Here is a 45,305-nt window from a genome sequence, read left to right on the forward strand (position 1 = left end):
CAATAATCAATAATAATAGTCAATAGTCAATAATTTACGTGTAACAAACCAAATCAACGAATCAACGAATAAACAATATATCCAATAAGAACTCCCAATGTCAGACTAAGCTTGTCGAAGTCCCAATTTTAAAAAAATAGTTCATTAATTAAATTCAACTAAATTATAAATGAGAAAATTAATTTTAACACCGCTGTTTTTAATACTTGTATCTTTAAGTTTTGCACAAAGCAAAGCCAACGAATGGGAAAACCCAACGGTTGTAGATCGCAATAAAGAAACCGGAAGAGCGTCTTTTGTTTTATATGAAGAAGAAACATCGGCGCTTACAGACCTCCCAGAAAACTCTAAATTCTATCAAAGTTTAAATGGAGAATGGAAATTTACTTTGGTAAAGCAACCTGCAAACAGACCACTGGATTTTTATGATGTCAACCTAGATGATTCTAATTGGAGCGCTATTAACGTGCCTTCTAATTGGGAATTACAAGGTTTTGATATCCCTATTTATACCAACATTGTGTATCCGTTTCCTAGAAACCCTCCCTATATAGATGGGAGCTATAACCCTGTTGGCAGTTATAGAAAGCAGTTCACCATATCTGATGATTGGGATGACAAAGAAATTGTTTTGAATTTTGGGTCTATTTCAGGATACGCTAGAATATTTGTAAATGGAAATGAAGTTGGAATGACGAAAGCTTCAAAAACTGCTGCGGAATTTAATATTACCAAGTTCATAAAAAAAGGACAAAACCTACTTGCAGTTCAGGTATTTCGCTGGCATGATGGTAGTTATTTAGAAGACCAGGATTTTTGGCGCTTAAGTGGTATTGAACGTGATGTGTATTTACAAGCCATGCCGAAAACGACTATTTGGGATTACTCTGTTGAAGCCAATTTAGATGATGCTTATAAAGATGGCATCTTCAAAGTAGTTGTAGATTTAAGAAAGTTTGAAGCCAAACCTTCAAAAAACCAATCGATTTCCCTAAGTCTTTTAGATTCATATGGTAAAGTTGTATATTCCGAAGAAAGGAAAATAAACCCTTCAACCCATACCATTAATTTTTCAACAACACTAAAGGATGTTTTAAAATGGAGTGCAGAAACACCCAATTTATACCGATATGTATTAAAATTATCTGATAAAAAAACATCTCAGGTTATTTCGAAAAAGATAGGTTTTAGAAAGGTAGAAATTAAAGATTCCCAATTGATGGTTAATGGGCAACCTTTAATGGTAAACGGTGTAAATCTGCACGAACACCATGGTATAAAAGGGCATGCCCCAGATAGGGAAACCATGTTGGAAGATATTAAATTGATGAAGCAAAATAACATCAATGCCATAAGAATGAGCCATTACCCTCACGATCCGTATTTGTACACCTTGTGTGATGAATATGGCATGTACGTAGTCGATGAAGCCAATATTGAAACACATGGCATGGGTGTAGAAAAGCAGGAAAGTTTAGATAAAACGAAACACCCTGCCTATTTACCAGAGTGGGCACCAGCGCATTTAGATAGAATAAAAAGGATGTTGGAACAGAACAAAAACCATACGTCAATCATTCTTTGGTCTATGGGTAACGAATGTGCCAACGGACCTGTTTTTTATGATGCTTATAAATGGCTGAAAGCGCGCGATAACACACGTTTTGTAACGTTTGAACAAGCCCATGAGGACATGAATACAGACATTGTTGCACCCATGTATCCAAGCATTGATAAAATGAAAAACTATGCCAATGGTAACGACCCACGTCCGTTTATTATGTGTGAGTACTCGCATGCCATGGGAAACAGTAATGGTAATTTTCAGGAATATTTTGATATTATAAGCACCAACAAAAAAATGCAAGGCGGTTTTATTTGGGATTGGGTAGACCAAGGCTTGAAAACCGAAACTGCAGATGGTCGTATGTTTTGGGCTTATGGAGGCGATTTAGGTGGCGAAAACTTGCAACACGATCAAAATTTTTGTGCTAACGGATTGGTAACTGCAGATAGAATGCCGCATCCGGGACTTTTTGAAGTAAAAAAAGTATATCAAGACATTCAATTTGAGCTGAAAGAAAATAATAGGCTCGTAGTTTCAAACCGTTTTAATTTCAGCAATTTAAATCAGTGTAATTTCAAATGGATTTTAAAGGCCAATGGTAAAGTTGTTGAAGAAAAAACATTTCAAGTTTCAGCAAAACCAAATGAAAGTAAAGAAATTGCTTTAGAACTTCCTGTTTTGGAAAGTAATAAAGAATATTATATGGAAGTCTATGCATTCACAAAAAATGCAACAAAAAGCATTCCTGAAAATCATGAAGTAGCTCGCGAGCAATTTTCATTAGGAACTACAACTTATTTTGATTCAGAACAAGCAAATGAGGGTGATATCGTATTCAAAATTGAAGACAAGGTACTTTCATTTTCTAACAACCTTGTTAATGGAGAATTTGATTTAGCTACAGGCAAATTAAAAAAGTATGCATCCGTTAAAAAGGGTTCTAAAACGATCTTAAACTTTCCAGAGCCTTATTTTTGGCGAGCGCCAACCGATAACGATTATGGTAATAAAATGCCGGAACGTTTAGGCACGTGGAAGAATGCCCATAAAAATATAAAGCTTGAAAATGTAACCGTTGGCAAGAAAACAAAGGAAGGCGTTCCAATTAAGGCAGAGTTTCGTATTTCAGAATTACAGGTTCCTTATACCGTAGATTATGTAATTAAAAACAATGGCGCTATACAGGTGACTGCCCATATCGATATGGGTGCTAAGGAATTGCCCGAATTACCACGCTTTGGTATGCGAATGGTTGTGGATGGCCGTTTTGATAATTTAACCTACTACGGTCGTGGTCCATGGGAAAATTATTCCGATAGAAATACAGCCGCTTTTTTAGGAATATATAACGATGAGGTCGCTAATCAATTTACTTGGACATACATTAGGCCACAAGAAGCTGGTTATAAAACCGATGTACGGTGGCTGACCTTAACAGATAAAAATAGCGATGGTTTGGAAATTAATGGGGAGCAGCCATTAGGTTTTAGTGCCTTAAATATGGCTACTGAAACCTTAGATGGGGGAGACACTAAATCGCAAACACATCCCACGGATATCATTGTGGAAAAGGATAAAATATACCTACACATAGATTTAAAACAAAGAGGCGTAGGTGGCGATAACAGCTGGGGTGCTTATCCACATAAACAGTATCGTTTGCATGACAAAACGTATACCTATTCATACCAGATTAAATTTGTAGAATAAATTAAAATGATAAGAAAACTTAATTTAATTTCAGTGACATTTTTAATGTGCCTATGGTCATTTGCACAAAGTGAAGATGTTTCTATTGAAACAAATAATACAAGTAATAAGACTTTTGAAATAGTAAATCCAGATTATCGGTTGAGCCCTTATACAGGCATGACAAAACAACACTGGAAAGATGCGGCACTTTATCTTCTTGAGGGTGCTTTTGGGTATGTAAATAGTTTGGACGACCCTATGAAATTCCCTAAACAATCCGGAAAAAGTTATCCGCATGATGAAAGGCGTGTTCCTACCGAAAAACTGGAAGGTTTATGTAGAACGCTGTTTGTGGCAGCACCGCTTTTAAAGGAAAACCCTAATTTAACAATAAACAAAATAAAAGTTGCCGATTATTACAGATATCAAATAGGAAAACTAATCGACCCAAAAAGCGAGTCCTATATTGTTCCTAGGTCTAAAAATGGCGGACCAAGTCAGAATTTGGTAGAGTTTGGGGCATTGGCGGTGTCACTGCTAATTAATCCAGAAGTCTTATGGGAACCGTTGCCACAGCATCAAAAAGATGAATTAGCCAAAGCCATGTTGAGCTATGGCGATGGCCCTACGGTAGATTCAAACTGGAAGTTCTTCAATATTTTTGTATTAAGTTTTTTTAAGGATCAAGGGTATGCTGTCAATGAAAAGTTGCTGGTAGAATATTTAGAAAAATCCTTAACCCATTATCGCGGTCAAGGCTGGTATAACGATAGTCCAGCTTATGATTATTATAGCATGTGGGCATTTCAAATGTATGGTGCGATATGGTCTGAGTATATTGGGAATAAATACTATCCTGAGATCGCTTCCAAATTCAAGGAAAATTTCAACGATTTAAAAGATAATTATCCCTATATGTTTAGCGAAAATGGGGAAATGATCATGTATGGACGAAGCATTAGTTATAGAATAGGAGCCATTATACCATTTCCATTAATGGGATTGGAAAACGATTCAAATATAAATTATGGGTGGATGCGCAGAATTTCATCAGGTGTGATAAAACAATTTTTCACACATCCCGATTTTATGAAAGATAATGTGCCCACACTTGGTTTTTATGGTGCTTTTGAGCCAGCTGTTCAAAATTATAGTTGCAGGGGAAGCGTATATTGGATGGGTAAAGCTTTTTTAGGATTGCTTATTCCAGATGATAACCCTTTCTGGACAGCCACAGAAAACAATGGTGCTTGGAAAACCGAGTTTCAAAAGGTTAAAGTTTATAGTAAATACCAAGGAGCTTCCGAAATATTAATTACCGATTACCCAAATATTGGTGCTTCTGAAATACGTGCTTGGTGTCATGAAAAAGTAAAAGACGATTGGCAAGGGTTCAGAGCTACAGAAAATTATAATAGACTCTCATATAACAGTGCGTTTCCTTGGCAAGCCGATGGCGAAAACGGTGAAGTGGCCATGAATTATGTGGTTAAAAACAAAGAAAATAAATGGGAGGCCTTTAGATTGTTCACTTTTAAAAAGTTTGAAAACGGTATCTATTACAGAGATGTCGTTTTGGAAACCGATGAAAGTATCAAATTTAGTTTGGCAGATATTCCTTTAGCGAATGGCATTTTAAGAGTTGATAAAAACAATAGCAATCATCCTATAGAGATGCGATTAGGACATTATGCGTTGCCTAAATTGAATAAGGAAATTGTTGTCACCAAAAGAAATGTAAAAGGATACGAGGTTACAATTATTGATAATGGTGCATACCAATTAGCCTTGGTACCCTTATTAGGATGGGATAAAACAGACGTTGTAAAAACAAAAGGATTGCATCCAGAAAGCGAGGAAAGCGCAGTGATTAATATCACTAGCAATGAAATTCTAAACGGGAAAAATTCACCTGTTTATGTAAGTTTAATGCTTTGGAAAAGGTCAGGAGAAACATGGACTAAAAATGAATTGTTACCAGTCAAAAAAATGACAAGCGCAAATGATGGCACTATTACTATAAAGATAAAAGGGGAGTTAGAAAAAAAGATCCAACTTTAAATTGATGAATTGTGAAAAGGTCAAGGTGTCGTCATTAAAAAAACATTTTTCTAACAATCTAACCAAGAACCAACACCCAAAACCTAATATCAAAAAAAACATGAAATTACTAAGAATCTTTACTGTACTTATAATGGTTATTGTACATCCATTCCAAAGCCATTCGCAAACATTCGAATTTGACAACCCCATTGCAGAACAGCGTGCAGATCCTTGGGTACATAAAACGGACGATGGTATATATTATTTAATAGCCACAGTTCCAGAATATGACCGCATCGTTATACGAAAAGCCAGTAGTATAAACGGTTTGAAAGAAGCTAAAGAAAAAGAAGTTTGGCATAAACACGAAACAGGTATTATGGGGCATCACATTTGGGCACCAGAACTACACAAAATAGATGGGGTTTGGTATATTTATTTTGCTGCAGGAGAAGCTGAAAACATATGGAACATAAGAATGTGGGTACTATCCAATCCATCTGAAGACCCCATGCAGGGTGAATGGACAGAAGAAGGACAAATAAAAACCCAAAGAGAGTCTTTTTCATTAGATGCGACAACATTTGTGCATAAAGAAAAGAGATACCTTATATGGGCACAAAATGTAAAGGGAGGAAGTCATGGTACAGCCTTAGTACTATCTGAAATGAAGAACCCAACGACTCTAACGGGGCCAGAAGTGATTTTGACAGAACCAGAATTTAGCTGGGAGAAAATGAAATATAATGTCAATGAAGGACCTGCAGTGATTAAAAAAAACGAGAAAATATTTGTAACCTATTCAGCCAGTGCTACCAATCATAATTACTGTATGGGGTTGTTATGGATTGATGCAGATGCGGATTTGTTGGATGCTTCCAATTGGCATAAATCTCCAGGACCTGTTTTTTATACAAATGAAGACTTAAAAAGATATGGCCCTGGCCATAATTCCTTCACCACATCTGAAGATGGAAAAACTACCGTAATGATTTACCATGCACGCGACTATAAGGAAATACAAGGACATGAGTTATCCGATAAAAATCGTGCGACCCGAGCCCGTATTGTAGAGTGGACAGAAAATGGGTATCCAGATTTTATGCAAAATACAACTGATTAATGTTGTTTTGTCTATTACTTTGAATTTAGATAATATTGATTGCTATGTATTAATTTAAACAGTCTAGATAAGAGCAAAGACAAGGATGTCGCTAGGGATTTGTAGCGTGTTTGAGTCACGAATAAATCTGTTTTCCAATTAAATTTTGAAATGAGCCGATTAATTTTGCTAATCGGCTCATTATTTTATGTATTTTTGAGCCAATTATAGAATATAATCGGCTCATGAGATATAATTGGCAACAAAAAGATTGGACAAAATTCAGCTATGACATAAGTCAGTTTGAAGAAAAACTCTATGCTTTTGCTGTAAAGTCAGGTCATATCAGTGGCATTTTAAAGGCCATGTCTAAGGAAGACCGCATTCAAGCCATGATACATATTATGGTTGCCGAGGCTATTAAAACATCAGAGATTGAAGGCGAGTATTTAAGTAGAATAGATGTCCTTTCCTCTATCCGTAATAATTTGGGGCTTCATGTTAACCAGGCTTCAGTCAAAGATAAAAGTGCTGAGGGCATGGCGGCTCTTATAACCGATGTGCAAAACAGCTACGCGGAAGTTCTAACCAAGGAAAAGCTTTTTGATTGGCATAAAATGATATTTCCCGTTGATTCAAATATAAATGTAGGGACTTGGCGTACCCATAGTGAACCTATGCAGGTGGTATCCGGTAGGGTAGATAAACCAACGGTTCATTTTGAAGCCCCTCCATCCAAGCAAATACCTTTGGAAATGGACAATTTCATTCAATGGTTTAATAATACAGCTCCTAAAGGAATGCATGAGATTAAGCATGCGCCGATACGTTCGGCAATCTCGCACCTTTATTTTGAAACGATTCATCCTTTTGAAGATGGCAATGGACGCATTGGTCGTGCCATTGCAGAAAAGGTATTGTCGCAAACTGTTGGCTATCCTTTATTATTAAGTCTTTCAACAACAATAGAAGCGAACAAAAAGGCGTATTATAACGCTTTGAAAATAGGACAAAGTAGTAATGAAATCACGGATTGGCTCATTTATTTTATAGATGTCATTTTAATGGCACAGGATGAATCCGAAGCCCTGATTGATTTTACTTTGAAAAAAGCAAAATTGTTTGACCGCTACCAAGGACAGTTAAATGACCGACAAATAAAAGCTATCAAACGCATGTTAGATGAAGGACCTAAAGGATTTGAGGGGGGCATGACTGCTAAAAAGTACATGCGGATTAACCAAACCTCTAAACCGACTGCCACAAGGGATTTACAAAAGCTTGTTGAATTAAACATGTTTAAAGTTGAAGGTGATGGACGTAGCACTTCTTACCAGATTAATTTCTTAGATTAATCTAAAGAATTTCTTGGGGATTGGTTCTCCGCACGTTACGGCATGAGTAAGAAAAGGAAAAGAGCAAGCTATTTTTAGGAATAAAAAAAGAGCTTCAATCTCTTGAAGCCCTTGTTATCACTTGTAGCGAGAGGGGGGCACGATCCCCCGACCTCCGGGTTATGAATCCGACGCTCTAACCAACTGAGCTACCTCGCCTAATTTGAGGCTGCAAATATAAAAACAATATTGTTGTCTGCAAACATTACTTGAGTAAATTATTATTAAAAATTATTACGGTACTTATTAATTAATGTATATATTGGGAACTTAAAATTTTTACAGTACTTATGGACGAAAAAATTAAATTTGAAATTGAATTTACGATACAGGCTTCACCTCAATTAATTTATCAATATATATCGACACCCTCTGGTTTATCGGAGTGGTTTTCAGATAATGTGAATTCTAGAGGCGAGTTGTTTACTTTTATTTGGGATGATAGCGAAGAAAAAGCAAAATTGATAAGTAAAAAAACAGGCGAACGCATTAAATTTAAGTGGTTGAATGATGAAGACGATCAAATCTCTTATTTTGAGATTAAAATTCAGGTAGATGAGATTACGAAAGATGTCTCGCTAATAGTTACGGATTTTGCAGAAGAAGACGAAGTTGAAGAATCTAAAATGCTTTGGGAAAATCAAATTTCCAGTTTAAAGCAAGTATTAGGGTCAGCTTAATTCCAAAACAATATATTTAAATTATATTTGTCCCGAATTTATTTCGGGACTTTTTTTATGACGAATTTTAACGGAACTTTTTTAGAACAAGAGCAATTATTATCAATCAATAATAGGGGGTATGCCTACGGCGATGTGCTTTTTGAAACCATAAAAGCGTCACATGGAAAATTATTTTTTTGGGAAGATCACTATTTTAGGCTCATGGCGTCTATGCGAATTATGCGTATGGAGATTCCTATGAATTTCACCATGGAATTTCTTGAAGAACAAATTATAAACACACTAAAAGCAACGAATTTAGACACCGTTTCGGCAAGGGTTAAATTGTTGGTTCATAGAAATGAAGGTGGTTTGTATTTACCAAATACCAACGCTATTAGTTTTATAATCACTGTAAAGCAAATTGAGGCTGATTTTTATACATTTCAAGATGGTTTTTATGAAGTAGATTTGTTTAAAGACCACTACGTGTCACCTAGTCTATTGTCAACCTTAAAAACAAACAATAAAGCCCTTAACGTCGTTGGAAGTATTTATGCGAAAGAAAATAAACTGAATAATTGTTTTATTTTAAACACCAACAAACATGTTATTGAAGCATTAAATGGTAATGTTTTTGTTGTAAAGGGAAATACTATTAAAACGCCACCTATTAGCGATGGTTGTTTAAAAGGCGTGATGCGTAAACAGATCATTGAGGTTTTAAAAACCTTGTCAGAATATGAATTGGTTGAAGAATCGGTATCTCCTTTTGAGCTTCAAAAAGCCGATGAAATTTTTATAACGAATGTTATTGTAGGTATTCAGCCCGTAACAAAGTACCGTAAGAAGTTATTTAATGCAGAAGTATCAAAAACAATTCTACAGAAATTAAATATAAAATTACGTTTAAGTTAATTATAGTTTGGGTTGTCGGGTGCGTTACTCCATATACTGTACTCATCTCCAAACTCTAACATTTTTTCTTTCCAAAACGTTTCGTAATTTTTTTCAATGATACTGTTTTTATAAACATTCTCGGTAACTACCCACGAATTCGATTTTAATTCATTTTCCAGTTGATTGGCATCCCATCCGGAATACCCTAAAAAGAATTTAATATCGTTTTCATTTATAATTTGTTTCGCAATAAGTTCTGCCACCATATTAAAATCGCCTCCCCAATAAATATCTAAAGAAATTTCAATACTGTCAGGAATTAAGTGGGGAACTTTATGAATGAAATATAAATTATCTTGTTCTACGGGACCGCCGTTGTAAACCTTGAAAGTGGCTTCCACTTCAGGAACCAAATCGTTAATGGTATAATCTAAGGGCTTGTTTAAAATAAAACCTATAGATCCTTCAGAAGAATGGTCTGCTAATAAAATAATGGACCGGCTAAAAGAAATATCGCCAAAAATGGTAGGTTCGGCGATTAACAAATTACCTTTTTTTGGTGTTATTGTTACCATACTACATAGGAATTAGTAACTAAATCTAACATTTATTTATTAAAAAAGCAACTGTTTTAATGAAATAAATAAAAAATGCCTCCAAATTTTGGAGGCATTTTTTTATAAAAGACGTAAATAATTAGTTTACAGCGTTTGATAAATCTGCTCCAGCTTTAAACTTTACAACTTTTTTAGCTTTAATTTTGATAGTAGCTCCAGTTTGTGGGTTTCTACCTTCTCTTGCAGCTCTTTTAGAAACTGACCAAGATCCAAATCCTACTAAAGAAACACGGTTGCCTTTTTGTAAAGCACCTTCAATTTCAATAAGTGCGCATTCTAATGCTTTTTTTGCAGCAGCTTTAGTAATTCCGGCATGTTCTGCCATTGCATCGATTAAATCTGTTTTGTTCATAATGTAATATTTAATTATTAATAAATTGGTTAAACATTTTGTTAAATACTATTACAAATTTATACGGATTATGCAACCACGCAAGTAATAGCAAGGGAAATACGTAGTATTGTTGATAAATTAGTGCTTTTGTTAATAAAGAACCCGTGTTTTATCGATGAAATTAGATTATATCAATGATAATAAGGGTTAGCGCATTTTTGCATTGGTTTCAAAAGCATAACCATTTAAAAGTGATTTTGTGTCCATAGTACGTTTACCAGGGAGTTTAATTTCCTTAATAATGATGTAACCTTTTGATACGGCAACCTTTAATTCTTTTTTTGTTGAAATAATGGTTCCAATACTATAGTTATGTGATGTGGATTCTTTATCTGCTGCATAAATTTTTATGTCTAATGTATCATTTCCATTAATTAAGATACACCACGCAGCAGGGTAAGGACTTAACCCCCGAATTAAATTGTAAATGTTTTCCAATGAATCGTTCCAATCAATTTTACAATTATCCCTATCCAGTTTATACGCGGTTTTAATATCAGACGATTCTGTTTGTGGAACGGTTTTAACCAAATTTTGCTGTATTAATTCCACGGTTTTTAAAACCAATTCGCTACCAATATGCATTAACTTATCGTGTAAACTACCTGCATTTTCTTCTGGGTTTATAGCAATAGAGTCTTGAAGAATCATATCGCCAGTATCAATTTTTTCATCAATAAAAAAGGTTGAAACGCCTGTTTTTGTTTCACCATTAATAATAGCCCAATTAATGGGTGCGGCACCCCGGTAGTTTGGTAATAATGAAGCGTGCAAATTAAAAGTACCATATTCAGGCATTTGCCAGACAACTTTTGGTAACATTCTAAATGCTACTACAATTTGTAGGTTGGCATGGAGTTGCTTTAGCTCATTTAAAAAATCGTCATTTTTTAAATTGGTTGGTTGCAAAACGTTTAGGTTTTGAGATACAGCGTATTGTTTTACGGCACTTTCGTTTAGTTTCTGCCCGCGTCCCGCTGGTTTATCGGGTGCTGTAATAACACCTACAATGTTATAATTATTCTTGACTAAAGTTTTTAATGTGGCTACTGCAAAATCTGGCGTGCCCATAAATACAATTCTTAAATCCCTCATAAATGGCTTAATTTATATGTGTTTGTTGGTGTTATTGATATGATATCGTGCTCTAAAAGTAATTTTAAAACGTTTTTTAATTCGGTTTCAGTACAATTTAAGGCAGCAATCATGTTTCTTGACGAATGGTCGCCGGTTTCCAACAATTCTATAATACGTTTTTTAATGAAATTGGCGTCTTGTGGCTTTACCGTTTTTTTAGTACTTGTACAAACCGAGCATATACCACACGGTTTAGCATCTTTCTCACCAAAGTAAGCAAGTAATTGTATGCTTTTACATACTGAATCATTTTCAACATAAGCAAGCATAGACTTAACTTGTTGCTGTTTTAATTCATTTTGTTGTTCGATGATGGATGCGATCCGATTGATGGTTTTGTCATCTTCACGCGGTTCAATAAAAGTAACTTGTGCATCGGTCTTTGCTAAATGTAAATTTATGACTTCATCACTTTCTAACTTTTGAAGAACCTGGGTTACCACGTTTTCTGTTGTTGAAGCTTTTTCAGCAATTTTAGATAAATCAATTTTGCTGTCATGGTCAAAAATACCACCATACATGCGAAGCATTGATTTTACTATTAAATTGAAATTAGTATGATTTTCTAAATAACTAAAAAGTGTAGCGCTTGATATGATAAATTGCACCGAAACCTTATTTTTAAATTGTTTTGATAAGGTGATAACACTATTTCGATCTAATAAAAGTAACGCATTATATGCCAAAACGGTACTAAAATTATAGGTTCTACAAAAGGAATTAAAATCGAAATCAAAAGTTTCGTATTCACCTTCACCGTAGGATATTTGAAAATAGCTACACAGTTTCCTATAAACTTGTTTCACAAAATCAACCGTTGGCAGTACATTTAAAAACTGATTTTTAACCAAAACTTCGTCGCTATTGTTCTTCAAAATAACAGCAAAAGCCTTGTCGCCATTACGTCCCACACGTCCTGCTTCCTGAAAATAACTTTCAATGCTTTCGGGTAAGTTTAAGTGGATTACCGTTTTAACGTCGGGTTTGTCTATTCCCATTCCAAAGGCGTTGGTGGCAACCATAACCTGTTTTTTATTTTGTACCCAGAGTGCCATGTTCGTGTCTTTTTCAGCATTTGTTAAACCACCATGGTAATGGGTAGCTGATATGTTTTTTGAATTTAAAAATGTACTAACATCTAAAGTTAATTTTCTGTTACGAACGTAAATAATGGAGGATTCTTTATATTTTTTTAAAATGGTCTCTATGCGATAATACTTGTCGTTTTCATGATACACCATATAGCCCAAATTGGGTCTGGAAAACGATTGTTTAAATATTTTGGGCTGAATAAAATCGAGTTTTTTTATAATATCATTGACTACTTCGGGAGTTGCCGATGCTGTTAAAGCCACCACATTGACCGAAGGTTGTAATTGGCGCAATAGTGCGATGTTTTTATATGCCGGTCTAAAATCGCTGCCCCATTGCGAAATACAATGCGCTTCATCTACGGCAATTAAATTTACGTTCATTTGCCTGATGCGTTCTTTCACAATTTCTTGTTGTAAACGTTCGGGCGATAGATATAAAAACTTATAATTGCCATAAATACAATTATCTAAAAGTGTATCTAGCTGACTGTAAGTAATGCCACTTGTAAGCGCCATGGCTTTTATGCCTTTATCATTAAGTTGCTGTACTTGGTCTTTCATTAAGGCTATTAACGGCGAAATAACCACACAGATACCTGATTTTACTAAAGCAGGAATTTGAAAACATAATGATTTTCCGCCACCGGTTGGTAACAGTACAAATGTATCTTCCCCTTCAATTACGGCATTTACAATAGCTTCTTGTTCGGGACGGAATTCGGTAAAATTCCAATAGCGTTCCAATATGTTTATGGGTTGTTCCATTTATAGCTTTAACACTTTTAAGATGTAATCTGTTCGGTCTGCTATGGTGCCAAAAGGAACATCTATTAAACTGTAATTGAATTGTTGGTAAGTGTTTAGTAAATGATCGTGAATTTCCAAAGCTTGTTCAAAGCTTTCGTAACGTTCATTATCGCTTGTGTAAATAGTTTCCCAAGGCTTTAAAACAAAAACAGTATCATATACTGCATTTTTACAGGCATCTATAAACGACTGGGGATAGGTGTCGCCAATATAATTCATATATGCCAGTACATCTGGAAGGCCTCTGTCAAAGAAAATAATATCTGTTTGTAATGTGTTGGCTTCTTCAAATTGTTGTTGCCTGCCTTTTAAGAGTAGATCGCTGAACAGCAATGGGTTGTTTAAAAACAATTGGTCAATGCCTTCTTTTTGGGCGTCTAAGGTTACCTGACGCGAAATTTCTTCAAGACAGGTGTAACCACGATTGATTAATTCGTTTATTAAAGTCGATTTTCCTGTGCCAGGTCCACCAGTTATTACAATTTTTCTTGTGTTCAAAAGTGAAAATTTAGCTGTAAAATTAAGAATTATCAATTAACAATTAGCAATTAACAATTAACAATTATCAATTATCAATTAGCAATTGTACGTTGACGATTAACCTGTAGGGTACTGAAATAAGTTGACCATTTTAAGGGGTTTTAAACAACTCAGTATTATGGCAAATATAAAAGATTTTTCCAATGAGCCTTCCCAGCGAATAAATCGTTATTTTAGTGAAGCCTTTAAGCGTAAAAAGGTTCGGGAAATAGAGAAGAACATATCCACCGTTCTGGAAGTCAGCAGGGAATACGATGTGTCCACCACTGCAGTATATAAATGGCTGTATAAGTATTCCCGTAATCGCAAGCGAGGAGTAAAACAAGTAGTAGAGCTAATGAGTGATACCCGTAAAATACAGGATTTAAAGGCCAGGATCCGTGAACTGGAACAAATGCTCGGGCAAAAGCAGTTCGAGATTGAGTTCAAGAGCAAGATGATCGATATTGCCGAAGAGATGTACGATATCGACATTAAAAAAAAACTTGGTTCCAAACCGTTACCTGGTTCTGGCTCCATAGGGAAAACCACCGGTGGAAAATGAACCAGATCTATCGTTGGCTTGGCACCACCAAGCAAAATATCCATCAGCGGCTCAATAGGGAACTGAAGAGGTCCGGTGAGGAAGAACAGATAAAGGTGATTCTGCTCCAGATAAGGGAAGACCATCCGGAGATGGGCTGTAAGGCTCTTTATAGAAAGGTAAATCCGCAGACAATGGGCAGGGATAGGTTCTTTGGTTTTTATCGTAATTATGGATTTAGGATAGCTCCAAAAAAATCCTTTAAAAGGACAACAGATAGCAGCGGAGTCATTCGATTCCCCAATCTGGTCACGGGTCGGGAGTTGACAGGTGTAAACCAGGTCTGGGTGAGCGATATAACCTATTATGAAATGAACGGTAAGTTTTACTATCTCACCTTTATTATGGATCGGTACTCCCGAAGGATAATTGGTTATAGCGCAAGTAATACCCTTAGTACGGAAGGCACTACCATACCAGCTTTAAAAATGGCTTTAGCCCGCATAACAGATAACCAAGAGGCAAAGCCCATTATCCATTCCGATGGTGGAGGACAGTATTACAGCAGGAAGTTCATAGAGCTCACAAACGGACGCCTAAGAAATAGTATGTGTAAAAACGTATACGAGAACCCACATGCCGAAAGGATTAACGGGACAATTAAAAACAGCTATTTAAAAGGCTATGGCCCCATAAGTTTTGGTGATCTCACAAAAAAATTAAATAAAGCCGTTTACATGTATAATTATGAAAAAAGCCATAGCTCCATAAGTCATTATACCCCTGTAGCCTTTGAACGAAAATTAAATAAAGAATTAGTAACTTTGAATTAAATTAATCATTAACCAACTCCGTAAAACGGTCAATCCTATTTAGGACTCTACAACCCCAGAACCTTGAACCCAGAACCTTGGACCCAGAACCTGGAACCCAAAACCCAAAACCCAAAACCCAGAACCCAGAACCCAGAACTCCACCCGACGCAGGAGGAGAACACTCAAATTTTAATAGTGTTTATTTTTTATAATGTGTCTACTAAACGTATATTTGCAGTATATAAAAGTATTATGAGTACATCTCCAAATTCGGATGAATTTTACGAAAAATTAAAAGCACAGTTATACGACACGACTAATTGGCCTTCAGAATATTTATATAAGTTTATTGTAAAATCGGATGTAGCTAATATCGCTAAGGTAGAAGCAATATTTGATAATATGGGAGCTGTGATACAAACTACCGAATCAAAAAACGGTAATTACACGAGCATTTCCATAAATATTTTGTTGAGGGATCCAGATGCTGTTATAGAAAAGTATAAAGAAGTTGCAGAAAAAGTCGAAGGCGTAATAAGTCTTTAGTTTTTTTTTGTATTTTGCGCAAGCATAACCACTACATGCAGTTAACACATAACTCTACACAAATTATTTTGACAATAGACGAATTAGAATACAACACAGAGCGTGAGCATTTAATCATACCCGAATACGGACGCCACATGCAGAAAATGATTAATTACGCTAAAACCCGTGAAACCAAGGAAGAGCGTAATAAAGTTGCTAGAGCCATTATTTCGGTAATGGGCAATATGCAACCCCATTTAAGGGATGTTCCTGATTTTCAGCATAAACTTTGGGATCAGCTTTTTATAATGGCTAATTTTGAATTGGATGTTGATTCCGATTACCCAAAACCAACAAAAGAACTTCTTGAGGAACGCCCAGAGCCTTTAAAATATCCACAAAATTTTCCTAAATACCGTTTTTACGGAAACAATATTAAAACCATGATTGATGTTGCTAATACATGGGAAGATGGCGAACTTAAAGAAGCTTTGACCTATACTATAGCCAACCACATGAAAAAGTGTTTTTTAAATTGGAATAAAGACACGGTTGAAGATGATGTGATTTATGGTCATTTATACGAGCTTTCTGGTGGTAGAATAAACTTAAAAAATTCGGAAGAAGACCTATCAGACGCTACTAGTTTAATGCGAACCAAAACGAAGTTTACAAACAATAACAGTAGCAAAAAAGGTGGTCATCATAAAAAAAACACTTCTACTCACAAAAGAAAACGCTTCTAAGAATATATGGGAACATTTAAAATTGAAGGTGGACACCAATTAAAAGGTAGTATACAACCACAAGGTGCAAAAAACGAAGCACTACAAATTTTATGTGCGGTTTTATTAACCCCGGAGTTGGTGACTATTCATAATATCCCAGATATTGTTGATGTTAATAAACTTATTAACTTATTAAGAAAACTAGGTGTTAAAATTGAAAAATTAGCACATGGTACCTATACCTTTCAAGCCGATGAGGTTAATTTAAAGTACTTAGAATCGGATGAATTTAAGATTGATGGTCGAGGTTTACGAGGATCGATCATGATTGTTGGCCCATTATTGGCACGTTTTGGAAGGGGGTACATTCCTAAACCAGGAGGCGATAAAATTGGTCGACGTAGGTTAGATACCCATTTTGAAGGTCTTATTAATTTAGGTGCCAAATTTAGATATAGTAAAGAAGAACAGTTCTATGGTGTTGAAGCTGAAAGACTAAAAGGCACTTATATGCTTTTAGAAGAAGCTTCCGTTACAGGAACTGCCAATATAGTCATGGCTGCGGTGCTAGCCGAAGGTCAAACTACTATTTATAATGCTGCTTGCGAGCCTTATTTGCAACAATTATGTAAAATGCTAAACCGCATGGGCGCGAAAATTAGTGGCGTAGGTTCTAATTTATTAACCATTGAAGGTGTTGATAGTTTAGGTGGTACCGAACATACCATGTTGCCCGATATGATTGAAATTGGTAGCTGGATTGGACTTGCTGCTATGACCAAAAGCGAACTGACTATTACCAATGTATCTTGGAACGATTTAGGTGTTATCCCAGCGGTCTTTAGAAAATTAGGTATTACGGTTGAAAAGCGTGGTGACGATATTCATATTCCAGCACATACCGATGGTTATGAAATACAGAGTTTTATCGATGGTTCTATTTTATCTATTTCTGATGCGCCTTGGCCAGGGTTTACACCCGATTTATTAAGTATTATTTTGGTAGTAGCAACACAAGCCCGAGGTAGTGTGCTTATTCACCAAAAAATGTTTGAAAGCCGTTTGTTTTTTGTGGATAAACTGATTGACATGGGGGCTAAAATTATTTTATGCGACCCACACCGTGCTACCGTTATTGGTCATGATTTTAAATCGACTTTAAAAGCAACAAATATGACATCTCCAGATATTCGTGCGGGTGTATCGTTACTTATTGCAGCTTTATCTGCAAAAGGAACATCTACCATTCAAAATATAGAACAGATAGATAGAGGTTACGAGCGTATTGATGAACGCTTACGTGCCATCGGAGCTAAGATTGAACGTATAGCGTAGGCTTTTTATTTTCTTTGTTTCTTTGAAGTAAATTGGGGTTATCTTATCGTTATATTGAATTCATCTTGACTTTTTTCAATGTTATTTCATACGATACAAGAATCTTTTTTTAGTTGATTAATATCATATTTTATATGTTTTGCAAAGTATAATTTTGAAAATAACGTTTACCGTTAATTTAAAATCATAGCATGGCATTAAAAAAATCAAAAACAGTAAGATTATTTGGAGCTGGTGGTCATTCTCAGATCATAAAGCTAGTTTTACAGGAAAATAATCATAAAGTATCAGATGTTTTTGATGATAAACCAGAAAATTGCCATTCTTTCTTTAAGAGTATCACAGTAGGAGACCGAAGCAAATATGATGCGTTAAGTGATGATGGAGACCCTTTTATTATTGGTATAGGAGATAATTTTCAACGGGCTGAAGTAGCAAGGTTTTTAAAAAGTGATTTTGAGACAGCCATTCATAAATCGGCTATTATTGGCAACAATGTAGTTATAGGTAAGGGAACCGTTGTCTATGCTGGAGCTGTTATAGGACTAAATTCAATAATAGGAAACCATGCGATAATCAACACATCAGCTAATGTGGGTATTGATAACAAGTTAGAAGATTTTGTTCATATTTCTCCAATGGCTGCCTTATGTGAATCGGTCGAAATTGGTGAAGGCTCACATATTGGCGCAGGGGCTATTGTAATGCCAAAAGTAAAAATTGGTAAATGGTGTACCATAGGTGCTGGTACGGTTGTTACAAAGGATATTAAAGACTATTGTGTGGTTGTGGGCAATCCTGAAAGAACTATAAGGTCTAATGAATTTAACTTACTAAACAAAATATAACTAACTTAAAGCAGCTTTATAAACCTGTAAGCAGCGTTCTCTGGCAAATGTATGGTCAACAATAGGAGTGGGATAGTTTGGCTCTTGAAAGTTGGGACACCATTGTTTTATGTACTCTAAGTTTTTATCAAACTTTTCTATTTGTGTGGTTGGGTTAAAAATCCTGAAATATGGCGCAGCATCTACACCACAACCAGCTACCCATTGCCAGTTACCAATATTACTCGCCATGTCGTAATCATGTAGTTTTTTAGCAAAATAGGCTTCACCCCAACGCCAATCAATGAGTAAATGTTTGCATAAAAAACTGCCCGCTAGCATGCGTACACGGTTGTGCATAAACCCTGTTTGGTTAAGTTGGCGCATGCTGGCATCTACCAGTGGATACCCTGTTTTACCTTCACACCACAGCTCAAATTCGGTTTTATTGTTGCGCCATTCAATGCGGTCATACTTTGGTTTAAAACTTTGTGTTGCGGTATGTGGAAAATGCCATAAAATTTGCATAAAGAACTCACGCCATATTAATTCTTGCCAAAAAACCTCGTTGGTTTCTGCAATGGCTTTAGCTACCATTTTTCTGATACTTACGGTACCAAAACGTAGATGCGGACCCAGTTTGGATGTGGCATCTTGAGCAGGAAAGTTTCGCAGAGCTTCATAGTTTTGTATCAACTCAGAATCGACATGATATGGTTGCACTTTTTGATTGGATACTTCAAAGCCCATATCAGATAAATTGACATTAGCTAAATCTGTTATTTGTATAAAGTTTTGAAGTAAATTTTCAGAAGGATAATGTTCGAAAGTTGAAGTTTTAAATGCCTCTTTCCAAGCTTTCATGAATGGCGTATAAATCACATAAGGCAAACCATCACTTTTTGTTACTTCATTTTTCTCAAAAACAACTTGATCTTTATAAGTATGAAAAGCAATATTTTGGTCTTTTAAAAATCGACCAATTTCTGTGTCACGTTTTAAAGCATAAGGTTCGTAATCATGATTGGTGAAAATCGTCTCAATGTTATAATTTTCTATGAGCTGTTTATAAATTTCTAAAGGCTTTCCAAAATACAGAGCCAAATGACTACTATATTTAGTTTGAAGTGTTTTATTTATATTTTGAAGTGTTTGATGAATGAATGTTACTCTAGCGTCGTCTTTTGGAAGTTTCTTTAAAATCTCCGTATCAAAAATAAAAACAGGAAGCACGGGACGGTTTCCGCTTAAAGCTTTAAATAACCCATGGTTATCATCCAGTCGTAAATCACGACGAAACCAGAATATGTTGATGGTTTGTTTCATTAAAAACCGCTATTTGTTTGTGTAAATGCCAAATAATTCTTCTAACTTTTTAGTTCTGTAATTAAAGATTTCTTCCAATTTTGGTTTAACTAAGATAGGGTGTACTAGTTGACCAAGAAATCCAAAAGGTACTTTGTAATCTATAATATCTTCCATTTCCACACCGCCTTCAATTTCCTTTATAAAATGTTTGTGATGCCAAAGTGCATAGGGACCAAAACGTTGCTCGTCTACAAAATAATGTTTGTCTCTAACATGTGTAATTTCAGTGACCCATGTTGTTTTAATCCTTAAAACCGGGGTTACAATATACTGAATGATTTGTCCTGAATACATGGGTTTGTCTGCTCCCGACATAATATGAAAGCCCATGTAATCGGGCGTAATGGTTTTTAGGTTTTCGGGGTTTGATAAAAAATCCCAGGCTTGTTCGATAGAGATTGGTAGATTTTGCTTTTTGTGGAGTGTGTAGATTTTCATAGATGTTTAATTATACACTAAAATATATGCATTTAGTGAAGTCGCGATGCATAACCAAATCAGGTAAGGCAAAATCAGTAAATGTTTGACTTTTAAATCGGTTCTAAAATTGAAAAAGAGTATAGCCACCACAATAGTTAGTGTCGCAATGATTGCCAAACCCAATCCTACCAAATGCTGGTTGAAAAACACATAATTCCAACTCACATTGAATAACCATTGTATCACAAATAAACCGATGACTCGCTGCGTTGGTTGTTTGAGATACAAATAGCTCATAAAATACGAAAAGCACAGCATGATGGTTGTCCAAGCGACACCAAAAACCCAACCTGGTGGCGTCCAAGGAGCTTTGTTTAAGTTAATATACCAATCAGTTTGTGGGCCATTATTCATGAGCCAACGTCCCAATGCCAAGGCACCAAAATTGAGAATTAAAAAAATGAAGAGTGTTTTGGTAAATTTCATTTTGATGATTGAATGCCTTTTGGTTATTTAAAATTTCTAGGTTCTGAATGATAAATGCTTGATGACTTTTTGAAATTTTTTAGCTTCTGTGTTTTTTTAAATACCAAACATAGGCCTATTTTAAATGATTCGTGATTTTTGAACTTAAAGGCGTTGTTGTTGATAGGTAGTAATCTACGTAATAGCCTTTTTCGTCCACTAAGTACTTTTGAAAATTCCATTTCACAGAGGTATCTTGGTTACCATTTAGTGACTTTTGAGTCAACCAAGCATACAACGGATGTTGCTTGCTACCTTTTACATCTACTTTTTCAGTAATTAAAAAAGTAACACCATAATTTTTTTGGCAAAACGATTTGATGGTTTCTGGACTTCCTGGTTCTTGACCACCAAACTGATTACATGGTACGCCAATAATCATTAATTTATCTTTATAGGTGTCATAAAGTTTTTGTAATTCTTCATATTGCCCAGTAAAACCGCATTCGGAAGCGACATTGACAAACAGTATTTTTTTGCCTTTATAATTTGATAATTGAATAGCTTGCCCGTCAATATCATTGATATCAATATCATATAAGGGTTTGGTTGGCGCCATTTGTGCCGACGATTTAGTGAAAAATGATAGAATGAAACACATAGCTAAGGTTTTTAAAAGAGTCATAATTGAAAATGTTTAGATTTTAAAGATACTAATATCACAGCCATTTGTATTGATGGATTTTCTAAAAAGTTGTAAAAACGATGCATGAATCAATTTTATTTAATTGATATACAGAATCATAAGTTTTTAAAGTTGTTTATTGCTATATCTTTAGATTTTAAATCGAACATTAAATGATACAAACCAAAAAAAGTTCGATTCATGTAAACATTCTCTTTTCACTATGATTTTAATTGTTTGTCAAAAATACAAAATGTTTAATAAATATTATTAAAAGTTAAACAAAATTACTGGAAATAAGGAGATTATTAATATTGGTATTAAAAGGATATATATATTTAATTTAAGCTTTTGTTAACATTTTGGGAAATAGTATTGATTAATTTTATGAAAACTATTAAAACCTAAAATAATATAGAAGATGAAAAAATTACTATTAATTTTATTAGCAATAACAGCTGCTTTTTCTGTTAATGCCCAAATTACAACCCCACAACCAAGTCCGTTTAGTAAACTGGAGCAAAAGGTAGGATTAACCGATATTACTTTAGAATACTCAAGACCATCTATGAGAGATCGGGTTATTTTTGGAGATTTAGTGCCTTACGGAACGCTTTGGCGTTTGGGCGCCAATGCTAATACGAAGATTACTTTTAGTACTGATGTGACCATTGGGGAGAATAAGGTAAAGGCAGGGACTTATGCTATTTTTGCTACTCCAAAAGAAACGTCTTGGAACGTGGTGTTTTATGATGATGCATCAAATTGGGGCACCCCACAAAAATGGGACGACTCTAAAGTTGTTGCTATGGTAAATGCCGAAATTTATCCGATGCCTGTTAAAATTGAAACGTTTACCATGACTTTTGATGATTTAACCAATAGTTCTGCTGTTTTAGGTATGCTTTGGGAAAGTGTTTATGTAGGTGTGAAAATTGAAGTGCCAACAGATGAAATGGTTTTGACCAGTATTAATGAAGCGATGAATGGTACACCAACTGCTAATGATTATTATGCTGCTGCCGTTTATTATTTACAAGAAGGAAAAGATATTAAACAAGCAAAAACATGGATTGATAAGGCTATCGAAATGGCAGGAGATAAAGCTCAGTTTTGGCAGTTAAGACAACAGTCGTTAATTTATGCGAAATCGGGTGATAAAAGTGGAGCCATTGCCGCTGCCAAGAAATCGTTGGCTGCTGCTGAAGCTGCAGGAAATGCCGATTATGTTAAAATGAATAAAGACTCGCTTAAAGAGTGGGGAGCTATGTAGTTTAGAAGGTTAGAACGCTTCGCTTTTAGAGATTTAGACTTTTAGAGAGGCTCATTTAAGCCAAAAAACCTAATAAGATGTTTAATCTTGTTAGGTTTTTTGGTTTTTCAAATCTTTTATTAAACCTAAAGCAAAATACCCAATTACTATAATGGCTAATAAAATACAAATCCACATGAAGGTATTGGTTTGCCAAAATGATTTATTGTTTATTGAAGATTCATTTTCAGTATTTATTTTACGGAAATTAGTAATAATTGCTTGAGGTAATCCTGAACTAAAATTGGATTTAAAATTAATCAAATCATATACTGGTTTATGCAATGTGGTGTCAATAATAGCTTCATAAGTTTCATTATGTTGCAAATTGCAAATGACATAAAGCGGTTTTTGATAAAATTTAATCTGTTTGATATTTAGTGGTGGATTATCATTGTTTTCAATCTCAATTATAATTTCTTTTTCAAAAACATAAGGTAATTCAAAGATATTTTGAGTACCGGAATGCAGTTCAAAATTAAATACATGATCCTGGTAGTTCTCTGTTCTTTTTTTGATGGTTTGGGTTTTATTTACCAGAATTTTTGCTTTGCGTAAAAAAACATCATTTTCAATATTAAAAGCCATGCTTTCAATATGTTGTGGGGTATGGAAAGTAACAGTTAATTGTGTGGTCTTATTCTCTTTATCGGTACTGTTTTTTATTTTGAAATCGGTAATTTCTATTTGAGGCGCTGTGGCATACAAATGATTATAAAGACCAATATCTAAAATTTGAAGTGGTAGTGATTCTTTATTGCTAAATTCAAATTTTAAGAAAGCATAATCATTTAAAGGAAATGGAAAGGTTTGTTCAACTGTTGTTTTTTCTGCTTCATTCAAGCCATAAAATAATTGATTTGTAGATAACCCATACCATTCCTTTTTATCATTGCTGCCACTTATGCTATAGTTTTTTTTAACTTTTGTATTGGCGATTTTAAACGTAAAATGATTTAGTTTTAGCTTTTTTTTATTCTCAATTATAATGGAAGAAACGGAGTCTTTTGCATTATTTACAGATTCAAAATGAAATGGCATATATGAAGACTGTATTGTGCTTTCATCATTTAGCAATACATAAGGCACTTCGTTTTTTTTACTATCTAATATTCTAAAATAATTGGTGTTTGATAAACTTGCTGAACGAACTTCTGGTGATAGCAATATTTTGTGAAATCCGCTTTGTTTTATTTCTGAAATAGTTCCTTTAAAGTTTTGGGAAACCATGGTTGCCGTTGATAGCAGTAGGAATATGTTAAGCAGCTGTTTATACATTGACATTGGGGTTTTTAGGAGCATCGGTATCTACAACTAGTTTTTTAATTTTTTGATATACAAATGAAATAACCAAAATAAGCACACCCAAAAGTATAAAGGCAATGATTTTTCCTGTTTCGGATACATTATTAATATCATAAACAAAAAGTTTTATTATAGTAATTCCTAAAAGCGAAAGCGCAATAATTCGCAATTGTTTCCATTGCCTTTTTATTCCAATAATTAGAAATATGAAAGATAAAATACCCCACAAAATAGGATAGCCTATTTTTATAATTTGTCGTTTTACAGCGCTGAATTCGTTGTTTATAAAATCTATTTTACCATACTGTGTAGATTTAGAATACATGGTGTTAAGCTCGTTTACATCTACCAATTGAGGAGCGAGTTTTAAACTATGAATAATAACTTCGCTACTAAAAACATAAACAATGGCAAAAGCAAATGCCCAAAGTGCTATTTTTGAACTTAAGAAGTCGAAAACAGGGGGTTCTTTTGAATTTTTTACCAAACAAATCCCAAAATAAACTAAACATGCAAGCAGGATGTAATGGCCTATAAAAGCATAATTGTAATTTAAAGTCAAATTATAATTTACCGTCATTTCGTTTGAAGTAAGCTTATAGAAAAACAAAATGTAAAATGCCATATTGACGATGGCAAGTAGTAAAGCGCCTTTAGTAAAGAGAGTATTTTTATTTTTTAAAGCAAAGAATAATAATATGGCACTAAATACAAAATGATAAACAACCGCGAAAGAAAGAGCGGATGGTTGGTTAGCAATATATTGATAGGATTGGTAACTGACTTCAATAATCCCTACTAAATAGCCAATACCAACAGCTGCAATTAACAGAAGTTTTTTGTAATAAGTGAGGTCTAAATTGAACCCTAAAGCCTTAAAACTTATATTTTCCCTTTTAATAATATAATAGGTGGAAATTAGTGCTGCCAAAACAACGATGCCCGTAATAAATATAGGGTTTAAAATGATTGATAAAGAATCTTCATGACTGCCCATGTATTTTTGACCCCAATCAATTACCAGACTGATTATGCTTAAAAACTGAACTATAATAGCACCCAGTTTAAAGCCATTGATTTTTGATTTTTGCGATAACCAAAACAATAAAACCGCTTCGGCAGCCCAAAATAATGTAATGTAATTTCCTTTAAATTGAATAGGAATTGTTAAGGTTACAAAAGTTAATGTTAAGCCTATAAGAAGATAAATGGCGTTTTTGTCTAACCCAAACTTTTTATAAAGAACAATGGCGTAAATAAGATTGTATAAAGCAAGCGAAAGTGTAAATAACCCTTTTATTTGAAGTTCCCAATCGTGAATGATGGTTATTCCAATTCCGAAGAAAAAGAAGGTATTAGCTATTAGAATTCCATATTCAATCAATGAAAAACTGCCTTTGTTTCTCAAATTATTTAAAACAACAGTGATGCTGAAAATAAAATAGAACAGTGTAGCAAATGCTAGCGCACCACCATGTGGTAATGTGTCATCGATGAGTTCTTTTACAACCCACGAAAAGAAAAGTAAGGTGGTAAAAAGGAATGATAATATGGTAACGACATGCCATTTTTTAAAATACGAAATAGCTAAAATACCAATGTTTAAAATAGCGATATATGTGAATAATACGATGTAATTACCACTTCCGGTGCTGACCATAAAAGGCACTGCAAATCCGCCAATTAATGATAAAATAGCAAGCTCTTGCCTGTTGTAAGCCACCGAAATAAAAACACTAAAGGCTGTAATAATTACCATAATTATAAATGCCACTGTTTGATTGAATAAGTGGTATTCATGAAATGCAATGGCAATGGTGAAATAAAATATACTAATAGCCCCAGCAACCATTACCGAGCTGAAAGCTGCATAGTTTTTTTTGAGTTTATGAGCAATGGCCATAACCAAAGAGCCACATAAAATACCAATGCCGACCCGAGCATATTCATTAATCCAGTTTTTATCAATAGCATATTTTACAAAAAAACTAATGCCTAAAACTAAAATTAGAATCCCGATTTTATTAATAAGATTTTCACCAATAAATTTTTCTAAATCAGGGTTGTTTTCTTTAAAAGATTCAAACCATGATTTATTTGGTGTTATGGGTTTTAAAGGTTCGGTAACTGGTAAAGGCTTTGGCACCGAAAGAGGTCTTGAAACAGTATCAGTAATTATTGCTTTTGGTGGTGTGGTAATTGGCTTTTGTTCAACTGGTTTGATTATTTCTGGTTCAACTTTTGGAGTTGGTTTTACTTCTTCTTTCGGTTTAATCCCCAGGTTTTCTAGTGATGATATTTCCTTTCTAAGCTGATTTAGTTTTTGATCAATACCATTTATGGAATGGTTTATTTCTTTATAATGTGAATTATTCTTTGAAAGAATAATAATGACTAAGATCAGGATAATTATAATTAGAAAACCCTCCATAATATTTCATTAATTAAAAATCAAATATAATCTATTTTTTACAAAATAAGAGATTCTGAAATTTACTTAGTTTAACATAAAAAGGAATGGTTTGGTTTTAAAACCAAAGAGTGTTTAATATTCCAAATTGATTATTTTTCTAACATCATCAAGTGTTTGTATAAGTTGCTTGCTAAATTCAAAAGTCATGATATCACTTTCGGTTTTCCCTGCTTTATACAAGTTGTTAAAGTGAATGGTTTCAAAGTTATAACCAATGGTGTTATAGCCAAAATCTTTTGTTTCTTCTTTTCCATCAGCAATTATAGTAACTGTTGTTGGCGCATGAAATTGGGTATTAATTTTTATGGTTCCCTTTTCACAATAGAAAATGGCTTCTGTAGGTAAAACTTCTAAAAAAGAACTTTTTAAATATGCTTTTACATGGTTATCATAATTAAAAATCATAGTGCTAGACGAGTCAGTAGCGTTTTTAAAAAAAGTAGCTGATGCTTCTATGTTTTTAGGTAAACCCAATGTAGAAAGTGTTGCAAAAATAGGATAGATGCCAATATCTAAAAGGCTCCCACCACCCATAGCTTTATTAAAAAGTCTAGTTTTTGTATCGTACGGGCGTTGAAACCCAAAATCGCTTTCAATTTTTAAAATATCACCGTACGTTTTATTTTTTAATTCCTTTAAAACAAATTGGTAATGTGGTAAAAAATAGGTCCAAAGCGCTTCCATAAGTAGCACGTTTTTTTCTTTGGCTTTTGCTATCATAGCATCTACTTCCTCGGCATTCATAGCAAAAGGTTTTTCACCTAAAACGGCGATACCATTTTCTAAGCACATAAGTGCATTCTCTTTGTGTAATGCGTGGGGCGTTGCAATATAAACCGCATCAATATTGGGGTCGTTTGCCAAATCTTCATAACTACCGTATGCTTTTGCTGCACCATGCTTTTCAGCAAACTCATCGGCTTTTTCTTGATTTCTGGAAGCCACGGCATACAATTCGGCATCGTCAATAGTCGAAAGATCAGTAGCAAAACTATGGGCGATTTTGCCTAAGCCAATAATGCCCCATTTTATTTTTTTAGGTGGTGATTGTTGTATCATTTTTATTAATTAGTTGAAAGATGCATGCCATAGTAATAACAATGGCGCAACCTACAAAGTTAAGCCATAAAAAAGGCAGGTTGATATATTGGTATAAATCTAAGAAATAGAGTGCAAAGACTATGAATTGAGTAAATATAGCTGCGATAAATACAGCATGTCCTTTAACAAACTTAAAGAAAAAGGCCAATAGAAAAATGCCCAAAACATTGCCATAAAAGATGGAGCCAATAATATTTACCAATTGGATTAAATTTTCGGCAAGATTCGCAATGCAAGCCACCCCAATTGCTATGATGCCCCAAGCAAACGTAAACCATTTAGAGGCTTTTACCATGTGTTCTTCGGTTTTTTCGCTGGTGTTTCTTTTGTATAAATCGATGGTGGTGGTAGAGCCTAAAGCATTTAATTCGCTAGAGGTACTAGACATGGCGGCACTTAAGATAACTGCCAAAAGCAAACCAATGAGGCCACGAGGCAAATTATTCAATATAAAATGAATAAATACATAATCCTTATCATTGCTTTCAATTTTTATGTTTTGGTTTTCCGAAGCTTTGTTAATTAATAAACGGGCTTTGTTTCTTAAAGCATCATTAGCTTTGTTGGCCACTGAAATATGTTTTGAAACTTCAGGATTTTCAGAAGCAATAAACGATTGAATAAGTTTTTGTTTATCATTAAAAACAGCTTGTTGTTCTTTTTGAAGGCTTATATATTCCTCTGAAAATTCAGAATTTAAAACAAGTTCAGTGGCTGTAGGATTAAAATTCATGGGAGTTTCATTAAACTGATAAAACACAAATACCATAACACCTACTAGGAGAATGAAAAATTGCATGGGTACTTTTAACAAACCATTAAAAATCAGCCCTAACTGCATTTCCTTAACCGATTTTCCCGATAGATAGCGTTGTACTTGGCTTTGGTCTGTTCCAAAATAAGACAACATTAAAAACGTACCACCAATAATACCACTCCAAAAGGTGTAGCGGTTATTTAAATCGAATGAAAAATCCAATATCTCCATTTTTCCGCTAACACCTGCTATACTTAGTGCTTTGCTAAAAGTGATATCCTGTGGAAGCTTGTCAACAATTAAAAAGAAGGCGATGAGCATCCCAATAAAAATAACCACCATTTGGTGTTTTTGAGTTACGTTGACCGCTCGTGTACCACCCGAAACCGTATAGATAATCACTAAAAAACCGATGACTATATTGAGTGTTAATAAATCCCAACCTAATACAACCGACAAAATGATGGCGGGTGCAAAAATGGTAATACCAGCAGCTAACCCACGTTGTATTAAGAACAGAATAGCGGTTAAGGTTCTGGTTTTTAAATCGAAGCGTTTTTCTAAAAATTCGTAAGCGGTATATACATTCAATCGGTGGTATAACGGGATAAACACCATGCATATAACTACCATAGCAATGGGTAATCCAAAATAAAACTGCACAAAGCCCATACCATCGTTGAAGGCTTGCCCTGGCGTTGAAAGAAAGGTAATGGCACTGGCTTGTGTTGCCATAACTGATAAGCCAATGGTCCACCATTTTGAGGTGTTACCTCCTTTTAAATAATCTTGAACATTTTTGCTGCCTCTGGTTTGCCAGGTGCCATAAACAACTATGGTAAGTAACGTAACGCTTAAAACAACCCAATCTACCAAGCTTAGTATTTGCATATTAAAAGGCTTGCATAATTAGATAAAAGACTATAAAATAGATGGCATTCGCTATTAAAACTAAAGAGTACAGTCTTAGCCAAGGTTGTTTTATTGGTTTCTCTTCACTCATAGCTAATTGTTTAATTTAGATTCTAATTTTAAATCTTCTTTTCCAATGGATAACATATTAGCAAACAAACGATAGGCTCCGGAAACACCTGCGGGAAACTCTCTGAAAAAGCTTAATCCTGTATAAATATAATAGCCTTTACCGTATTTTGCGACCAATAAACTACCATCTTTTGATGTTTCATTTTTATCGTTCATAGATAAAACAGGAGTGAACTTATCATGCCAAGAATTTGGAAAATACAAACCACGTTCTTGGGTCCAGCCTTCAAAATCTTTTTGGGTTATTTTGTTGGGATAGTTTAAAAGGGGATGATTCGGATTTAAAAACCGAACCTCGGCATTTTCGTCAGTCACTCTATCACTAGATAATTTTAAAGCGTAAGGTGCTATATTGTCTGCTTTTAAACCTCTGCTGGTATTATATTGTACAATCATATTACCGCCATCGGCAACAAAATCAAATAATAGTTGTTGTTTGAAATCCAAATTTTCAACGGTATTATAGGCTCTTATACCCACCACCACAGCATCAAATCTGCTTAAAGTTTCGGTGCTAATTTCCTCAGGTTTTATAGTTAAAACATTGTAGCCAATTTGTTGTAAACTTTCTGGAACGACATCGCCAGCGCCAGCAATGTAGGCAATATTTTCACCGCTCTTTTTAATATCCAATCGCACCACTTTGCTTTCACTTGGTAGTAAAACCGTTTGGAACGGAATATGTTCGTAATTAATTTCGATGAGTTCTTTGGTGTAATCTTTATCGTTTACATGAACAATTGGACTGATATATCCTTCACTTTGGTTTTTAGGAGGAATGATTGTAAATGTTAAGGTTTGCTCTTCACCTTTATGGGCAATGCTTATTTTTTGTTTCTCGGGATATACGTTCCAATCTTTTGGGTGACAAACTTCAACAAAACCTTCTAAATTATCACGACCAGCTTTTACAGCAATGGTAACATCACGTTCTTTGTCATTGCTAAAAATGATGACATGCTCTACTATTTTAGCTGAGGCTTCAGGAATAATTTCAAAAGGACGGTATAATTCACCTTTATCTGGTTTAGAGTAGCGATATACAACATCCTTACTGATGGTAATAGGTGTGTTATTGATTTTTAAATTGAAGTTAACAACAACGTTTCTTGGTGTTTCTGGCAATCCTATGAACGCTTTATTTTCGACTTCATACATGCCCAAAGAGCCTTTTTTATTTAACCAATAGGGCGATGTATATTTTTCTTCAGTTGAAATATAATACTCAGTTTCAAACTTTTCAGGATCGTTGTTTTTTAATTCTAAATTTTTTGATATTGTTTTTCCATCATTTTGCACGATGCTTTCTAATACAATATTTTGACTGCTTCTATTTAAAGCTTCTATGTTAATTTTAACATTTTGATTTAAAGTGCTTGTTGGAGTTTCTGCCGATGCTTCTAAATATAAACCGGCACACATTTCGATAATCGATTTTAGTTCTTCGGTTTTTTGGGTTTTCCAATGTTCGTCTTGAATGCTTTGGAGCAATTTATAAGCTTCCAATAATTGTGGGATATGTACCGAAGGGTCTTTAAAATTGAAATTATTTTCAACAGCATGTAAAACAGTACCAATGGCTGTTCCGCCTTTTATACGATTCCAAGAGGTGTCAATGCCATCAAAAATAGCTTCTTTATTTGTTATGGCATCACCTTTTAAAAATTCGATGTATTCTTTTTGGGAACCACGTTGCGATAAGCGTCCAAAACCTTGACATAAATGCTGACTACTTGCTAAGGATGCTATTTCGTTATTCGACATCCCTTTTAATGGATAATAGGTACCAATATCGAAACTTAGCATGTTGCTTTTATCGGCTTTATCAAAATCTTCCTGACTTCTGTAAAACCATGAGTTTGTATTGAAAAACAAGCGTTTAGGTTGCCATGGGTCAGCCTGTTTTAGTAAGCTAGGGAATGCCGATTTATCGCCGGCCAAATCGAAAGCTTCAAAGCTTAACATGGCGGAACCGGTATGGTGTCCATGTGTGGTTCCTGGAGTCCTGTGGTCAAAACGATTTATAATAATGTCCGGTTTAAACTTTCTAATAGCTAAAACCACATCGCTTAAAACAGCTTCTTTATTCCAAATAGCCAACGTTTCTTCGGGATTTTTGGAATAACCAAAATCGTTGGCACGGGTAAACAGTTGTTCACCGCCATCAATACGTCTTGCGGCTAATAGTTCTTGGGTCCTAATGACGCCTAAAAGCTCTCCGATTTCAGGACCAATGAGGTTTTGCCCACCATCACCTCGTGTTATCGATAAATAGGCAGTTCTGGCTTTTTCATGATTTGCCATATATGAAATGAGTCGGGTATTTTCATCGTCTGGATGTGCAGCAATATATAATACCGAGCCTAAAAAATTGAGTTTCTGAATGGATTCAAAAATTTCCGAAGAAGAGGGTGTTGTTGGTTTTTGGGCTTGTAAAATTGTAAAAGTAAGTAGTGCTAATATGGTAGAAAGTATCGTTTTTCGCATGTTTATTTGTTAGCTAAAAACCAAATATATAAAAGAAACCAGCACTTTTGCTGGTTTTAATCTTTATTTAACGGTTTTGAAATACGGGCATTTAGATTCTTTTGTAATCTTTTTTTTCAGGTTCGGCAGGAATGATACTTTGGAAGTTTTGCTCAAAAAATAATTGCTGAATAGAGTCCATACGTTTCATCATGTTTTTGATGTGATCATCTTGATTCATGAAACCTTTATAAAAAAAGTTGTGCGGGTTGAAATGTCCAGAAGCTGAATCTTGTTTGAAGAAATCATCAAAAAACGAATCGTTAAAGAATGAATGGTTTTTGAAATGCTTTTGGAACTGCATTTTTATACTGTCGTTAATTTTTCCGTCGGACGAGTAGCTATACGAATAAATGGAATCGTATTTTATTAAATTGCCGTGCTCCTCATATTCTTTGTTTACCTGAACATTTTCGTTTGGTTTTAAAGAATCCTCTTTGGTTTTTTGTTTGTTTTGTGCCATGCAATTATAAAATAGAAGAAAGAAAATTAGAATGAATTTAAGTGTTTTCATAATTGATACATTTTAAATTAAACAATTTTTTTAATCTGAATTCGACTTAAGGATTCAACGCAAATTTATATCAATAGAAAAGCTTCAACAGGTTTCAGTAGGACTGTATTTTTAAAAATATTCAAGATTTTAAATATTCAACATTTGTCAGTCTGAGCTTGTCGAAGACAGTTACATACTAATATGCAAATCGGCAATTGTGCTTAAGCTGAACTCATTTTTTATGGAATAATTTCAAAAAATATACCAAAAGCTTTCAATAAAATGCACAGAATTTAGAAAATGTCAAATTGACAGAAACCACTATTTATAGCCATTTCTTCCGCTTAAAATAATAAAGCATACCTAAAAACATAACAATCATAACACCCCATAAAATAAAGTAAGAGTACTTATAATGTAGTTCGGGGATGTAATCGAAATTCATACCGTAAATACCGGCTATAAATGTTAAAGGAATAAAAATGGAGGCCATTATGGTAAGCACTTTCATAACCTCATTCATTTTATTGCTAATGGATGTCATGTACATATCCATTAAACTCCAAATCATCTCACGGTAAATATCTATGTTTTCAGAGACTTGAATTAAATGGTCGTAAATGTCACGGTAAAAGGTTTTTGTTTTTTTTAGAATGAGCGTGCTTTCGTGTTTTTCGATGCGATTAATGACTTCGCGAAGCGGAAAAATGGCACGGCGTACTCGAAGAATTTCCCGTTTTAAATCTTGAATGTCTTTGTTGATGGTTTTATTAACTTGTCCAGAAAAAATACTGTCTTCATAATCTTCGATTTTATCGCCAAAATCTTCAATGATGGTAAAGTAATGGTCTACAATGGTGTCCATTAAAATATAAAGTAAATAATCGGCTTGCATGCTGCGTGCTCTACCTTTACCCTGTCTTATGCGTTCTCTAACGGTATCGAATACGTCGCCTTCAGATTCTTGGAATGATAGCACATAGCCTTTTCCTAAAACAAGACTAACTTGTTCTGAAGCTATAGTATCGTTTTTGTCCATATAGAGCATTTTAAGCACTACAAAAAGGTAGTCTTCATATTCATCTATTTTTGGACGTTGCGAAATGCTAACAATATCTTCTAAAACTAAAGGGTGTAAATTATAATGATTGCCTAATTTTTCAATTTCTTCAACATGGTTCAAACCATTAATATTTATCCATGTAACAGAATCGGAATGTTTAAAATCGAAAGCTTCTTCTATGGTTGATAATTCTTTTTCAACACACGTTTCGATATTATAATCAAAAACCTCAATAAATAATTTTTTAGTTGATTTATCGCCGGTATAAATCATACTTCCAGGAGATTTTCCCAGTTTTTTATGATGTTTTTTGATCCTATTTTTTGCCATTCAATAAATATAAGGATATATTTATGAGGTTGTATAAAAAGTCCTTTAAATTTAATTAGTCAAGTTGAGCTTGTCGAAACTGATATTGATTACCAGTAAGTTAAAATATTTCGACACCCTCAATATGACATAGAACTAGACTTTTTAGACTGCCTCCTTAAATACCGTCTATAGCATCATCGTCTATAGCATCTTTTTCAACAAGCGTTACGGCTCTTTGTAACATTAAATTGTTGGGGTAAGTTACCAAGTCGCCATTTTCTAAGCGTAAATGCAACTGAAAAGCCCTAATATCTTCAATAATGCCTTCTAATGGAAAATCTTTATCGTGTATTTGAATTTTATCGCCCACTTTATAAGGAAAAGAGAAAAACATAATAATGCCCGAAGTGATGTTGCTTAAAATAGACCAAATGGCAAATAAACCAATACCAATTACAGCAAAAACAGAAGAGAAAAGCACCACTAACTGCTCCATTTTTGTACCAAAAATAAATGGTATAACGATGAGTGCAATTAAAAATAGCGTTACTGATACATATCTGTTTATTAGATGGATACGGGCAATATTAATGCCGTTTTTTCTGGATATTTTAGTTATAAGCGTGGTTAAAATAAACCTAACAATGAGCAAAAAAAGTAATAGAAATCCGGTTATTATTAATTCGTTTTTGTAGGTTTCAAAAAACATTGTAAATTTTATTTGAATTGAACGATAAACAAAGATACGTTAGAAACGCAACATAGCCTTGTTGTATTTTAGTTTTCACAAATCATTAACGATATCGTTTAATGTTCTGTAAACAATATGTGTTGGTAAGCCCATCACATTAAAATAAGAACCTTCCATTTTTGTAACACCGATAAGTCCAATCCATTCTTGAACGCCGTAAGCACCTGCTTTATCAAATGGTTTGAAGGTGTTTATGTAGTATGATATTTCTTCGTCCGATAAATCCTTAAAGGTAACTTTTGTAATGGCATTTAAGGTTTTTTCTAAGGTTTTTGTCGTAAAACAAACCGAAGTAATAACATCGTGTGTTGTATTGCTTAACGATTTTATCATTTGAAAAGCATCAGCGTCGCTTTTTGGTTTACCTAAAGCTTTGTTATGATGCCAAACAATGGTATCGCTAGTGATAAGGATGTCGTTTTCTTTTAATTCGTCTTTAAAAGGTAACGCTTTTAGTTGTGCTAAGTAATCGCTTATTTCAAAATGTCTTAAACGCATTGGGTATTCTTCAGCAATTGGTTTTAATCGAACTTCAAAATCCAATCCTAATGTTTTAAAAAACTCTTGTCTCCTGGGAGAACCAGAAGCTAAAATAATGTTGTGGTTTTTTATTTTTTCGTTCAGCATTATAATAAAGTAAACTTGTATAAAAGTAGCGAAAGCATTCCAAAAAGCATCACGAATTTAAGCACATTACTAATATGGTGAAAGTCTTTTTTTGTTGATGCGCTAAAAAGTTTAATAGAGATATAGAGTAGTGGGGCAATTATAAAAATTAAAAAATATAAAACGGTTATTTGGTTTTTATAAAGCGAATTAACAACATATTGACCAACAACAAACAGGGGAATAAAAGATAAAGCGAACACTACTTTAGTAGCTCGTTCACTACCAATGGCGATAGGTAAGGTATTCATACCTGTTTTATGGTCGCCATTAATGTCTTCAAGGTCTTTGGTCATTTCTCGAAGTAAATTAATAATGAAAGCGAAAACCGCATAATCGAAAATAATCTTAAAAAAGGTTAACTGTGTTTGCTGGTTGATACTTGTGGTTGAAGGAAGCAACTCAAAAACACCCACAATAATTAATGTTAGTGCTACTAAAACTGAAATAACAATATTACCAATTAAAAGGGTTTGTTTTAAATAGCTTGCATACACATAAAGCAATACCGAAATGATAACAAATAAGGAGAAAAAGGCATTTCTATCTACCAAATGTGATAAATAAAACCCGATGCCAACACCTATTACATTAAAAATGATGAACAAGTTGTAAGCGGTTTTTTCTGAAATGGATTTACCAACAATGAGTTTATCGGGTTTGTTAACGGAATCGGTTTCAACATCAAAAATATCATTGATAATATTACCAGCAGCTGCGATGCAAATGGTTGCTAATATTAAAAGCGTAATTCCTAAAGTATCCAAACTTGTTTGAACACCAAAAGGTTCTAAAAGAGCATATTTAATTAGTAATTGCACGATGGCAATCATTAATAAATTTTTCCAGCGGATTAGGTTTAGGTAGTTCAAAGTTTTAGAGTTTCAAAGTTTCAAAGTTGCAAAGTTGCAGAGTTATGAGGTTCAGTGTGAAAGAATTAAATATTGGACATAAAAGTATCTATTAATAGTTTAATTGAAAAAATAACTACTATTAAAATTATAATTGATAGGATAATGGTTTTTCTCATTTGGAGTTTTTCCTGCTTCCTTATTTTATTTTTTATAATCTCTTTTTCAGCCTTGGTTAAATCTTTATGTGTAAAATTGAGTTGAAAATGAGTTTGTGAGTTTTGTTCAAGGGTTTCCTTAAGCGAAGAAAAAGGTGTTTTGGAATGTTGATTAAAGATGCTTTGGTTGTTTCCAAAACCAATATAACCAAAACCGGTGCTATGTCTTCTTTTATTTCTACTCAACTTAATTTTTCATAAAAGTTAAAGGTTATTGTTTTGAGCCTACAGCCTACAGCTTACAGCATAAGGCCTTTTACAGCGCCCACTTCCCCTGTACTTTTAACACTTGCTCAATGACATCTCTAGCAGCACCCTCACCACCTTTTTTGTGGGAGATGTATTTGGCTATCCCTTTTACTTCAGGAATGGCATCTTGCGGGCAACTTGGTAAACCCACTAGTTTCATTATAGGGTAATCTGGCACATCATCACCCATATATAGAATATTTTCAGACTTAATATTATTGGCTTTTATATAGGCTTCAAATTGTTTTACTTTATCATGTGCACCCAGAAACACGTCTTTAACGCCCAAGCCTTCTAAACGTAATTTAACACCTTCATTAGTTCCTGCGGAAATGATGGCCACATTATAACCTGCACTAACAGCAAATTTAAGAGCGTATCCATCTTTAATGCTCATAGTTCTTAATAATTCGCCTGATGTTGTTACTAAAACAGTGCCATTGGTTAGTACACCATCTACATCAAAAATAAACGTGGTGATATGATTTAAATATTCTTTATAACTTTTTTCTTCCATGTGTGCGTTGTATAGAGCTTGTTAATAGGTTGTAAATGTCTTTATGGTGTGGGTCTTGCAAGAGTTTTAAATGCTTTTTTAAGGTTTTTGTATCGTTGCGTTTTGCAGGACCTGTTTGCGCCATATAAGGCGATAGATCTTGCACTTTTTTTGCGGTTTCTAAAATAAGGGGTTTTAAAAGATCGAATTCAGCACCTTCGCTTTCGGTTATTTCATGTGCTACTCTGTAAAGTTGATTCGTAAAATTATTTACAAATACAGCTGCTAAATGCAATACGTTGCGTTGGTCGGTATTTACTTTCTTGGTGGGACTTCCAATAGATATAGCTAAATTTTTTAAAATGTGGTAATCTGGACTTTCTAAGGCTTCAATACAAATAGGGACATTGGCAAAATCGATTTCTGCCGTTTTGCTGAATGTCTGTAATGGGTAGAAAACCCCTCGTTTGTGTTTTTTATCAATATCATACAAACCTGCAGCTCCAGAAGTATGTACAACCAATCTGTTTTCAAAAGGAAGTTGTGATGAAAGTGATTTAATAGCATCATCGCTTACAGCTAAAATATATAAATCGGCTTCTTTAAGTTGCGCTAAATCATCAATAATATCTACATCGTTTTTATACGCCTTCATAGCGTTTATACTTCTGTTATACCACTGAATAATAGAAACGTGCTCTACTTTATTAAACACTTTGAATAAGTGTGTTGCAACATTGCCTGCACCGAGAATTACTACTGAAATCATACGGCAAAAATACAGAAGTTAAGTTAAAAGTTGGATTAAAAGTTTTAAAGTTTCAAAGTTGCAAAGTTTCAAAGCTCCTAAGTTTCAGAGTTTCAGAGTTCCTAAGCTTCAAAGTTCCTGAGTTTCATAGCTTCTGAGTTTCTAAGTTTCAAAGCTGCAAAGTTTCAGAGTCCCTAAGCTTCAAAGCTTCAAAGTTGCAAAGCTTCAAAGCTTCAAAGTTGCAAAGCTTCAAAGCTTCAAAGCTCCTAAGTTTCATAGCTTCTGAGTTTTATATCTTCTGGTTTTCAAGGTTTTAAGAGATTTAAGACTAATAAAATGTCCCTAACAATTCAACAATCCATACCAGCCACATAGAAACTTTACCACTTAGCACCTTTGCGCCTTTGCGCCTTAGCACGTAAAATTTCAAAGTTTTCAGAAATTTAAAGAGATTTAGAGTTAATAAAATATTAAAGATTTGGCAATTCATACCAGCCACTTAGAAGCTTTATCACTTTGTAGCTTTGCCACTTAGCCGCTTTGCAACTTTGCGCCTCAGCGCCTTAGCGAGCAAAATTTCCCAGCTTCAGAGTTTTAATTTTCAGATATTTAAAGATATTTAAATTGGACAATCCATATCAAGCCACTTAGAAGCTTAACCACTTTGCCACTTTGTAGCTTTGCCGCTCTGCAACTTTGCAACTTAGCGAGAAAAAAATAACGTAATTTTGTAACATGCAAAAAGATATTAAAACCAGGGACGATGTATATTTATTAGTGTCATCATTTTACAAGAAAGTCAGAAAAGATGCTGTCTTGGGACCTTTTTTTAATGATGTTATAAAAGATTGGGACACACATTTAGAAAATTTGACCTCTTTTTGGGAAGCGAGTTTGTTTTTAAAAACCAAATATTTAGGGAATCCTTTAGAAGCACACGTAAAAGTGGATAAAGAAAATAATAACAGTATTACAGAGCTACATTTTGGTCTATGGCTAAACCTTTGGTTTGAAACTATTGATGAGCTTTTTGAAGGTGACTACGCAAACAACGCCAAACAGCGTGCCCGTAAAATGGGAACATTTCTATATTTAAAAATTTTTGAAGCACGGGGTTAGTGGGCAGTGTTCAGTAAGCAGTGTTCAGTCTCAGTGTTCAGTGTTCAGTAGGCAGTAAGCAGTTTTCAGTATCAGTATGCAGTGTTCAGTGTTCAGTAGGCAGTAAGCAGTTTTCAGTCTCAGTATGCAGTGTTCAGTCGCAGTAGGCAGTATGCAGTGTTCAGTCGCAGTATGCAGTGTTCAGTGTTCAGTAAGCAGTGTTCAGTATGCAGTTGCTTTTTTCAGATGCTTTGTAACTCTGAAACTTTGCAGCTCTGCAGCTCTGAAGCTTTGTAACTTTGCAGCTCTGCAGCTTTGAAACTTAGAAACTTTGCAACTTTGCAACTTTACAACTCATAACCCCATAAACTTATCAAACTCTTAAACTTTAACACTTCAAAATAAACTTAAATACTTAAATTTGCTCGACCTTAAAATTGGGTTCATATTATGCAAAATAAACTCGCCAAAATTCTTTTTTCAACACGACTTACCGGTATTTTATTTCTAGTATTTGCAGCAGCTATGGCTACAGGTACATTTTTAGATGCCGGACAAAATACATCACCAACACCCTATACCAGAAATTTAATCTATAATGCTTGGTGGTTTGAGGCTATTATGGTGTTTTTTGTTATAAACTTTGTAGGGAATATTTTTAAGTATCAACTGCATAAAAAGGAAAAATGGTCAACTTTAGTACTGCATTTAGCTTTTATTTTTATTCTGTTAGGTGCGTTCATTACCCGGTACATCAGTTTTGAAGGGATGATGGCCATACGGGAAGGTGCTACCGAAAACACATTTCTATCACAAAAAACATATATAACAACATACATTGATGGCGATTATGAAATTGATGGTGTACCACAACGTTTACCTATCGAAAAAGAAGTTGATTTTTCTGCACGTTTGGAAAACGATTTTAAAATAGAAACCAAATACAATCAACAACCCGTAACCATTGAGTTGGAGAAATTTATAAAAGGTGCGGAAGAAGATATTGTTCCAGACGAACATGGCGAAGCCTATTTAAAAGTCGTTGAAGCAGGAGGCGGGGCGCCACATAACCATTTCTTAAAAGTAGGAGAGGTGCAAAGTATTCATAATGTCTTATTTGCATTAAACAAACCAACAAATGGAGCCATAAATATTACTTATGAAAACGATCATCTTACTATTCAATCCCCATTTGAAGGCGAGTATATGGTTATGGCAACGATGGCACAGGGTACTTTGGTTAAAGATAGTTTACAGCCTTTAATGCTACGTGCGCGTTATGTAATCGGGGATATGCAAATGGTATTTCCAAAGCCTGTTGTAAAAGGCGTTTTTGATATCGTACAAAAATCACAGATTTTAAAGAATGATGAGGATGGCGTTGTGTTAAAAGTAACAACCAATGGAGAAGCCCAGCATGTTGGTTTGTTAGGAGGTAAGGGAATGAATAACGCTTTTAAACAGGTTTCTGTTGGAGGATTGGACTTTGCCTTTAAATACGGCTCTAAAGTTATGGAGTTGCCTTTCGCCATTAAACTAAATGACTTTGAAGCGGAACGTTATCCAGGTACCGAAAAAGGCTATTCGGCTTATTCAAGTCAGATAACGGTTGTAGATGAGAAAGAAGGAAGCTTCGACTATAAAATTTTTATGAATAATATATTGGACCACAGAGGTTATCGCTTTTTTCAATCGAGTTTTGACCCCGATGAAAAAGGCACTATCCTATCTGTAAACCACGATTATTGGGGCACTTTAATTACCTACATTGGTTATTTTTTACTGTATTTTGGATTGTTGGCTATTTTGTTTACCAAAGGATCTCGTTTTGGCGATTTAAAAAATCAGTTGGAAAAAGTAAAAGCCAAAAAGGCAAAATTACTAGGTGTTTTTATTTTATGTTTTGGGTTGAATTCGTTTGCTCAAACACATTCTGAAAACGATGGACATAACCACAGAGCGAAACCTACAAAGACGCAAATAGATTCTGTTTTAGCAGCAAACATAACCCCAAAAGAGCACGCCGATGCCTTTGGGCATTTGGTGATACAGGATTTAAGTGGGCGTATGATGCCAGTGAATACGTATGCCTCTGAAATGCTTCGCAAATTAAGCAAGGATGACACTTATGGCGATTTTGATGCGAACCAAGTGTTTTTATCCATGCAAGAAAGCCCCATGCTTTGGTACAATGTGCCAATTATTTATTTAGCAGCAAAAAAAGCAGATACCATAAGGCATCTTATTCAAGTAGATACCAAAGAAAAATATGCAACCCTTGCCGATTTTTTTACTGAAAGAGGGGAATACAAATTAACCCCATTTTTAGATGATGCTTATAAAGCTTTGGCGCCTAATGGATATCAAATGCAAATTAAAGAAGCAGACCAGCGTGTTAATTTACTATATAACACCATTGAAGGTACTTCATTAAAAATATTCCCGATTCCAAACGATGAAAATAACAAGTGGATTTCGGCCAATGAATTCAAACATGGTGATTATAAAGTAGAAGATTCCCTTTATGGAAACTTTATAAGAAATGGTTTCAGAATGTATTTGTATACATTAAATACAGCGAAACAAACGGGCGATTTTTCTGAAGCAACAAAGTTATTGGACGCTTTCAAAAAAACACAACATCAAATTGGGGCTTCGGTCATGTTGACCGATAAAAAAATCAAAACTGAAATCCTATACAACAAATACGATATTTTTAAAAAGCTATTCAGTTGGTATTTATATGCAGGTAGCTTATTGTTTGTGTTATTAATTGTTCAGATTTTCAAGGAGAAAAATAAGGCTTTAAACATTACTATAACGGTTTCTAAGTTTATTATTCTGGGGCTGTTTATTTTACACACGTTAGGGTTAATTACACGATGGTATATCTCTGGTCATGCGCCTTGGAGTGATGCTTATGAGTCTATCATTTATGTTGCTTGGTCTACTATGTTATTTGGATTTATTGTAGGGGTAAGCAAGAAAAAAGAGAAAATTCATAAAGAGGATATTTCAGGAATAGTGCTGGCAATTTTAGGTAAAAGAAATACTTCTGATTTAACCATAGCAGCAGGAGCATTTGTAACTGCCATGCTTTTAATGATTGCCCATTGGAACTGGATGGATCCCGCCATCGCCAACCTCCAACCTGTTTTAAATAGCTATTGGTTAATGATTCATGTGGCGGTTATTGTAGCCAGTTACGGCCCTTTTACATTAGGGATGATTCTGGGCGTGGTATCATTATTATTAATGATTTTCACCACCGAAAAGAATAAACTTAAAATGGATTTAAACATTAAAGAGCTTACCATCATAAACGAAATGGCGCTAACCGTAGGTTTGGTGATGCTAACTATAGGAAACTTTTTAGGAGGTATGTGGGCAAACGAAAGCTGGGGACGCTATTGGGGTTGGGATCCAAAGGAAACTTGGGCGCTTATTAGTATTATGGTTTATGCCTTTGTTATCCATATGCGATTAATTCCAGGACTCCGTAGCAGATGGTTTTTTAACCTCATGTCCATTGTCGCTTTTTCAAGTATTATTTTTACCTATTTTGGAGTTAATTTTTACTTATCGGGTTTACATTCATACCAATCGGGTCAACAAATTGCGAGTTTTAATATTATAGCCATCACTATTGCTATAGTTGCTTTATTAGCCGTTTTTGCATATCGTGGGTACGCTAAACATTATAAAAAGTAACTGTTGTTATGGCTAAAACGGGTCGGGATAAAAACACAAAAAACAAAGCAAAGCATTCCAAGTTAATGGTTCAAAAAAAGAACAAGAAAAAGGAAGAAGCGCAGCTGAGAAAAGAACGTTTAAAAGCCATTATTCAAAAAGCAAAACAAGATAAAGAGGATTAGTTAGTTTTTTAGTACATGACAAAATTAAAGCGTGTCACATAGGGTTTCTGTCAAAGTCCAATTCTAAATACTTCTGCATGTAGCTTCGACAGGTTCAGCTTGACAAACTACGTTTCACAAAGCCAATTTAAACCCTACATTGTCAGACTGAGCTTGTCCAAGTCCATTACTGGTACTACTTTCAATAGCTTCGACAGGCTCAGCTTGACAAACTACGTTTCACAAAGCAATTCAAACCCTACGTTGTCAGACTGAGCTTGTCGAAGTCCTTCTATACTACTTCTTTATCCATACGACTTCGAAAACTCATAAAGACATCTGAATATATTTGGATTTTTGTCATGTACTAAGAGTTAGTTTCTATTTTTCATGCATCTGTAATGTTTTTATTTAAATCTCGACCAAAAAACGAGTCCTTAAAACCATTCTTATGAAAATCTTTTATCTGTTGTTTATAGTTTTAATGTCGTTTCAATCGTGTTCCAGTTCAGATTCAGATGCACCTATGATGGATGCAGAAGACATGCAAATGGAAGAAGATAACATGCCTAGTGATACTTCTGCATTTCAAGGAAATTTTGTATCAAGTGCCCATACAACCTTGGGAAAAGCTACAATAAATGATGCAAAAACCATATTGTCTCTTACTAATTTCAAAACAGATGAAGGCCCTTCATTGGAAGTGTATTTAGCAACAGATACTTCGGCTGCTACCTATATAACATTGGGCGCTTTAAAAGGCACCGATGGCAATTACGAATATACCTTGCCGGTAAATGTAGATTACACGGTATATAATCATGTCATCGTTTGGTGCGTTCCCTTTTCGGTAAATTTTGGATATGCCGTTTTAAAGACTGTTTAAATGTTCAGAGTTCAGTGTTCAGTGTTCAGTTTACCGATGAAGTTTGTGATATACAATTCAACGATTACACGGTTAAACAGTTAAAAGTTACAGGGTATGTTTACCAACCTGAACTATTGTTTTGTAATGATATCGTTTAACTATTCAAACATCTGGATATCAGATTATATGACATCGAACTTACGTTATTAACTTAAATAACATGGCGCTCGCGATAGCGGGGAATTCCTTAAGTGTTCTTGTTTCCATACTATAAAATAAGAGCATAAATTTGGGTAAGGCTACAGAATGTATTTAAAGGGATTTTTTATTTAAGTCTTATAAAACAATTACATAGACGCACTCAAAGTGATGGTTTCCTTTAGTTTAAAATCGCTGCTATAGGTTGTTTTTGGCAACTTATTAGGTTGGGAATTATAAGTAAAAATCAATAACTCCATCTAACTTTTTATGTGTTTATATTTATTTGTTTTTGAAAGGACACATGGAACGCCTATAATCATTTCCTTGGGTGTACAAAGTTTTGGTCATGGTCGTTTCATCTTCGGTTTCGTGAATAGTTATTTTTTTATAAAGAGGGACTTCAAAAAAAATCTTTTCCATATAGATACTTACCAGCGAAAAATTCCAAAGGAATTTTCCAAGTAGGCTAGAACCAAGCCATTAATTTTAATACTGTGTTGTAAAACGTTTATTTAACTATGATTCTATTGATTACATTTATTCTAGCTATTTCGAAAAAATAATGTAATTTCGCTCCCCAAAAAAATAAATCATGGAAAATAATATTCAATTAGACAAAGACTCAATAAGATCATTGTTTTTTAAATATTACATTCCCATCCTTACAAGTTTATTATCTGTTACTATACTTCAAGTGGTAGATGGTGTTATTCTTTCGCAGTATGTAGGAAAAGAAGGTGTAGCAGCCGTAGGAATGTTTGGTACTGTAATTACGATCTTCATTGCATTTGGTCTAACATTGGTTATAGGAGGTGGTATTTTAATGGGGAAAAACTTTGGAGCGGGTAATTATTCCAAAGCGCAAGAGATTTTTCAGTTTACAACTACGCTTGCTATATTATTTGGTCTTATAATAATAGTATTAACACCTTTGATAGCAAGTGATATTGTTTCTTTTTTAGTTGGTAGCACGGATACTGAATTATTCAACAAGACCTTAGATTATATGTTTTGGGGATTCATGTGGATTCCTATTTTTCTATTGAGGATGATTTTAGGAAACGCTGTAAGCCATGATGGTGCTCCAAAAGTGACAAAGAATGCTACTGTTTTTGCTGTAGCACTAAATATTTTATTAGACATATTACTAGTAATTGTATTCCCTTTTGGTACAGCAGGCGCTTCAATTGCCACTGGTATTTCTGTATTGTTATCAACATTTTATCTTATTTATTATATTAATAGGGAGAAAGGACATTTAAAGATTAGACAT

General features: G+C 34.4%; 41 protein-coding genes and 1 tRNA gene. 18 read left to right on the plus strand and 24 right to left on the minus strand.

What is annotated here, in order from left to right; translation table 11 throughout:
• Positions 1 to 169 precede the first annotated feature (169 nt).
• The 4 genes from ACGLWY_RS14870 (at position 170) to ACGLWY_RS14885 (ending at position 7,759) form a co-directional block, all read left to right on the plus strand.
• Complete coding sequence (locus ACGLWY_RS14870; RefSeq protein WP_396620460.1) at positions 170 to 3,277, plus strand: glycoside hydrolase family 2 TIM barrel-domain containing protein; 3,108 nt, start codon at positions 170 to 172, stop codon at positions 3,275 to 3,277.
• A gap of 6 nt (positions 3,278 to 3,283) precedes the next feature.
• Positions 3,284 to 5,320: a DUF2264 domain-containing protein gene (locus ACGLWY_RS14875; protein ID WP_396620461.1), complete on the plus strand. Its 2,037-nt coding sequence runs from the start codon at positions 3,284 to 3,286 to the stop codon at positions 5,318 to 5,320.
• A gap of 100 nt (positions 5,321 to 5,420) precedes the next feature.
• Positions 5,421 to 6,425 (plus strand): family 43 glycosylhydrolase, encoded by a 1,005-nt coding sequence (locus ACGLWY_RS14880; protein WP_396620462.1) that lies wholly within the window; start codon positions 5,421 to 5,423, stop codon positions 6,423 to 6,425.
• A 224-nt stretch (positions 6,426 to 6,649) separates the two neighbouring features.
• A complete protein-coding gene (locus ACGLWY_RS14885) occupies positions 6,650 to 7,759 on the plus strand; it encodes a Fic family protein (RefSeq protein ID WP_396620463.1) in 1,110 nt (369 codons plus the stop codon).
• Positions 7,760 to 7,883: 124 nt separating this feature from the next.
• Here the strand turns inward: ACGLWY_RS14885 and ACGLWY_RS14890 are convergent.
• Positions 7,884 to 7,957, minus strand: a tRNA-Met gene (locus ACGLWY_RS14890).
• Between the two features lie 131 nt (positions 7,958 to 8,088).
• On the opposite strand from ACGLWY_RS14890, the gene ACGLWY_RS14895 reads away from it, so the two are divergent.
• Together ACGLWY_RS14895 and ACGLWY_RS14900 are read left to right on the plus strand one after the other, a co-directional pair.
• Positions 8,089 to 8,478, plus strand: a complete 390-nt coding sequence (locus ACGLWY_RS14895; protein ID WP_117178375.1) for an START-like domain-containing protein — start codon at positions 8,089 to 8,091, stop codon at positions 8,476 to 8,478.
• Positions 8,479 to 8,535: 57 nt separating this feature from the next.
• Positions 8,536 to 9,378, plus strand: a complete 843-nt coding sequence (locus tag ACGLWY_RS14900; protein ID WP_396620464.1) for an aminotransferase class IV — start codon at positions 8,536 to 8,538, stop codon at positions 9,376 to 9,378.
• Here ACGLWY_RS14900 and ACGLWY_RS14905 read toward each other — a convergent pair.
• The 5 genes from ACGLWY_RS14905 to ACGLWY_RS14925 all read right to left on the minus strand — a co-directional run bounded on the left by ACGLWY_RS14905 (position 9,375) and on the right by ACGLWY_RS14925 (position 13,907).
• Positions 9,375 to 9,935 (minus strand): YqgE/AlgH family protein, encoded by a 561-nt coding sequence (locus tag ACGLWY_RS14905; RefSeq protein WP_396620465.1) that lies wholly within the window; start codon positions 9,933 to 9,935, stop codon positions 9,375 to 9,377. The genes ACGLWY_RS14900 and ACGLWY_RS14905 overlap by 4 nt on opposite strands.
• Positions 9,936 to 10,056: 121 nt before the next feature.
• Positions 10,057 to 10,329, minus strand: a complete 273-nt coding sequence (locus tag ACGLWY_RS14910) for an HU family DNA-binding protein (protein WP_117178369.1) — start codon at positions 10,327 to 10,329, stop codon at positions 10,057 to 10,059.
• Positions 10,330 to 10,518: 189 nt separating this feature from the next.
• A complete protein-coding gene (gene fmt / locus ACGLWY_RS14915; RefSeq protein ID WP_396620466.1) occupies positions 10,519 to 11,466 on the minus strand; it encodes a methionyl-tRNA formyltransferase in 948 nt (315 codons plus the stop codon).
• Entirely contained in the window at positions 11,463 to 13,367 is a 1,905-nt protein-coding gene (locus tag ACGLWY_RS14920; RefSeq protein WP_396620467.1) for an ATP-dependent DNA helicase RecQ, read from the minus strand. The genes fmt and ACGLWY_RS14920 overlap by 4 nt, the downstream gene beginning before the upstream one ends.
• Complete coding sequence (locus tag ACGLWY_RS14925; RefSeq protein WP_396620468.1) at positions 13,368 to 13,907, minus strand: AAA family ATPase; 540 nt, start codon at positions 13,905 to 13,907, stop codon at positions 13,368 to 13,370.
• Positions 13,908 to 14,067: 160 nt separating this feature from the next.
• On the opposite strand from ACGLWY_RS14925, the gene ACGLWY_RS14930 reads away from it, so the two are divergent.
• From ACGLWY_RS14930 to ACGLWY_RS14955, 6 genes are all read left to right on the plus strand, one after another.
• Positions 14,068 to 14,493, plus strand: coding sequence for a transposase (locus tag ACGLWY_RS14930; protein WP_396620469.1), 426 nt, complete (start codon positions 14,068 to 14,070; stop codon positions 14,491 to 14,493).
• Positions 14,490 to 15,305: a transposase gene (locus tag ACGLWY_RS14935; RefSeq protein ID WP_396620470.1), complete on the plus strand. Its 816-nt coding sequence runs from the start codon at positions 14,490 to 14,492 to the stop codon at positions 15,303 to 15,305. The genes ACGLWY_RS14930 and ACGLWY_RS14935 overlap by 4 nt, the downstream gene beginning before the upstream one ends.
• A gap of 234 nt (positions 15,306 to 15,539) precedes the next feature.
• A complete protein-coding gene (locus ACGLWY_RS14940; RefSeq protein WP_396620471.1) occupies positions 15,540 to 15,833 on the plus strand; it encodes a DUF493 family protein in 294 nt (97 codons plus the stop codon).
• A 35-nt stretch (positions 15,834 to 15,868) separates the two neighbouring features.
• On the plus strand, positions 15,869 to 16,561 hold the full coding sequence (locus ACGLWY_RS14945; protein WP_396620472.1) for a DUF4290 domain-containing protein: 693 nt from the start codon (positions 15,869 to 15,871) through the stop codon (positions 16,559 to 16,561).
• 6 nt (positions 16,562 to 16,567) lie between these two features.
• Positions 16,568 to 17,878, plus strand: coding sequence for a UDP-N-acetylglucosamine 1-carboxyvinyltransferase (murA, locus tag ACGLWY_RS14950; RefSeq protein ID WP_396620473.1), 1,311 nt, complete (start codon positions 16,568 to 16,570; stop codon positions 17,876 to 17,878).
• Positions 17,879 to 18,069: 191 nt separating this feature from the next.
• On the plus strand, positions 18,070 to 18,726 hold the full coding sequence (locus tag ACGLWY_RS14955) for an acetyltransferase (protein WP_396620474.1): 657 nt from the start codon (positions 18,070 to 18,072) through the stop codon (positions 18,724 to 18,726).
• On the opposite strand, the gene ACGLWY_RS14960 is transcribed toward ACGLWY_RS14955, so the two are convergent.
• From ACGLWY_RS14960 to ACGLWY_RS14975, 4 genes are all read right to left on the minus strand, one after another.
• Positions 18,727 to 20,031: a cryptochrome/photolyase family protein gene (locus ACGLWY_RS14960; protein ID WP_396620475.1), complete on the minus strand. Its 1,305-nt coding sequence runs from the start codon at positions 20,029 to 20,031 to the stop codon at positions 18,727 to 18,729. It abuts the gene before it with no gap.
• 9 nt (positions 20,032 to 20,040) lie between these two features.
• Positions 20,041 to 20,511, minus strand: coding sequence for a cell division inhibitor (locus ACGLWY_RS14965; protein ID WP_396620476.1), 471 nt, complete (start codon positions 20,509 to 20,511; stop codon positions 20,041 to 20,043).
• A 6-nt stretch (positions 20,512 to 20,517) separates the two neighbouring features.
• Entirely contained in the window at positions 20,518 to 20,979 is a 462-nt protein-coding gene (locus ACGLWY_RS14970) for a TspO/MBR family protein (RefSeq protein WP_396620477.1), read from the minus strand.
• Positions 20,980 to 21,094: 115 nt separating this feature from the next.
• Entirely contained in the window at positions 21,095 to 21,619 is a 525-nt protein-coding gene (locus ACGLWY_RS14975) for a glutathione peroxidase (RefSeq protein ID WP_396620503.1), read from the minus strand.
• Positions 21,620 to 22,064: 445 nt separating this feature from the next.
• Here ACGLWY_RS14975 and ACGLWY_RS14980 point away from each other — a divergent pair, with 445 nt between their 5' ends.
• Positions 22,065 to 22,916: a DUF2911 domain-containing protein gene (locus tag ACGLWY_RS14980; protein ID WP_396620478.1), complete on the plus strand. Its 852-nt coding sequence runs from the start codon at positions 22,065 to 22,067 to the stop codon at positions 22,914 to 22,916.
• A 90-nt stretch (positions 22,917 to 23,006) separates the two neighbouring features.
• Here the strand turns inward: ACGLWY_RS14980 and ACGLWY_RS14985 are convergent, their stop codons facing one another.
• The 13 genes from ACGLWY_RS14985 to ACGLWY_RS15045 all read right to left on the minus strand — a co-directional run bounded on the left by ACGLWY_RS14985 (position 23,007) and on the right by ACGLWY_RS15045 (position 38,032).
• Positions 23,007 to 24,233 (minus strand): hypothetical protein, encoded by a 1,227-nt coding sequence (locus tag ACGLWY_RS14985; protein WP_396620479.1) that lies wholly within the window; start codon positions 24,231 to 24,233, stop codon positions 23,007 to 23,009.
• The gene (locus tag ACGLWY_RS14990; protein ID WP_396620480.1) at positions 24,226 to 26,691 is read right to left on the minus strand and encodes a DUF2339 domain-containing protein; all 2,466 of its coding nucleotides are present in this window, start codon (positions 26,689 to 26,691) and stop codon (positions 24,226 to 24,228) included. The genes ACGLWY_RS14985 and ACGLWY_RS14990 overlap by 8 nt, the downstream gene beginning before the upstream one ends.
• Positions 26,692 to 26,805: 114 nt before the next feature.
• Positions 26,806 to 27,792: a Gfo/Idh/MocA family protein gene (locus tag ACGLWY_RS14995; protein ID WP_396620481.1), complete on the minus strand. Its 987-nt coding sequence runs from the start codon at positions 27,790 to 27,792 to the stop codon at positions 26,806 to 26,808.
• The gene (locus tag ACGLWY_RS15000) at positions 27,770 to 29,482 is read right to left on the minus strand and encodes a sodium:solute symporter (RefSeq protein WP_396620482.1); all 1,713 of its coding nucleotides are present in this window, start codon (positions 29,480 to 29,482) and stop codon (positions 27,770 to 27,772) included. The genes ACGLWY_RS14995 and ACGLWY_RS15000 overlap by 23 nt, the downstream gene beginning before the upstream one ends.
• A 114-nt stretch (positions 29,483 to 29,596) precedes the next feature.
• Positions 29,597 to 32,122, minus strand: coding sequence for a PIG-L family deacetylase (locus ACGLWY_RS15005; RefSeq protein WP_396620483.1), 2,526 nt, complete (start codon positions 32,120 to 32,122; stop codon positions 29,597 to 29,599).
• A 91-nt stretch (positions 32,123 to 32,213) separates the two neighbouring features.
• On the minus strand, positions 32,214 to 32,675 hold the full coding sequence (locus ACGLWY_RS15010; RefSeq protein WP_396620484.1) for a hypothetical protein: 462 nt from the start codon (positions 32,673 to 32,675) through the stop codon (positions 32,214 to 32,216).
• A 307-nt stretch (positions 32,676 to 32,982) separates the two neighbouring features.
• A complete protein-coding gene (gene corA / locus ACGLWY_RS15015; protein WP_396620485.1) occupies positions 32,983 to 34,050 on the minus strand; it encodes a magnesium/cobalt transporter CorA in 1,068 nt (355 codons plus the stop codon).
• A gap of 157 nt (positions 34,051 to 34,207) precedes the next feature.
• Positions 34,208 to 34,741 carry a mechanosensitive ion channel domain-containing protein gene (locus tag ACGLWY_RS15020; RefSeq protein WP_396620486.1) on the minus strand — a complete coding sequence of 178 codons (534 nt, stop codon included), beginning with the start codon at positions 34,739 to 34,741 and terminating at the stop codon, positions 34,208 to 34,210.
• Between the two features lie 75 nt (positions 34,742 to 34,816).
• Positions 34,817 to 35,410 carry a Maf-like protein gene (locus ACGLWY_RS15025; RefSeq protein ID WP_396620487.1) on the minus strand — a complete coding sequence of 198 codons (594 nt, stop codon included), beginning with the start codon at positions 35,408 to 35,410 and terminating at the stop codon, positions 34,817 to 34,819.
• Positions 35,410 to 36,321, minus strand: coding sequence for a geranylgeranylglycerol-phosphate geranylgeranyltransferase (locus tag ACGLWY_RS15030; protein ID WP_396620488.1), 912 nt, complete (start codon positions 36,319 to 36,321; stop codon positions 35,410 to 35,412). Before ACGLWY_RS15030 ends, ACGLWY_RS15025 begins: the two co-directional genes overlap by 1 nt.
• Before the next feature lie 65 nt (positions 36,322 to 36,386).
• Positions 36,387 to 36,704: a hypothetical protein gene (locus ACGLWY_RS15035; RefSeq protein WP_396620489.1), complete on the minus strand. Its 318-nt coding sequence runs from the start codon at positions 36,702 to 36,704 to the stop codon at positions 36,387 to 36,389.
• A gap of 70 nt (positions 36,705 to 36,774) precedes the next feature.
• Positions 36,775 to 37,284, minus strand: coding sequence for a KdsC family phosphatase (locus ACGLWY_RS15040; RefSeq protein ID WP_396620490.1), 510 nt, complete (start codon positions 37,282 to 37,284; stop codon positions 36,775 to 36,777).
• Positions 37,265 to 38,032 (minus strand): Rossmann-like and DUF2520 domain-containing protein, encoded by a 768-nt coding sequence (locus ACGLWY_RS15045; protein WP_396620491.1) that lies wholly within the window; start codon positions 38,030 to 38,032, stop codon positions 37,265 to 37,267. The genes ACGLWY_RS15040 and ACGLWY_RS15045 overlap by 20 nt, the downstream gene beginning before the upstream one ends.
• 714 nt (positions 38,033 to 38,746) lie before the next feature.
• On the opposite strand from ACGLWY_RS15045, the gene ACGLWY_RS15050 reads away from it, so the two are divergent.
• The 4 genes from ACGLWY_RS15050 to ACGLWY_RS15065 all read left to right on the plus strand — a co-directional run bounded on the left by ACGLWY_RS15050 (position 38,747) and on the right by ACGLWY_RS15065 (position 43,849).
• Entirely contained in the window at positions 38,747 to 39,130 is a 384-nt protein-coding gene (locus ACGLWY_RS15050) for a group III truncated hemoglobin (protein ID WP_396620492.1), read from the plus strand.
• 429 nt (positions 39,131 to 39,559) lie between these two features.
• Positions 39,560 to 42,820, plus strand: coding sequence for a cytochrome c biogenesis protein CcsA (ccsA, locus tag ACGLWY_RS15055; RefSeq protein WP_396620493.1), 3,261 nt, complete (start codon positions 39,560 to 39,562; stop codon positions 42,818 to 42,820).
• Between the two features lie 8 nt (positions 42,821 to 42,828).
• Positions 42,829 to 42,984 (plus strand): hypothetical protein, encoded by a 156-nt coding sequence (locus tag ACGLWY_RS15060; RefSeq protein WP_396620494.1) that lies wholly within the window; start codon positions 42,829 to 42,831, stop codon positions 42,982 to 42,984.
• 430 nt (positions 42,985 to 43,414) lie between these two features.
• Positions 43,415 to 43,849, plus strand: a complete 435-nt coding sequence (locus tag ACGLWY_RS15065; protein WP_396620495.1) for a DM13 domain-containing protein — start codon at positions 43,415 to 43,417, stop codon at positions 43,847 to 43,849.
• A 462-nt stretch (positions 43,850 to 44,311) separates the two neighbouring features.
• On the opposite strand, the gene ACGLWY_RS15070 is transcribed toward ACGLWY_RS15065, so the two are convergent.
• Positions 44,312 to 44,452 (minus strand): hypothetical protein, encoded by a 141-nt coding sequence (locus ACGLWY_RS15070; protein WP_396620496.1) that lies wholly within the window; start codon positions 44,450 to 44,452, stop codon positions 44,312 to 44,314.
• Positions 44,453 to 44,624: 172 nt separating this feature from the next.
• Here ACGLWY_RS15070 and ACGLWY_RS15075 point away from each other — a divergent pair.
• Positions 44,625 to 45,305 (plus strand): MATE family efflux transporter (locus ACGLWY_RS15075; RefSeq protein WP_396620497.1); only part of this gene is annotated, 681 nt, incomplete at its 3' end.

The sequence above is a fragment of the Mariniflexile sp. HMF6888 genome (genome assembly GCF_044335535.1).
Taxonomy (GTDB): domain Bacteria; phylum Bacteroidota; class Bacteroidia; order Flavobacteriales; family Flavobacteriaceae; genus Mariniflexile.

Bases quoted from the DNA above. Each gene is read 5' to 3' on its own strand.
- ACGLWY_RS14870 (WP_396620460.1), top strand. From the start codon at position 170: ATGAGAAAATTAATTTTAACACCGCTGTTTTTAATACTTGTATCTTTA.
- ACGLWY_RS14875 (WP_396620461.1), top strand. From the start codon at position 3,284: ATGATAAGAAAACTTAATTTAATTTCAGTGACATTTTTAATGTGCCTA.
- ACGLWY_RS14880 (WP_396620462.1), top strand. From the start codon at position 5,421: ATGAAATTACTAAGAATCTTTACTGTACTTATAATGGTTATTGTACAT.
- ACGLWY_RS14885 (WP_396620463.1), top strand. From the start codon at position 6,650: ATGAGATATAATTGGCAACAAAAAGATTGGACAAAATTCAGCTATGAC.
- ACGLWY_RS14895 (WP_117178375.1), top strand. From the start codon at position 8,089: ATGGACGAAAAAATTAAATTTGAAATTGAATTTACGATACAGGCTTCA.
- ACGLWY_RS14900 (WP_396620464.1), top strand. From the start codon at position 8,536: ATGACGAATTTTAACGGAACTTTTTTAGAACAAGAGCAATTATTATCA.
- ACGLWY_RS14905 (WP_396620465.1), bottom strand. From the start codon at position 9,935: ATGGTAACAATAACACCAAAAAAAGGTAATTTGTTAATCGCCGAACCT.
- ACGLWY_RS14910 (WP_117178369.1), bottom strand. From the start codon at position 10,329: ATGAACAAAACAGATTTAATCGATGCAATGGCAGAACATGCCGGAATT.
- fmt (WP_396620466.1), bottom strand. From the start codon at position 11,466: ATGAGGGATTTAAGAATTGTATTTATGGGCACGCCAGATTTTGCAGTA.
- ACGLWY_RS14920 (WP_396620467.1), bottom strand. From the start codon at position 13,367: ATGGAACAACCCATAAACATATTGGAACGCTATTGGAATTTTACCGAA.
- ACGLWY_RS14930 (WP_396620469.1), top strand. From the start codon at position 14,068: ATGGCAAATATAAAAGATTTTTCCAATGAGCCTTCCCAGCGAATAAAT.
- ACGLWY_RS14935 (WP_396620470.1), top strand. From the start codon at position 14,490: ATGAACCAGATCTATCGTTGGCTTGGCACCACCAAGCAAAATATCCAT.
- ACGLWY_RS14940 (WP_396620471.1), top strand. From the start codon at position 15,540: ATGAGTACATCTCCAAATTCGGATGAATTTTACGAAAAATTAAAAGCA.
- ACGLWY_RS14945 (WP_396620472.1), top strand. From the start codon at position 15,869: ATGCAGTTAACACATAACTCTACACAAATTATTTTGACAATAGACGAA.
- murA (WP_396620473.1), top strand. From the start codon at position 16,568: ATGGGAACATTTAAAATTGAAGGTGGACACCAATTAAAAGGTAGTATA.
- ACGLWY_RS14955 (WP_396620474.1), top strand. From the start codon at position 18,070: ATGGCATTAAAAAAATCAAAAACAGTAAGATTATTTGGAGCTGGTGGT.
- ACGLWY_RS14960 (WP_396620475.1), bottom strand. From the start codon at position 20,031: ATGAAACAAACCATCAACATATTCTGGTTTCGTCGTGATTTACGACTG.
- ACGLWY_RS14965 (WP_396620476.1), bottom strand. From the start codon at position 20,511: ATGAAAATCTACACACTCCACAAAAAGCAAAATCTACCAATCTCTATC.
- ACGLWY_RS14970 (WP_396620477.1), bottom strand. From the start codon at position 20,979: ATGAAATTTACCAAAACACTCTTCATTTTTTTAATTCTCAATTTTGGT.
- ACGLWY_RS14975 (WP_396620503.1), bottom strand. From the start codon at position 21,619: ATGTGTTTCATTCTATCATTTTTCACTAAATCGTCGGCACAAATGGCG.
- ACGLWY_RS14980 (WP_396620478.1), top strand. From the start codon at position 22,065: ATGAAAAAATTACTATTAATTTTATTAGCAATAACAGCTGCTTTTTCT.
- ACGLWY_RS14985 (WP_396620479.1), bottom strand. From the start codon at position 24,233: ATGTATAAACAGCTGCTTAACATATTCCTACTGCTATCAACGGCAACC.
- ACGLWY_RS14990 (WP_396620480.1), bottom strand. From the start codon at position 26,691: ATGGAGGGTTTTCTAATTATAATTATCCTGATCTTAGTCATTATTATT.
- ACGLWY_RS14995 (WP_396620481.1), bottom strand. From the start codon at position 27,792: ATGATACAACAATCACCACCTAAAAAAATAAAATGGGGCATTATTGGC.
- ACGLWY_RS15000 (WP_396620482.1), bottom strand. From the start codon at position 29,482: ATGCAAATACTAAGCTTGGTAGATTGGGTTGTTTTAAGCGTTACGTTA.
- ACGLWY_RS15005 (WP_396620483.1), bottom strand. From the start codon at position 32,122: ATGCGAAAAACGATACTTTCTACCATATTAGCACTACTTACTTTTACA.
- ACGLWY_RS15010 (WP_396620484.1), bottom strand. From the start codon at position 32,675: ATGAAAACACTTAAATTCATTCTAATTTTCTTTCTTCTATTTTATAAT.
- corA (WP_396620485.1), bottom strand. From the start codon at position 34,050: ATGGCAAAAAATAGGATCAAAAAACATCATAAAAAACTGGGAAAATCT.
- ACGLWY_RS15020 (WP_396620486.1), bottom strand. From the start codon at position 34,741: ATGTTTTTTGAAACCTACAAAAACGAATTAATAATAACCGGATTTCTA.
- ACGLWY_RS15025 (WP_396620487.1), bottom strand. From the start codon at position 35,410: ATGCTGAACGAAAAAATAAAAAACCACAACATTATTTTAGCTTCTGGT.
- ACGLWY_RS15040 (WP_396620490.1), bottom strand. From the start codon at position 37,284: ATGGAAGAAAAAAGTTATAAAGAATATTTAAATCATATCACCACGTTT.
- ACGLWY_RS15045 (WP_396620491.1), bottom strand. From the start codon at position 38,032: ATGATTTCAGTAGTAATTCTCGGTGCAGGCAATGTTGCAACACACTTA.
- ACGLWY_RS15050 (WP_396620492.1), top strand. From the start codon at position 38,747: ATGCAAAAAGATATTAAAACCAGGGACGATGTATATTTATTAGTGTCA.
- ccsA (WP_396620493.1), top strand. From the start codon at position 39,560: ATGCAAAATAAACTCGCCAAAATTCTTTTTTCAACACGACTTACCGGT.
- ACGLWY_RS15060 (WP_396620494.1), top strand. From the start codon at position 42,829: ATGGCTAAAACGGGTCGGGATAAAAACACAAAAAACAAAGCAAAGCAT.
- ACGLWY_RS15065 (WP_396620495.1), top strand. From the start codon at position 43,415: ATGAAAATCTTTTATCTGTTGTTTATAGTTTTAATGTCGTTTCAATCG.
- ACGLWY_RS15070 (WP_396620496.1), bottom strand. From the start codon at position 44,452: ATGGAAAAGATTTTTTTTGAAGTCCCTCTTTATAAAAAAATAACTATT.